Annotated in this window: 56 protein-coding genes; 27 read left to right on the forward strand and 29 right to left on the reverse strand. The window is 63.6% G+C overall.

Going from position 1 to position 55605, the window contains the following annotated elements:
- The coding region (locus ABFY71_RS15960) for a hypothetical protein (RefSeq protein WP_347946952.1) at positions 1-218 on the forward strand (218 nt) is incomplete at its 5' end.
- A 91-nt stretch (positions 219-309) separates the two neighbouring features.
- Here the strand turns inward: ABFY71_RS15960 and ABFY71_RS15965 are convergent.
- Entirely contained in the window at positions 310-3861 is a 3552-nt protein-coding gene (locus tag ABFY71_RS15965) for a peptidoglycan-binding domain-containing protein (protein WP_347946953.1), read from the reverse strand.
- Positions 3862-4128: 267 nt separating this feature from the next.
- On the opposite strand from ABFY71_RS15965, the gene ABFY71_RS15970 reads away from it, so the two are divergent.
- A complete protein-coding gene (locus ABFY71_RS15970) occupies positions 4129-4383 on the forward strand; it encodes a DUF3320 domain-containing protein (protein WP_347946954.1) in 255 nt (84 codons plus the stop codon).
- Positions 4384-4770: 387 nt separating this feature from the next.
- On the opposite strand, the gene ABFY71_RS15975 is transcribed toward ABFY71_RS15970, so the two are convergent.
- The gene (locus ABFY71_RS15975; RefSeq protein WP_347946955.1) at positions 4771-5451 is read right to left on the reverse strand and encodes a spermidine synthase; all 681 of its coding nucleotides are present in this window, start codon (positions 5449-5451) and stop codon (positions 4771-4773) included.
- Positions 5452-5515: 64 nt separating this feature from the next.
- Positions 5516-6127 carry a biotin transporter BioY gene (locus ABFY71_RS15980; RefSeq protein WP_305576665.1) on the reverse strand — a complete coding sequence of 204 codons (612 nt, stop codon included), beginning with the start codon at positions 6125-6127 and terminating at the stop codon, positions 5516-5518.
- A 97-nt stretch (positions 6128-6224) separates the two neighbouring features.
- On the opposite strand from ABFY71_RS15980, the gene ABFY71_RS15985 reads away from it, so the two are divergent.
- Positions 6225-7124 carry an MBL fold metallo-hydrolase gene (locus ABFY71_RS15985; RefSeq protein WP_347946956.1) on the forward strand — a complete coding sequence of 300 codons (900 nt, stop codon included), beginning with the start codon at positions 6225-6227 and terminating at the stop codon, positions 7122-7124.
- A gap of 163 nt (positions 7125-7287) precedes the next feature.
- On the opposite strand, the gene ABFY71_RS15990 is transcribed toward ABFY71_RS15985, so the two are convergent.
- The 4 genes from ABFY71_RS15990 to pdxH all read right to left on the reverse strand — a co-directional run bounded on the left by ABFY71_RS15990 (position 7288) and on the right by pdxH (position 11268).
- On the reverse strand, positions 7288-8097 hold the full coding sequence (locus ABFY71_RS15990; RefSeq protein ID WP_347946957.1) for a DUF1499 domain-containing protein: 810 nt from the start codon (positions 8095-8097) through the stop codon (positions 7288-7290).
- Between the two features lie 97 nt (positions 8098-8194).
- Positions 8195-9355 carry a M48 family metallopeptidase gene (locus ABFY71_RS15995; protein WP_347946958.1) on the reverse strand — a complete coding sequence of 387 codons (1161 nt, stop codon included), beginning with the start codon at positions 9353-9355 and terminating at the stop codon, positions 8195-8197.
- On the reverse strand, positions 9355-10566 hold the full coding sequence (locus ABFY71_RS16000; protein WP_347946959.1) for a DUF898 family protein: 1212 nt from the start codon (positions 10564-10566) through the stop codon (positions 9355-9357). The genes ABFY71_RS15995 and ABFY71_RS16000 overlap by 1 nt, the downstream gene beginning before the upstream one ends.
- Positions 10567-10638: 72 nt before the next feature.
- The gene (pdxH, locus tag ABFY71_RS16005; RefSeq protein ID WP_347946960.1) at positions 10639-11268 is read right to left on the reverse strand and encodes a pyridoxamine 5'-phosphate oxidase; all 630 of its coding nucleotides are present in this window, start codon (positions 11266-11268) and stop codon (positions 10639-10641) included.
- Between the two features lie 107 nt (positions 11269-11375).
- Between pdxH and ABFY71_RS16010 the strand changes: the two genes are divergently transcribed.
- Positions 11376-12326: a DnaJ C-terminal domain-containing protein gene (locus ABFY71_RS16010; RefSeq protein WP_347946961.1), complete on the forward strand. Its 951-nt coding sequence runs from the start codon at positions 11376-11378 to the stop codon at positions 12324-12326.
- Here ABFY71_RS16010 and ABFY71_RS16015 read toward each other — a convergent pair.
- Entirely contained in the window at positions 12323-13258 is a 936-nt protein-coding gene (locus ABFY71_RS16015) for an L-threonylcarbamoyladenylate synthase (RefSeq protein WP_347946962.1), read from the reverse strand. The genes ABFY71_RS16010 and ABFY71_RS16015 overlap by 4 nt on opposite strands.
- Before the next feature lie 88 nt (positions 13259-13346).
- Here ABFY71_RS16015 and ABFY71_RS16020 point away from each other — a divergent pair, with 88 nt between their 5' ends.
- From ABFY71_RS16020 to ABFY71_RS16035, 4 genes are read left to right on the forward strand one after another with little or no spacing between them, the layout of a single operon-like run.
- A complete protein-coding gene (locus ABFY71_RS16020; protein WP_347946963.1) occupies positions 13347-14294 on the forward strand; it encodes a histone deacetylase family protein in 948 nt (315 codons plus the stop codon).
- 10 nt (positions 14295-14304) lie between these two features.
- The gene (locus ABFY71_RS16025) at positions 14305-14547 is read left to right on the forward strand and encodes an exodeoxyribonuclease VII small subunit (protein ID WP_305576683.1); all 243 of its coding nucleotides are present in this window, start codon (positions 14305-14307) and stop codon (positions 14545-14547) included.
- Between the two features lie 22 nt (positions 14548-14569).
- The gene (locus ABFY71_RS16030) at positions 14570-15169 is read left to right on the forward strand and encodes an SCO family protein (protein ID WP_347946964.1); all 600 of its coding nucleotides are present in this window, start codon (positions 14570-14572) and stop codon (positions 15167-15169) included.
- A complete protein-coding gene (locus ABFY71_RS16035) occupies positions 15166-15915 on the forward strand; it encodes a TlyA family RNA methyltransferase (protein ID WP_347946965.1) in 750 nt (249 codons plus the stop codon). The genes ABFY71_RS16030 and ABFY71_RS16035 overlap by 4 nt, the downstream gene beginning before the upstream one ends.
- Before the next feature lie 62 nt (positions 15916-15977).
- Here the strand turns inward: ABFY71_RS16035 and ABFY71_RS16040 are convergent, their stop codons facing one another.
- Complete coding sequence (locus tag ABFY71_RS16040; protein ID WP_347946966.1) at positions 15978-16586, reverse strand: TetR/AcrR family transcriptional regulator; 609 nt, start codon at positions 16584-16586, stop codon at positions 15978-15980.
- 214 nt (positions 16587-16800) lie between these two features.
- On the opposite strand from ABFY71_RS16040, the gene ABFY71_RS16045 reads away from it, so the two are divergent.
- The gene (locus ABFY71_RS16045; protein WP_347946967.1) at positions 16801-17766 is read left to right on the forward strand and encodes an alpha/beta hydrolase family protein; all 966 of its coding nucleotides are present in this window, start codon (positions 16801-16803) and stop codon (positions 17764-17766) included.
- A gap of 99 nt (positions 17767-17865) precedes the next feature.
- On the opposite strand, the gene aroC is transcribed toward ABFY71_RS16045, so the two are convergent.
- A complete protein-coding gene (gene aroC, locus ABFY71_RS16050; protein WP_305576693.1) occupies positions 17866-18981 on the reverse strand; it encodes a chorismate synthase in 1116 nt (371 codons plus the stop codon).
- Between the two features lie 53 nt (positions 18982-19034).
- Positions 19035-19688: a histidine phosphatase family protein gene (locus tag ABFY71_RS16055; RefSeq protein ID WP_347946968.1), complete on the reverse strand. Its 654-nt coding sequence runs from the start codon at positions 19686-19688 to the stop codon at positions 19035-19037.
- Positions 19689-20033: 345 nt separating this feature from the next.
- Between ABFY71_RS16055 and ABFY71_RS16060 the strand changes: the two genes are divergently transcribed.
- Together ABFY71_RS16060 and ABFY71_RS16065 are read left to right on the forward strand one after the other, a co-directional pair.
- Positions 20034-21449, forward strand: a complete 1416-nt coding sequence (locus ABFY71_RS16060; protein WP_347946969.1) for an FAD-binding oxidoreductase — start codon at positions 20034-20036, stop codon at positions 21447-21449.
- Between the two features lie 57 nt (positions 21450-21506).
- A complete protein-coding gene (locus ABFY71_RS16065) occupies positions 21507-22067 on the forward strand; it encodes a hemerythrin domain-containing protein (RefSeq protein ID WP_347946970.1) in 561 nt (186 codons plus the stop codon).
- Here the strand turns inward: ABFY71_RS16065 and ABFY71_RS16070 are convergent.
- The gene (locus tag ABFY71_RS16070) at positions 22064-22792 is read right to left on the reverse strand and encodes an SOS response-associated peptidase (RefSeq protein WP_347946971.1); all 729 of its coding nucleotides are present in this window, start codon (positions 22790-22792) and stop codon (positions 22064-22066) included. The two genes, ABFY71_RS16065 and ABFY71_RS16070, sit on opposite strands and share 4 nt — an antisense overlap.
- Positions 22793-22859: 67 nt before the next feature.
- Between ABFY71_RS16070 and ABFY71_RS16075 the strand changes: the two genes are divergently transcribed.
- The 4 genes from ABFY71_RS16075 to ABFY71_RS16090 all read left to right on the forward strand — a co-directional run bounded on the left by ABFY71_RS16075 (position 22860) and on the right by ABFY71_RS16090 (position 24746).
- A complete protein-coding gene (locus ABFY71_RS16075; protein WP_305576703.1) occupies positions 22860-23273 on the forward strand; it encodes an NUDIX hydrolase in 414 nt (137 codons plus the stop codon).
- A gap of 31 nt (positions 23274-23304) precedes the next feature.
- Positions 23305-23676: a TIGR02301 family protein gene (locus ABFY71_RS16080; RefSeq protein WP_347946972.1), complete on the forward strand. Its 372-nt coding sequence runs from the start codon at positions 23305-23307 to the stop codon at positions 23674-23676.
- Between the two features lie 101 nt (positions 23677-23777).
- A complete protein-coding gene (locus ABFY71_RS16085; RefSeq protein ID WP_431021545.1) occupies positions 23778-24056 on the forward strand; it encodes a hypothetical protein in 279 nt (92 codons plus the stop codon).
- Positions 24057-24392: 336 nt separating this feature from the next.
- Positions 24393-24746, forward strand: a complete 354-nt coding sequence (locus ABFY71_RS16090; RefSeq protein WP_347946973.1) for a hypothetical protein — start codon at positions 24393-24395, stop codon at positions 24744-24746.
- A 194-nt stretch (positions 24747-24940) separates the two neighbouring features.
- Here ABFY71_RS16090 and ABFY71_RS16095 read toward each other — a convergent pair whose 3' ends face one another.
- The gene (locus ABFY71_RS16095) at positions 24941-25411 is read right to left on the reverse strand and encodes a MarR family winged helix-turn-helix transcriptional regulator (RefSeq protein ID WP_347946974.1); all 471 of its coding nucleotides are present in this window, start codon (positions 25409-25411) and stop codon (positions 24941-24943) included.
- A 119-nt stretch (positions 25412-25530) separates the two neighbouring features.
- Here ABFY71_RS16095 and ABFY71_RS16100 point away from each other — a divergent pair, with 119 nt between their 5' ends.
- Positions 25531-26403: an alpha/beta fold hydrolase gene (locus ABFY71_RS16100; protein ID WP_347946975.1), complete on the forward strand. Its 873-nt coding sequence runs from the start codon at positions 25531-25533 to the stop codon at positions 26401-26403.
- 89 nt (positions 26404-26492) lie between these two features.
- Here ABFY71_RS16100 and ABFY71_RS16105 read toward each other — a convergent pair whose 3' ends face one another.
- Positions 26493-27827 carry a dihydroorotase gene (locus ABFY71_RS16105; RefSeq protein ID WP_347946976.1) on the reverse strand — a complete coding sequence of 445 codons (1335 nt, stop codon included), beginning with the start codon at positions 27825-27827 and terminating at the stop codon, positions 26493-26495.
- Between the two features lie 68 nt (positions 27828-27895).
- Here ABFY71_RS16105 and ygfZ point away from each other — a divergent pair, with 68 nt between their 5' ends.
- The 3 genes from ygfZ (at position 27896) to ABFY71_RS16120 (ending at position 30039) form a co-directional block, all read left to right on the forward strand.
- The gene (ygfZ, locus tag ABFY71_RS16110) at positions 27896-28723 is read left to right on the forward strand and encodes a CAF17-like 4Fe-4S cluster assembly/insertion protein YgfZ (protein ID WP_305578531.1); all 828 of its coding nucleotides are present in this window, start codon (positions 27896-27898) and stop codon (positions 28721-28723) included.
- Between the two features lie 71 nt (positions 28724-28794).
- Positions 28795-29397: an HD domain-containing protein gene (locus tag ABFY71_RS16115; protein WP_347946977.1), complete on the forward strand. Its 603-nt coding sequence runs from the start codon at positions 28795-28797 to the stop codon at positions 29395-29397.
- Positions 29398-29520: 123 nt separating this feature from the next.
- Positions 29521-30039: a hypothetical protein gene (locus ABFY71_RS16120; RefSeq protein ID WP_347946978.1), complete on the forward strand. Its 519-nt coding sequence runs from the start codon at positions 29521-29523 to the stop codon at positions 30037-30039.
- On the opposite strand, the gene ABFY71_RS16125 is transcribed toward ABFY71_RS16120, so the two are convergent.
- The 3 genes from ABFY71_RS16125 to ABFY71_RS16135 all read right to left on the reverse strand — a co-directional run bounded on the left by ABFY71_RS16125 (position 30040) and on the right by ABFY71_RS16135 (position 34188).
- Positions 30040-31092, reverse strand: a complete 1053-nt coding sequence (locus tag ABFY71_RS16125) for a cell wall hydrolase (protein ID WP_347946979.1) — start codon at positions 31090-31092, stop codon at positions 30040-30042.
- Positions 31093-31271: 179 nt separating this feature from the next.
- Entirely contained in the window at positions 31272-31829 is a 558-nt protein-coding gene (locus tag ABFY71_RS16130) for a hypothetical protein (RefSeq protein ID WP_347946980.1), read from the reverse strand.
- A 76-nt stretch (positions 31830-31905) separates the two neighbouring features.
- A complete protein-coding gene (locus ABFY71_RS16135; protein ID WP_347946981.1) occupies positions 31906-34188 on the reverse strand; it encodes a putative PEP-binding protein in 2283 nt (760 codons plus the stop codon).
- A 100-nt stretch (positions 34189-34288) separates the two neighbouring features.
- Here ABFY71_RS16135 and ispH point away from each other — a divergent pair, with 100 nt between their 5' ends.
- Genes ispH through rnhA form a run of 3 tightly spaced genes read left to right on the forward strand, consistent with a single transcriptional unit; the run spans position 34289 to position 36226 of the window.
- The gene (ispH, locus tag ABFY71_RS16140; RefSeq protein WP_347946982.1) at positions 34289-35260 is read left to right on the forward strand and encodes a 4-hydroxy-3-methylbut-2-enyl diphosphate reductase; all 972 of its coding nucleotides are present in this window, start codon (positions 34289-34291) and stop codon (positions 35258-35260) included.
- Positions 35257-35787 (forward strand): GNAT family N-acetyltransferase, encoded by a 531-nt coding sequence (locus ABFY71_RS16145; protein WP_347946983.1) that lies wholly within the window; start codon positions 35257-35259, stop codon positions 35785-35787. Before ispH ends, ABFY71_RS16145 begins: the two co-directional genes overlap by 4 nt.
- On the forward strand, positions 35780-36226 hold the full coding sequence (gene rnhA / locus ABFY71_RS16150) for a ribonuclease HI (RefSeq protein WP_305578547.1): 447 nt from the start codon (positions 35780-35782) through the stop codon (positions 36224-36226). The genes ABFY71_RS16145 and rnhA overlap by 8 nt, the downstream gene beginning before the upstream one ends.
- On the opposite strand, the gene ABFY71_RS16155 is transcribed toward rnhA, so the two are convergent.
- Entirely contained in the window at positions 36223-37203 is a 981-nt protein-coding gene (locus ABFY71_RS16155) for a DUF808 domain-containing protein (protein WP_305578549.1), read from the reverse strand. The two genes, rnhA and ABFY71_RS16155, sit on opposite strands and share 4 nt — an antisense overlap.
- Positions 37204-37457: 254 nt before the next feature.
- Here ABFY71_RS16155 and ABFY71_RS16160 point away from each other — a divergent pair, with 254 nt between their 5' ends.
- Entirely contained in the window at positions 37458-37790 is a 333-nt protein-coding gene (locus tag ABFY71_RS16160; RefSeq protein WP_347946984.1) for a hypothetical protein, read from the forward strand.
- A gap of 10 nt (positions 37791-37800) precedes the next feature.
- On the opposite strand, the gene glyS is transcribed toward ABFY71_RS16160, so the two are convergent.
- The 7 genes from glyS to ABFY71_RS16195 form a co-directional block, all read right to left on the reverse strand.
- Positions 37801-39825, reverse strand: a complete 2025-nt coding sequence (glyS, locus tag ABFY71_RS16165; protein WP_347946985.1) for a glycine--tRNA ligase subunit beta — start codon at positions 39823-39825, stop codon at positions 37801-37803.
- A gap of 68 nt (positions 39826-39893) precedes the next feature.
- Positions 39894-41804 carry a DUF2207 domain-containing protein gene (locus tag ABFY71_RS16170; protein ID WP_347946986.1) on the reverse strand — a complete coding sequence of 637 codons (1911 nt, stop codon included), beginning with the start codon at positions 41802-41804 and terminating at the stop codon, positions 39894-39896.
- Between the two features lie 14 nt (positions 41805-41818).
- Positions 41819-42379 (reverse strand): LemA family protein, encoded by a 561-nt coding sequence (locus ABFY71_RS16175; RefSeq protein ID WP_305578557.1) that lies wholly within the window; start codon positions 42377-42379, stop codon positions 41819-41821.
- A 79-nt stretch (positions 42380-42458) separates the two neighbouring features.
- A complete protein-coding gene (locus tag ABFY71_RS16180) occupies positions 42459-43382 on the reverse strand; it encodes a glycine--tRNA ligase subunit alpha (RefSeq protein ID WP_305578559.1) in 924 nt (307 codons plus the stop codon).
- Between the two features lie 51 nt (positions 43383-43433).
- Positions 43434-43658: a hypothetical protein gene (locus ABFY71_RS16185; RefSeq protein ID WP_305578561.1), complete on the reverse strand. Its 225-nt coding sequence runs from the start codon at positions 43656-43658 to the stop codon at positions 43434-43436.
- Between the two features lie 3 nt (positions 43659-43661).
- Positions 43662-44507, reverse strand: coding sequence for a S49 family peptidase (locus tag ABFY71_RS16190; RefSeq protein ID WP_347946987.1), 846 nt, complete (start codon positions 44505-44507; stop codon positions 43662-43664).
- Positions 44508-44559: 52 nt separating this feature from the next.
- Positions 44560-45267, reverse strand: a complete 708-nt coding sequence (locus ABFY71_RS16195; protein ID WP_347946988.1) for a tRNA1(Val) (adenine(37)-N6)-methyltransferase — start codon at positions 45265-45267, stop codon at positions 44560-44562.
- 173 nt (positions 45268-45440) lie between these two features.
- Here ABFY71_RS16195 and ABFY71_RS16200 point away from each other — a divergent pair, with 173 nt between their 5' ends.
- Entirely contained in the window at positions 45441-46454 is a 1014-nt protein-coding gene (locus ABFY71_RS16200; RefSeq protein WP_431021546.1) for a polyprenyl synthetase family protein, read from the forward strand.
- Here ABFY71_RS16200 and ABFY71_RS16205 read toward each other — a convergent pair.
- The 3 genes from ABFY71_RS16205 to ABFY71_RS16215 form a co-directional block, all read right to left on the reverse strand.
- Entirely contained in the window at positions 46451-47332 is an 882-nt protein-coding gene (locus ABFY71_RS16205; protein WP_347946990.1) for a 4-(cytidine 5'-diphospho)-2-C-methyl-D-erythritol kinase, read from the reverse strand. The two genes, ABFY71_RS16200 and ABFY71_RS16205, sit on opposite strands and share 4 nt — an antisense overlap.
- Positions 47333-47339: 7 nt before the next feature.
- A complete protein-coding gene (locus ABFY71_RS16210) occupies positions 47340-49082 on the reverse strand; it encodes a tetratricopeptide repeat protein (RefSeq protein ID WP_347946991.1) in 1743 nt (580 codons plus the stop codon).
- 107 nt (positions 49083-49189) lie between these two features.
- The gene (locus ABFY71_RS16215) at positions 49190-50836 is read right to left on the reverse strand and encodes an electron transfer flavoprotein-ubiquinone oxidoreductase (protein WP_347946992.1); all 1647 of its coding nucleotides are present in this window, start codon (positions 50834-50836) and stop codon (positions 49190-49192) included.
- A 66-nt stretch (positions 50837-50902) separates the two neighbouring features.
- Between ABFY71_RS16215 and ABFY71_RS16220 the strand changes: the two genes are divergently transcribed.
- From ABFY71_RS16220 to moaB, 3 genes are all read left to right on the forward strand, one after another.
- The gene (locus ABFY71_RS16220) at positions 50903-51733 is read left to right on the forward strand and encodes a uracil-DNA glycosylase (protein ID WP_347946993.1); all 831 of its coding nucleotides are present in this window, start codon (positions 50903-50905) and stop codon (positions 51731-51733) included.
- Positions 51734-51860: 127 nt separating this feature from the next.
- The gene (locus tag ABFY71_RS16225) at positions 51861-53189 is read left to right on the forward strand and encodes an MFS transporter (protein ID WP_347946994.1); all 1329 of its coding nucleotides are present in this window, start codon (positions 51861-51863) and stop codon (positions 53187-53189) included.
- Positions 53167-53703: a molybdenum cofactor biosynthesis protein B gene (moaB, locus tag ABFY71_RS16230; protein WP_305578579.1), complete on the forward strand. Its 537-nt coding sequence runs from the start codon at positions 53167-53169 to the stop codon at positions 53701-53703. Before ABFY71_RS16225 ends, moaB begins: the two co-directional genes overlap by 23 nt.
- A 60-nt stretch (positions 53704-53763) precedes the next feature.
- Here moaB and ABFY71_RS16235 read toward each other — a convergent pair whose 3' ends face one another.
- Entirely contained in the window at positions 53764-55239 is a 1476-nt protein-coding gene (locus ABFY71_RS16235; RefSeq protein ID WP_347946995.1) for an MDR family MFS transporter, read from the reverse strand.
- Positions 55240-55605: the final 366 nt, after the last annotated feature.

The following is a 55605-nucleotide window of genomic DNA, read 5'->3' on the forward strand; positions in this document are numbered from 1 at the left end:
AAATCTCAGTGAAAATTTACGCCCTCAGAGGGTCAGATCTCAGTGGCAATCAACAAATCGACAACATCGTGCATGCGCTCAATGCGAAGATCGAAGCTATCGGTGAGGACGACAAGAATTTTGGCGACCTCATCGGCACGAACATCAGGACGCTGTATCGCAACTTGGGCAGAGAGGTGCCAGAGCCGGCGCGAAGCTGCGATGCCTTCGTGCGGTAGGCAAAACGGCCCGAGCCAGCCACTTTGATAGGGATTAGCCGGACGGACGAAAATCCCGCATCGTTACGTGGGCTACCAGCGTATTTTCCGCCTAGTTCTCTAAATGCCAGATGCTTTTCATATCACGTCCAGCAGTCCAGGCAGCAATGGTCGCCTCGTCGGAACAACTGGCCTCCACACTGTCACGGTTGATACGGAATTCGCGGTCCACCAGATAACCCAGCACGACGCAGTCGCTGCCGTAGAGGCCGAGAATGCTGTTTTCGCGCTTGGTGGTCACCCGCACCAAGACAGCCTCGACCGCGCGGCCCTGCCAGACAGCCGTGCCATAATCGCTCAGGTCATCTTGGGTGTCGGTAATCACCCACTTGTCGGCGACGGCGCTCCGGATCAGCTGGGAGGTCTGAGGAAACAGACCTGCTAGGTCATCGGACTTGCCGGTCTGCACCAAGTCTCGCACCAGTTCGGCAATGTCCTTGCGGGCGCCGGCGGCACGCTCCTCATATTCGGCGCGCAGTGCAGCCTGCCGTGTCTCCAACGCGCTGCGCTGGTCGGCAGTCTTGGCAGCGTCGAGCTCTGCTGTTGCCTGTATAGCCTGCTGACGCGCCGTTTCGTCTTTGACTTCTTGCGCAGAGAGCTCGGCCAGACGGATGACTTCGCGCTCCACTTCCTCGGCTTCGACCCAGATCGGTGCGGTGGTGAAGGCAATTTCTGCCTTCCCAAGCGCCTCCGACAGTGTCCGCAGATCGGCCGAGGCAGCATATATGCCCGTGCATTCGCCGCGCTGTGCGGCGACGAAGGCCTGTTCGGCCGAAATGATGGGCTTCAGTCTGGGCTCCGCGAAGAAGAAGGCGATGCTATCGGCACGCTTGGCGAGGGCATTGCCATGTGGCGCAAGGTCCGCGACCGCAGGACAGATACCACCCTGACCGTGGGTCACCTGCAGTAGGCCGAAACCACGCAACGTGGCATTGCCGATGCGGCTGGCAATCGCAGCAGATTCGCCAGCGAGGCGATTGTTTTCGCTGTTAGCATCTATGCCAGCAATGGCGACGATGGGTTTCAACCTACCATCCTCAAACGCTGCGACCAACGGCTGCGCCACACTCGGCGGCAAGGCCAGAAAGTCCCCACGCCTCAGGATAACAAGATCGCTGGTCTCGAGTGGCATGTCACACTGAGCAAGACTAATCCGGTCAATGCCTAAAGCGTCTAGCTGCTGTCGCGCCATTAGTAGGGAAATCTGATTGTCCGGTGGAGTGTGGATCCAACATACGTTGGCCACACCACCATCGACCCGCAGATTACCAACCAGGTCATAAACCAGGTGCGGCGCTCTGCTGTTGCGCAAGACCAGCAAGTCATCGCCGGCGCCCTGGAGTAGGTCGGAATTGGCTGGCGTCACGGCAAGCCCATTGCTGGCAACAGGTCCCTCAGCGACCGTGGAACGGGCGGTCTGCTGGTTGATGAAGCTGTCGAGGCCCTCGCGTAAGTCCATGGCCACGATGGCCTCTTTTGCGCCTCTGAGGGTGCGAACCAACTCGGCGGAGCTCGGTCCTGCAAGAGCTTCCTCGACGTCCATTTGCAGGTCGACGGCGCCTAGAATGTCGTCATCGGTCAGGTTGGTGGCGATGTGGCCCAGCAAGAATTCATTGATGCCGGTCATTTCTTCGCGCGCCGAGGCAATGGCATTGGCCAACGCCGCATCATTGACTTCAGAACGCTGCACGCTGGCAGCGACAAAGTTGGCGTCGCCCGCGACTAGCGAGGCCAGAGCGTCATGGACGACCTGAAGATCCGGCAAAGACGGCCGGGCCAGGCCAGCTTTGACGCGCACGACACCACGAGCCACGCCGATCGTATCTGCAAATGTTCCGCCCGCGTCGGCGAAGCTCGTGACTGAGGCTATAAGCGCCTCAGACCGGGTGACGGCCTCCTCCAACGCCATGCTGGCATTTGCGGTTCGGGCGTCAGCCACCTCAACCTGCTCGGCCGAAACGACGGGCGCCTTGTAGCTGGCCGAAAAACTGCCCAGGTCGTCACCCAGCCCCAGCTGTTCAATTGCCTGCCGTGCCGTCGCTTGCGCAGCCGTGATGCGCTCTGCATTACCTTCGCCTAGCGCCGCGCCTAAGGTCTCGCTCAGCGGCAGCAGGGCAGACACATGGCTCGACATCACATTACTGCTGATATAGGCGAGAACGAAAGCTTCGAGCATTTCGGCCTGGCGCCTAGCTTCCAGCACAGCAGCTTGTCCGGCCTGCTCACGTGCATTTGCCATCGCCGATTGAGCGGTCATGTAGGCATCGTCGGCTGCAAGTAGAGCTTCCAGCGCGCTAAGATGACGCTCGATCGCAGCAGGGTCTTTGCCCTCGCTGGCCTCGCGCAACGCAACGAGTTCGCGGGCTATGGCAATGCCCCCGGCAAACGTCTTTCCCTGTTTATCAAAAGCCGAGACGTCTGCTAGCAGTGAGGCGGCCTTGGTCTTGGCATCTAGCAGCGCAAGGCGATTGGCTTCGGCCGCAATGTCGGCCTTTGTTGCTTCAGCTCCGGCCTCGGCCTTGCCGCGGTTTTCGGCAATATGCGCCACTAGTTCATCTGCTTGGCTGCGCTTTTCGCCGGCAAGGTGATCAACAGAGACGCCGGCATGGCAGGCTAGCAGGGCCTCGTCCCATGCGCTGCGAGCAACAAGGGCGGCGCATTCACCCGACTGCAAATGCAGTTGGGTGAACAGCACGGTCTCGGCCAGGAGATTGACCTCACCGCGCAGCACAGAAATCGCATCACTGGATGTGGCATCTGAGGCACCATTGAGCAGCTTGGCCAAGGCTGCGCGCTTGTCTGTAAGCTCTGCCTGGTCCTGGTCTAAAGCTGTCTGGGCTCCACTCAGAACGGCTTCGAGCGCAAGTTGAGCGCCAACATCCCCAGATTTGGCCTTGGCTGCGATATAACAGGGCGCCAGTGCTGCGCCCCATTCCTTCGCCTGCGTGGCTGTCAGGCACTCGTCAATCGCGGCATTGGCCGCGGCCAATTGCATTCGCGTAGCTTCAAAGCTGCTCTTGTCAGGCGCGCCTGACAAGACAAATGCATCGTATTCCGCGGCGTCGTCAAAGCCCTGCGCCACGGCTGCTTCATAATGATCTGAGTTCAAGAAACCTGCTTCGCTGGCCCGAACGAAATCGTCGCGCCCGGAAAAGCCTCCAGCCTCGGCAGCCTCAATCTCCGCTAGGCTCCGCCATCCTTCTGAAGCAAACCACTCGAGGTCGAATAAAGCCTGTTCGTCGAATACACCTGATAGCCTGAAGGCCTCCAGATAAGCAGCAATGGCGGCCCGGGTCCCTGGGCCGGTCGCCCCATCGACTGTCATGTTGTAATAGCCCAAGGTCTTCAAAGCAGTCTGAGCCCTGCTGTAGAATTCGAACTCGGCGGCCTGCTGCGCGGCACGCTGCGCGTTCTCGGCGGCTCGTTGTTGTTGGGCCTGCTGAGTCTGCTGGCGCTTTATCTGATCGTTTTGGACCCCGAGCCGGATCATTTCTCCAGCAATTCCAAAGAAGGCGCCAACTTCGCGTTGAGCATGCGCCGGATACAAAGTCGCGGCATAAAAAACAACGACAAGAGCCGCAGACAACCAAGCCTTTGGAATCATTATACAGCGCCCCCACAGCCATTTTACAGAGCATACGAACTACATATGCTTGGCGAATGCAATCCGTATTGCCACAGAAGACCTCGACTTGCGGCTCCACTGGTGTGAAGCACGGACTAGTTCCATAGCCAGGCCGACGAAGTGCGTCGGCTGCAGGCCGCGCTAGTGGCAGCGGCAAGGTGCGCTCCACAACCAGTCGAAAATGAGAATAACGAGAACTTTGAATAGGCTGAAGCCGAAGCAGAACGGGTGTCTAAAGAAGGAGCCGTGTTCCACGACTTGACTGACCACATCCTCGCGCAGTTTGTGGTGCTGCGCGTTGAGCCGCATGAAGCGCCTCTAAACACTATGGGCTCAGTGGTGCAAAAGATCATCGATGTCGAGGGCCCGATCCACATCGACGAAGGAGACCGCCGCGCGGCGTTGCTGTTCGGGAAGCAAGAGACTGGTTCGCGCATCGTCACTGCAGTAGGCATGGGCACCTGCTACCTTCGTCGTGGTAACGCACGCGGTTTCCAATGAGCCGCTTATCCGCTTACCACTATCCTGATAAGCAAATTCGTATTGACTTCTGAGTGCCCGATTGTTCTCAGGTCCACCAATGTCTCCTTTCCACCGACAGGCCACCGACAGAGTTAGCGGAACAAAGCGAGATTTGCGCCTGATTTTGAGGCACATGAAGCGCAGTTTCCTTGGGTTTCTTTGCTCGGAAGCTGCTTCGGGAGCAGGGGGTCGAGTGTTCGAATCACTCTACTCCGACCAATCAGCCCGGCCTCTGACGAGGTCGGGCTTTTCTGTTACTGGAACGGTCAGTGCACACCGGTGACCCGATCTGATGGCGGCCGGTGCCCATATTGGCGCGCCGTGCCGGGGACGAGAGACCAACACAACAGCGCCTTGCCCCCTCCCCTAGCCCGGCTTTTTGGCCAGCCAGATATGGTGGCGCTCGCCGCCCTTCTTGCCGCGGGCGCGGACTTTTTCTTCGGTCACGGCAAAGCCGGCGGTGAGCAGGCGCTTGGTGAATGGCGTGCTGGTGTGGGAGGACCACACCGCCAGCACGCCGCCGGCGCGCAGGGCGCTCAGCGTGCGGCGCAGGCCTTTGACGCTATAGAGCTGCTGGTTGGAATCGCGCGTCAGGCCCTCCGGGCCGTTATCGACATCAAGCAGGATGGCGTCATAGAGATTGTCGCCCGCCAGCATGGTGCCGACATCGCCCAGACGGATGCTGACTCGCGGGTCGGTCAGGCAGGTGCCAAAGACCTCAGCCATCGGGCCGCGGGCCCAGTCGACCACGGCGGGCACCAATTCAGCCACGGTGATGCGGGCGTCGGCGGGCAGGATGTCCAGCGCGGCGCGCAGGGTGAACCCCATGCCCAGGCCCCCGATTAACATATGCGGCCGGGGGCGGCCGGCAATGGCCTGCCAGCTCAGGCTGGCCAGCGCCTCTTCGGAGCCAGACATGCGGCTGTTCATCAGCGCGGTGGAGCCGGTCATGATAGAGAATTCGCTGCCGCGCCGCATCAGGCGCAGGTCGCCTTCGCCACCGGGCACGCTGGCCGTATCGAGCAGAGTCCAGGGGGTGACGGCCATGCACACTCGCAAAAACAGAAAGCCGGCCGCGGGGGCCGGCTTTCGTTGAAATATCGACCAGCGTCTAGCGCTTGGCGATCAGCTTCCAGGCACCGGTGACAGTGAGCGCAGCCAGGGCCATCTTGAGAATGTCCCAGACTATGAAGGGCTGCACGGCCTTGGCAAAGGCCGAGCCGAGCACATTGGCCTGGTCGATCCAGCCGGCCTGGCCAGCCATCAGGGCGAGCCAGGTGAAGCCGAACACGAACATCACGGCATTACCGGCCAGCATGGCCGAAAACAGCGCCAGCGGCTTGCCCGAGGCGCCGCGATCAGCCGCAAAGCCGACGATGGCGGCCAGCGCCACAAAGCCGAGCAGGAAGCCGCCCGTGGGGCCAACCAGATAGACCAGGCCACCGCCAGTGGCGAACACGGGCAGGCCCATGGCGCCTTCGAGCAGATAGAGGCCGACCGTGGCGACGCCGATGCGCATGCCAAAGGCGGCGGCCAGGGCGGCAATGGCAAAGCTCTGCAGCGTCACCGGAACAGGCCAGACTGGCACGCTGATCTTGGCGCAGAGGGTAATCAACAGCGTGCCAAGCACGACAGTTGCCAGAGTGGACGCCAGCTTGGCAGCGACACCCTTGGGCTGATAGAGGCCAAGGAGCGTGTTGGACGTGGTCAACGTGACGGCCATTTCATACCTTCCATGTAACGACGGGAACCGGCATCCATTTGCGGGACGCACGACAATTTGAATGTCCATCTCATAATCTGCCGCCAGCGGGAGTGCAATGGCCGCCACCCTCACCTTCAATAGCCAATTTGATCCACAGACCGGCGTGGCGGTACCGATTGCTGCGGGGCTGGTGCGCATCACCGCGCCCAATGCCAGCGCCTACACCTTTACCGGTACCAATAGTTTCCTGCTCGGTCACGAGCGTCTGGCGCTGCTGGATCCGGGGCCGGACGACCCGGCGCATCTGGCAGCGCTGCATAGCGCCATGGCCGGGCGGCGGCTCGAGGCGATCATCCTGACCCATACCCATCGCGACCACAGCGCCGCAGCGGCGAGGCTGGCGCGTAACTACGGTGTACCGGTCTGGTTTGGCGGGCGGCACCGGCTGTCGCGGCCGCTGCGGCGCTTTGAGCGCAATGTGCTGCGCCGGTCCTGCGACTGGGATCTGGTTCCCGATCGCACGCTGGTGGATGGCGAGACCATTGCCGCTGGCGACCTGACGATCAGTGTGCACACCACGCCGGGCCATTGCGCCAACCATCTGGCCTTCGGGCTTGGCGACATCCTGCTCAGCGGCGACCATGTGATGGGCTGGAACTCGACGCTGGTCTCGGTGCCCGATGGCTCGATGGCCGATTATCTGGCCTCGCTGGACAAGGTGATCGCCCTGCCCCAGCTGCTCTATGTGCCGGCCCATGGCGGCCCCATTGAAAATGGCCCGGCCTTTGCCCGGGCGCTCAAGGCGCATCGGCTGATGCGCAATGGCCAGGTGCTGGCTGCGGTGCGGGACGGGGCACGCAATGTGCGCGCGCTGGTCACCGCCATCTATCCCGGGCTCAGCCTGCCGGTGCGGATGGCCGCGCAGATGACCATTGCCGCCCATGTGGAATACCTCGAAGACCGGGGCGAACTCAGGGTGTTGCGCCGCCCCTGGGGGACACGCATCACGGCCTGAAAGAGGTCATGCTCGTGGTAATTCGGCGGTCGTGCGCTTCCCTCGCCCTTGTGTGGAGGGGATGAGGGAGAGGCGCCGTCTGGATGACCATGAAAAGCCCTGCCCCCGCGCGCCCTCAGGGGAAAGGGCGATGGCGCCGCCCCCCGTATGGACGCGACACGATCTAGCTTGCAGGAACCGGCTCAACCGGCTCGCTGTCGGGCAGGTTCACACTGGGGGTGTCGCGCAACAGCGTGGTCACCGCGACGTCAAGATCGGCCAGGAAACGCTCGATGCGCTGGCCATTGGCGCCAAAATCATGGGGGGCATTGAGCGAGGCCGACCGCATATCGACACGGGCGCTGGTGGCGTCGCCGGTGACGCGCACCACGACTTCCTCGCGCCAGCCGGGAATGGTCATGGTCTGGGCATTGATCAAGGCAGGGTCCAGCGCCGCGTTGGGCGCCCGCAGCAGGCGTACATCCCAGCCATGATCGGCGATGCTCTGCTCAACCAGGGCAAAGGTCTGCGCCTGTCCCAAAGGATAGGTGCGGGTCTCGGCATTGGGAAAGACGATTTTGGCCTCCGCCTTGCTGAGCAGTCTGGGCGGCGGCATGGCCGCCGTTCCGGGCTCAAATACCAGCGGCAGCAGCCCGCGTGTCGTGGTGGCAATATCGGTGACCGGTGGATATTTCAGGGCCAGACTGCCGTACCAGGCAAAGGGCAGCAGACACAGCAGGCCGAGCAAAAGGCCGGAAAACGCCTTGCCCCAGCCTACATCGCCGGTCTGCCACAGGCGCGCCAGGGCGAGCACGGAGACCAGAACGGCGATTAGCGCCACGAGGCCCGCGGCGAGAGCGGCGACCAGAAACACATCACTGGTGGTCAGTCGCAGCCGGTGCAGCAGCACCGAAATGATGACGAGCGGCACCGCGACGTTGCCCAGTCGGCGCGCCCAGATAGCCCATCGCGATGTCCGGATCAGTATGCGCACGCTGCCGCCACCGCTTCACTACCCCGTTTTTGCGGCATGATACTACTCGTCATAGAAGCAAGGTATTGCCCGAGTTTGAAGATTTGTCAGCAGCCCGTCACTTCGTCTTGGTCGCGCCGACATTGATGGGGGTGCCGCGCTGATCGAGTGCGCCGCCGCACATGGCCTTGATGGCTTGCCATTCCGCCGGGGTGAAGGGCGGTTCAAGGCCGCTGGGCCGGTCCTGGCCCAGACGGTCCAGCGCGGCCTTGCGATCATCGGTGAGTGGATGGGTGCTCAGCAGCGCCAGCGCCCGGGCAAAATCATCGTCTTCGCCGACGCGATTAAGCAGATCGACCAGGCCGCTGGCATCGAACTCCAGGCGGTGGGCGACCTGGGCGGCAAAGGCATCGGCCTGCCGCTCGGCATCGCGCGAAAACCTTGCATCAATGATGGTCGAACCCAGACCGGCGGCCACCGATATGCCGGTCATATCGCCCAGAATGAAGCCGATCAGGGCACCGGTGCCAGCCGAGGAGATCAGCTGCTCCATGCCATGCCGATGGGCGACGTGGCCAATCTCATGGGCCAGCACGCCGGCGAATTCATCGGGGGATTGGGCCTGATCGAGCAGCGCCGACAGGAAGAAGACCTGCCCGCCCGGCAAGGCGAAGGCATTGGGGATGTCGGAGCGAACGATATTGATATCGAGCGCAAAGGGCGAGCCGCTTTCGGCCATGGCCGCCTGACCAAAGCGGGTCAAGGCGCGGTTGGCCAGACTGCCGGGTTCGGGATCGCAGATCTGCAACCCGCCCAGGCTGGATTGGAGCTGGCTGGCCACGGTTGCGCCCAGGCGGAGTTCCCAGGCCGGTGGCACCAGACCGACAATGCGGCTGGCCAGCAGGGGGACGCCATAGAGATAGGTGGCAATAACCGCCACCAGCGCCAGCGTCGCGGTGACCGCAAGGCGCCGCTGCCGCGTGGTTTCCCGGCGCTGCTTGGTCCCCAGCACGGGCAACGTGGCCCGGATGCGGGCAATGGTGTCGGCGCCGCGCACCACCACGCGCGCGCCCGCCGGCTGGCCGCTGGCGGCCAGCCGCATTTCGTCGCGGCGGCCCGGCACGAGGTAGAGGTCGCTGGCGGCCCAGCGGGCAATTTCGCTACCGTCGGCCGCATCACCAATCAGCAGCGTGCCGCTGTCATATTCGGCAAGATAGTGCAGCGCCACCGTATGCACCGTCGCGCTCTGACCATCGTAATAGCGCCCGACAATGGTCATCAATAGGCCCCCACATTGAGGGCATCGGCCAGGCCTTCACCGGCCAGCGCCTTGTCCTCGCCGCGCGCCCGCACCGCGTTCAGGCTCTCGATACCGGCAATGCTGGCGCCGGTGGCGATCAACCGCCAGAAGCCCAGACCGATGAACAGCTCCGTCATCAGGGTGAAAGCGCCCAGCATCAGCAGATAGCCAAAGATGATGGCCGCCAGGGTGATCAGGCTGCCCTGCATCTGGCGAAAGAAGATTTCGAGATCAAAGCCGCCGCCGGCAAAAGCCTCGCTGGCCAGCACGCCCAGCACGACAAGACCGCCAATGGCCAGCACGGCAAATGCCGCGATCAGGGCCAGGCCGCACAGCACATATTGCCAGATCAGGGCGCGCCCCGAGACCGTGACGGTCACCACCGCGCCGCCGAGCCGGACGCTTGAATACATCGCGCTGAGTTCGCGGGCCTGATAGCGCAAGGCCAAGGCGCCAATCAGCAAGGCCGCGATCACCAAAGGAAGGTAGGCGCGCGGCTCGGCAAGGCCATCGGTGGACACGCCCAGCGCCATGCTGATCCCCAGCCCGGCGCCGCCCACCACCAATACCGCGCCATAGGTCAGGTAGAATGGCAGGGCAAGCTGCTTCCAGCTGCCGAGAAAGCCGAACCGCAGATCGCCGTACCAGCTATGAACATAGCGATAGCGCCAGAGGCTGGCGGCCATGAAAGGATAGGCCAGCCCTGCCGTGGCGATCAGCAGCAGGCTCCAGCCGAACCGGCGCAGGGCATAGGCCCAGCCATTGCCGGTCTGATCGAAGCGGATGCCGCGCCAGAGCGTGCGCGAGAGGCGGAAATCGCGGGCCCGATAGATGGCGTAGCCGGCCAGAAACCACAGCGTGACCCCAATGATGCCATAGCCGGCAATCGCCGCCTGGTTCGATTGCGTGGAGAGATAGAAAACCATGGCGTAGAGCGGCAGGAACACGGCCACCGCGATGAGGAACCCCACCAGCAATTGCATGGCGGTGCCGGTATATTCGAGGTTGTCGCCGGCGATTTCGGTATTGGACCAATAGAATCGGCGCTTCCAGGTAAGCAGCCAGAAGCGATACAGGCCAATGGTGGGCACCAGCAGCGCATAGCCGCGCAGCAGCAAGCCGGCCAGTTCACGCCGTGTCCCCGTGAACACCACTGGCACCGGGCGCCCCGGACCGTGCTGCATGACCATGCTCAAACTCCCCGCCTGTCTCGGGTTTTAAGCCAGACGGCCAGCAATGGAAAGCGGGGGACCCGTGCCAAATTACGGATAGAGCCGCTCGCTGCTCCAGGCGTCGCCGCGGGCCTTGCGGGTAAAGCGGACGCGATCATGCAGGCGGAACTCGCCGTCCTTCCAGAATTCGATGCTGGTGGGGACGATGCGGAAGCCGGACCAATTGGCCGGGCGCGGCACCTCGGCGTCATCGATCCGCGTCGCCAGTTCGGAGACGCGGTCGAGCAGGGTCATCTTGCTGTCGAGCGGCCGCGACTGCAGCGAGGCCGACGAGGCAATCTGGCTACCCTTGGGGCGGCTGGCGAAATAGGCGTCGGCCTCGGCCGTCGTCACCACCTCGACCGGACCGCGCATCCGCACCTGGCGGCGCAGCGATTTCCAGTGCATCACCATGGCGGCCTTGGGCTGGGCCACCAATTGTTCACCCTTGGTGCTGTCAAAATTGGTAAAAAATGCAAAGCCGCGTTCGTCGCGCCCATTGAGCAGCACCATGCGCACGTCGGGCATGCCGTCGGCATCGACACTGGCCACAGCCATGGCATGGGGATCATTGGGCTCGGCCTCCTGGGCCAGCGCGAACCATTCCTCGAACAGTGCAAGGGGATCGAGCGCGGTGCGGTCGCTGTCATCGAACAGGCGTTCAGTCAGGGTCTGGAGCATATCAATCTCATCTCATCGTCGCGCAAAACTGGACAAGCCGGGGGCCCGTGGCCATATAGGACTCGAAACCGGGGCGAAGCAACGCCCGCATTAATTGAATGGACCAAATGCGCGATCCCTATTCCGTGCTTGGGGTGCCTCGTTCGGCTAGCGAAAAAGACATCAAGTCCGCCTATCGCAAGCTGGCCAAGAAGCATCACCCTGACCAAAATCCAGACGATCCGACAGCGCACAGCAAATTTGCTGAGGCGTCCAACGCCTATGACCTGCTCAATGACAAAGAAAAGCGGGCCCAGTTTGATCGCGGCGAGATCGATGCCGATGGCAATCCCAAATTTGCCGGCTTTAATCCGGGTGCCGGGCAGCGCGGTGGTGGCCGCACGGCGCAGGGTGGTTTTACCGCTGAGGACATCCTCAAGGAGTTCATGAGCGGCTTTGGCGGGCAGCCACGCGGCGCGGCCGGTGCTGGTCGTGGCCCGGCTGGTGCCGGCGGCGCACAATGGGACCCGTTTGCCGGGGCCAGCGCTGGTGGTGCTGCGGGCGGACGCACCATGAAGGGCGAGGATGTGGTGGTCAACGCCACCGTTTCGCTGGAGGATGCCCACAAGGCAGCCGCCATTCAGGTGCGCATGCCCAATGGCAAGATGCTGTCGGTCAAGCTGCCCGAAAAGGTCGAGGAAGGCCAGCAGATCCGCCTCAAGGGCCAGGGCTCACCAGGCCTGGGCGGGCCAGGCGACGCGCTGATCACCGTGCGTTTTGCCAAATCCAAGCAGTTTCGCCGTGATGGCGCCGACATCCGCACCGATGTGCCGATCACCCTGTACGAAGCCGTACTCGGCGCCAAGGTCCGGGTACCGACGCTGGATGGCTCGGTCGAGCTCAACCTGCCGCCGGGCATGGATACCGGCAAGGCGCTCCGCCTCAAGGGCAAGGGGCTGCATGGCGATGGCGATCTCTACGCCAATCTCAAGGTCATCCTGCCGCCCGGCGGCGATGCCGACCTTGAGGCCCTGGCGCGCTTCATGCGCGACCAGAAGCCCTACAAGGTGCGGGACTAATCGCGCGGGGCCGCAGCCCGCAGCAGCCGGTCATTGATGGCTTCGCCCAACCCCTCGTCGGGAATGGGTGCAACCGCGATCATGTCCGCCCCTGCCGCGTCAAGTTCATGCAGCATGGCGAACAGATTGCGGGCGGCCTCGTGCAGATCGCCACGGGGCGAGAGGTTCCGCACCGGACCGGCAAATTCGGGCCCGTTGCCAAAGGCCAGATAGGCTTCGCCGGCGCGCGGCGTGCTGTTGAGCCGCAGCAGCGCCCGGGGGGCATAGTGGCTCGCCAGCATGCCCGGCGCCGCCAATGCCGTGCCCTTTGGGGCGACCGCAACTTTCACGCCCAGAGCCTGCTCAATCGCGTTGCGGGACATGGCTCCGGCGCGCAACTGCACCAGCTTATCCCCCTCGATCCGCACAATGGTGGATTCCACCCCCGCCCGGCAGGGCCCGCCATCGAGCACCGGCACCCGTCCGGCAAAGCCGATGCGCACCTGCTCGGCGGTGGTTGGCGACAGGCGCCCGGACGGATTGGCCGATGGTGCGGCGAGGGGTCGGCCCACCGCGGCCAGCACAGCCAGCGCCACGGGATGATCGGGAATGCGGATCGCCACGCTATCGAGCCCGGCCATGGCGATACCGGCCAGGCCATTGCCGGGCCGCACTGGCAGCACCAGCGTCAGCGGCCCCGGCCACAGCGTCGCCACCCGGCGGGCCAGCGGCGAAAACTCGGCCAGCGTTTCGGCCATCGCCAGATCAGCGCAATGGATGATCAACGGGTTGAAGCGCGGTCGCCCCTTGGTCTCATAGATGGCCAGCACGGCGTCAGCATTGGTGGCGTCGGCCCCCAGCCCATAAACGGTTTCGGTCGGAAAGGCGCATAGCTGGCCGGCGCGCAGCAGGACGGCGGCGTCGTGCGCCGTTTTCGGGTCGGAATGGGTCATGGCGTCCTTCGCGATCTGCTGCGTTGTTTGACAACGCCAACGGGGCGCGTCAAGACGAGGATGCAAGAGCATAGGAGCCCAGCCCCGCGTGAGTACGCTGCTTGTCAGTCAATCGAACTATGCCGACCACGCTACGCCACAAGGCCATCCCGAGCGCGCCGACCGCCTGCTCGCCGTCGAAGAGGCGCTGGCTCGTCCACGTTTCGACAAGCTGATTCGGCGCGAGGCCCCGAGCGGGGATCTGATGCTGACCGAACTGGTGCATGACGCCCGCTATATGGCCAGGCTGCGCGATGCGCGCCCCGCCGAAGGCATTGGCCAGCTTGATCCAGATACCTTTGTTTCGGCCACTTCGCTGGCTGCAATCAGCACCGGCCTGGGCGGCGCCCTGGCGGCGCTCGAGGCGGTGTTGCTGGGCGAGGTCGACAATGCCTTCTGCGCCATCCGTCCGCCCGGTCATCACGCCGAAATCGCCACGCCAATGGGCTTTTGCCTGATCAATACAGTGGCCATTGCGGCGCGGGAGGCCCAGCGCAAATATGGCGCCGAGCGCATCGCCATCATCGATTTTGACGTGCACCACGGCAATGGCACCCAGGACATCTTCAAGTCCGACCTCAGCGTGTTCTACGCCTCAAGCCATCAGATGCCGCTGTTCCCCGGCACCGGTGCGGCCAGCGAGACTGGCGTCGGCAATATCGTCAATGCCCCGCTCGATCCCCATACCGATGGTGCGGCCATGCGCGAGGCCTATCTCACGCGCATCATCCCGGCCCTGAATGACTTCTCTCCCGACCTGATCCTGCTTTCGGCGGGTTTTGATGCCGACGGACGCGATCCGCTGGCGCAGTTGAACTGGAACTCGGCAGACTATGGCTGGCTTACCGGAAAATTGATGGATGTGGCCGACCGCCGCTGCGGTAACCGCATTGTTTCGCTGCTCGAAGGTGGCTATGACCTCAAGGGGTTGGCCGGCGGTGTTTCGCACCATGCGGCCATGCTGATGGACGGCGCCATTGGGCGCCTGGACGAATAGGAATTTGCTGATGGCGGACAATGACGACGTAAAGACTCTGAGCTTTGAGGCTGCATTGGCCCAGCTCGAAGAAATCGTCGGCAAGCTGGAATCGGGCAAGGCCCCGCTGGCTGAGTCGATTGCCATCTATGAGCGTGGCGAGGCCCTCAAGGCCCATTGCGAAGGCCTGTTGAAGGCTGCCGAAGCCCGTATCGAGAAGATCACTCTGTCGCGCGATGGCAATCCGACTGGCACCGAGCCGCTCGACGCCTAGTCATTCTTGCCAACGAGACATCATGAACACGAAAACGCTACGCAATTTCCGCATTATCCTGTGGGTTCTGGTCACCGTGGTGGCGATCGGCGCCACCGCCCTCTACGTCTTCCAGCCCCCGGCCCGGCCGCTCGGCATTACCGGGCAGGAATTTGCGCTGAACTCGACCAAGGGCGGCGCCTTCACCCAGGATGATCTGGCGGGCACGCCCAGCCTGATCTTTTTTGGCTACACCTACTGTCCCGATGTGTGCCCGACGACGCTGGCCGAAACCACGGCCATTCGCGACAAACTTGGCCTGGCGCCCGATGACCTGCGGATCATCTTTGTTTCGGTTGATCCCGAGCGCGACACGCTGGAAATGGTCAAGGAATATGTCGAAGGCTTTGACCCCAGCGTCATCGGACTGGTCGCCAGCAGTCTGGAACAAACTGAAAATGCCAAGGCGGCCTTTGGCGTGTTCTCGGAAAAGGTCGGCGAGCCCGGCGACCCCTATTATCTGGTCAACCACACGGCGCTGACCTTTCTGGTCAATGCCGACGGCACCTTCCAGGGCACCATTGCCTATGAAGAGGACCAGGACACCGCAACGGCCAAGGTCAAGCGCCTGGTACAGGGATGAGCGAGCGCATCCGCCTCGATCTGGCGCTGGAGCAGCGCGGCCTGCTGCCCAGCCGGGCCCGCGCCCGGGACGCCATTCTGCGCGGCACCGTCACGCTCAATGGCGTCACCGCCGTCAAGCAGAACCAGATGGTGGGCAAGGACGACATCGTCGAGCTCAGCGATCCGGCAGCCAACTATGTCTCGCGCGCCGCCCTTAAGCTGGTGGCGGGACTTGAGGCCGGCGGCATCGACAGCAATGGCAAGATCTGCGTCGATATTGGTTCATCCACCGGCGGCTTCACCCAGGTTCTGATGGAGCGCGGCGCCAGCCGGATCTATGCCGTTGATGTCGGCCACGACCAGTTGCACAAGCGCCTCAAGGGCAGCGACCGTGTGGTCAGCATGGAAGGCGTCAACGCCAAGGATCTGACCGCCGAGATGATCCCCGAGCCCATCGATCTGCTGGTCTCCGATGTCAGCTTTGTCTCGGTTACCAAGGTGCTGGCTGCGCCATTGGCGCTGTGCGCGCCGGGGGCCGATGCGGTGATCCTGTTCAAGCCGCAGTTTGAGGTCGGCCGGAAGAATGTCGGCAAGGGTGGCATCGTCACCAGCCAGGAGGCCATCGACACGGCGCTGACCGAGATGATCGCCTTCATGGCCGCCGAGGGCTTCACCCACCGCCTGTCGATCCCCTCGCCCATCACCGGCGGCGACGGCAATACCGAGACTGTGGTGATTTTCCGGAAGACTGCAACGCTGGGCTGAGTGAGCCCGGTGTGACGTCCAAGCCCGCAAAAATTTGCGATCCCCAGCGCGCATAAGCCAGCCTAGTCGGCCTCAGCGCTGGCACCATAGCGCAAGCCATCGATGAGCAGGCCCACCATGCGCCGCCCCAACGCCGTGTCGCCATCCGGGCCGGGCGCGGAAAGTCGCGCAATGGCGCGCAACAGCTCGTCGGGATCGGTACCGGCGCGGATGTCGCCAGCAGCGACGGCCGCGCCCAGCAGTCCTGTCAGGGCGGGCCGCAGCCGCGCGTCGAAATAGGCCGGCAAGGCCTCATAGGCGGGATCGCCGGAATGCAGCGCATCGGCCAGGCCGCGTTTGGCTGAGATGAAATCAACAAAGCGCTGTGCCCAGGCCGCCAGCGCGTCGCCCGGCTTGTTGGTTTGCGCCAATTGGGCGGCCGCGTCGGCGCAGGCGTCAAGTTCGCGGCGAAACACCGCCTTGATGAGATCGGCGCGCTGCGGGAAGTGACGATAGAGCGTGCCGACGCCGACCCCTGCCCGCTCGGCGATCTCCCGCACGGGCGCGTCGACGCCGGCGCTGGCAAATACCGCCTTGGCCGCCAGCAGCAGGGCATCAAGATTGCGCTGCGCGTCGGCCCGCACGCGCGGCTTCTTTCCCTGTTCGGTCTGGTCCGGCAAATCCTCGGTCACCGATGCTCCCCATACAAAACGGAACAGCGTTCCGTATAGTGTTGACAAACGGAACGCCGTTCCGTATTTAATCGGAACAACGCTCCACTTCATCCATTTAGCATGGCCGAGCAGCATTCGCCAAGCACCGCAATCAAGCCGGCTGCGTCGATTGCGGCAATCCAGGGCGGCGCTTTGGCTGGGGTGGGGCGGTCAACACAAGGACCATTCTTCAATGACCAGACTGCTTTCTGAAGCCCTGCATATCCCCACCAATGCGCCAGTACCGGTGATCTCTGTGGCCCCCGTTACGCTGTCGGCACCGGGACGGGCGCTCGATCTTGAAGTCCGCATCAGCGCGCCGGTCAGCGGGCACGATTTGCCCGTCATCGTGCTGTCCCATGGCCATGGACCCTCGCTCTATCTTCCCTCGCTGCATGGCTATGGCCCGCTGGTCAATTTCTGGGCTGCCCATGGTTTTGTCGTCATTCAGCCCACCCATCTGAGCGCCAGGAGCTATGCCTTGGGCAGCGAGACCCCCGGCGCGCCCTTGTTCTGGCGCTCGCGTGTCGAAGACATGTCGCGGGTTCTGGACCAGCTCGACGCCATCGAAGCTGCCGTTCCCGGCCTCACTGGACGATTGAACCGCGACCGCGTCGCCGCCGTGGGACACTCGATGGGCGGGCAGACCGTCGGCATGTTGCTGGGCGCGCGCCTGACCGACCCCAGGGATGACACGGCGATCGACGTCAACCTGATGGACAGCCGCTTCCGGGCGGGCGTGTTGCTGGCCGCTCCGGGCAGTGGCCGCCACCTCAGCAGCTTTGCTGCCGAGAACTATTCGGCTCTCAACCCTGACTTCTCCCATATGACGACACCGGCACTGGTGGTTGCCGGGGATGCCGATATCAACCCACACCTCAATGTGCGCGGCGCAGCGTGGCATGCCGATCCCTATCATCTCAGCCACGGACCCAAGAGCCTGCTGACCCTGGCCGGCGGCGGACACGGACTCGGCGGCATCGCCGGCTATGATGCCAAGGAGACAACGGATGAAGATCCTGATCGCCTGGGGGCGGTGCAGCGGCTGAGTTGGGCCTATCTGCGCAGTGCGCTCGATCCGGCTGATCCGGCCTGGTCTGCGGCCTGTGCCGCCCTGCAGGGTAGCGCGAAATCGCTTGGGTCGGTTGAAAGCAAGTAGCGGCCAGACCGCGTTGCACCATTCACCGGCCTCGGTGCGGGCAAGGCAACCAGCTTTTCCTCGGGCAAATGTCCGGGGGAAGCACCAAGGCTGAATTGCCTAGTTCCGCTCGAACCCTACTGCGCCCTCACGGCCTGTCTGGCCACGATGGCGGAGATAATGGTCGGCCAGCACCAGCGCCATCATGGCCTCGCCAACCGGCACGGCGCGAATGCCGACGCAGGGGTCATGCCGGCCCTTGGTGATGATGTCGGTATCCTCATTGCTCGTGGTCACCGTCTGGCGCGGGGTGATGATCGATGAGGTCGGCTTGACGGCAAAGCGGCAGACGACGGGATCGCCATTGGAGATGCCCCCCAGGATGCCGCCAGCCTGGTTGGAGAGGAAATAGGGCTTGTCGGCGCCCGCCCGCATCTGGTCGGCATTGTCGACGCCGGTCAGGCTCGCTGCTTCAAAGCCCGCGCCGATTTCCACCGCCTTGACCGCGTTGATGCTCATCATCGCCGAGGCCAGATCGGCGCTCAGCTTGCCATAGATCGGCGCGCCCCAGCCCGCCGGCACGCCCTCGGCGACCACTTCGATCACCGCCCCGACCGAATTGCCATCCTTGCGAATGCCATCGAGATAATCGGCCCAGTGCGCGGCCGCCGTCGCGTCGGCGCAGAAGAACGGGTTCTGGTCGACCTGCGCCCAGTCAAAATTGGCATAGTCGATCTTGTGCGGGCCCACCTGCACCAGGCTGGCGCGAATGGTGACGCCACCGAGCACCTGGCGGGCGATGGCGCCAGCGGCCACCCGCGCGGCCGTCTCGCGGGCCGAGGTGCGACCGCCGCCACGATAGTCGCGGATGCCGTATTTCTGGTCATAGGTATAGTCGGCGTGGCCCGGACGGTATTTGTCGCGGATTTCCGAATAGTCCTTGGAGCGCTGATCGGTGTTCTCGATGACCAGCGAAATCGGCGTGCCGGTGGTGCGCGGCCCATCGGTGCGCTCATCCTCGAACACGCCAGAGAGGATTTTGACCGCGTCGGCCTCACGCCGCTGGGTGGTATATTTCGACTGGCCCGGCTTGCGGCGATCCAAATCGCGCTGGATGATTTCGGGGGTCAGCGTCAAGCCGGGGGGGCAGCCATCCACCACCACGCCGAGCGCCGGCCCATGGCTTTCGCCCCAGGTGGTGAAGCGAAACAAAGTCCCGAAAGTATTGAACGACATGGCGCGGCCCCGGATGTTGCGGACGTTTTAGGGGCCTATGGCCAAGCGGTCAATCAACGGCCCGGGCTGTCGGCGACATCCCAGGTATTGGTCGCCGAATAGAGCGTCATGCGCCGACCGGCAAAATGGGCGATCACCCCCTGCGGCGGCGGCCAATTGAGCACATCGACCCGTTCGGTGCCTTCCACCAGGTGCCGCAGCACGCGCAAGACGCCGCCATGGGCGACCACGACCGTGTGCTGGGTCAGTTCATGGGCAAAGCCGAGCAGGCGCGTCGCCACATCGGCGTAGTTTTCGCCACCCTCGGGCCGGAAGTGCCAGTAGCTGGCGTCGCGTTCCCCGGGCGCCTGGGCCAGTTCGCTGCTGAGTTCGGCATGCAGCCGCCCTTCGAGCTCGCCAAACGAAATCTCGATCAGCCGCTTGTCATGAATCACCGGCGGCAGGTCCATGGCAAAGGCGGCCCGCATGCGATCCATGGTTTCGGCGGCGCGGCTGAGGGGGGAGGCAAACCATTTCAGCGATGCCGGATCGACGCCGTCGCGCTCGAGCAGTTCGCGCAACAGGATGCCATTGGCATCAGCCTGCAGCTGCCCCGTGCGGTTGAGGGGGATGTCCATGCTGCCCTGGTAGCGCTGCTCGCGGTTCCAGTCCGTTTCCCCGTGCCGGGCAAAATAGAAGTCGGGCCATTGAAAGTCCGTCGTCGTCATACCTGCTCCTGCCGACCTGTTGCCAGCTATCGGCGAACTGGCTGACCCGCCGGTCTGGCCGGGTTCAGCGCTTCGCCCAATGTGTTGTCGCGCCGTTTCCCGCCGACATTCCGATACCAGTATCAACCTAGTGCATTTCACCGTTAATGCCACCGGCCAGATCGCTTGACAGCTATGCTGCACTCACGCCCGCGTCATCACGGCGCCTCGAGCGATGGCGTTGACGCCGCTGCCCGCCTTGCCCATGATTTCCCGTGCTGGAGCTGCGGCCACGCTTGTGGCACAAGCCAGCTCGACGGTGCAAGTTCACCGCTATTCAACCAACAGCCAGAATACGGTTCTTCCATGCCCCTTTCCGCCTCAGCGATCGTCTCCCAGCTCAGTGCGCTGCTCGGCGCCAATGCCGTGATCGGCGAGGCCGCTCAGATGGGGAGCTATCTCAACGAACCGCGCAAACGCTTTCACACCGGGGCCGCCGCCGTGGCCATGCCCAGCTCGGTCGAGCAGGTGCAGGCGATCATGCGCTGGGCCAGTGAAAACGCCGTCGGCATCATCCCGCAGGGCGGCAATACCGGACTGGTGGGCGCGCAGGTGCCGCTGCGGGGCGATGAGGTGATCGTCAGCCTGGCCCGGCTCGACCGCATTCGCGCCATCGACACCGCAGCAGGCACGATGACCGCCGAGGCCGGGGTGATTCTGGAGAATGCCCACGCCGCTGCCGAAGCGCATAACACCATCTTCCCGCTCTGGCTGGCCTCGCAGGGCTCGGCGCGGATCGGCGGGGTACTCTCGTCCAATGCCGGCGGGGTCAATGTGCTGGCCTATGGCAATGCGCGCGAGCTGACCATGGGCGTCGAGGCGGTGATGGCGGACGGTCAGCTCTATCAGGGCCTGAGCTCGCTGAAAAAAGACAATACCGGCTATGATCTGCGCGATCTGCTGGTGGGGGCCGAGGGCACGCTGGGCATTATCACGGCCGCGACGCTGAAACTCTTTCCGAAGCCGGAAGACTACGAGACCGCCATCGTCAACATCGCTGGCCCCGAAGCGGCGCTGCCGCTGTTTGAATTGCTGCGGGCGCGCATTGGCAGCCGGCTCAACGCCTTCGAGATCGTGCCGCAGATCGGGCTGGAGATGCAGCTCAGGCATGGCTTTCTCGATCAGGACCCCACTGCCGGGCCATCGCCCTGGTATGGGCTGATCGAAGTGGCGCGCATGCAGGGCGGCGAGGCCGGCAGCCTGATGAGCGCTATCGAGACCGCGTTCGAACAGGGTCTGATCGACAATGCGGTGTTTGCCGAATCGCTGGCCGACCGCACCCGCATGTGGGCGTTTCGTGAGCAGATGAGCGAGGTGCAGTCCAGGGAAGGCGCCTCGATCAAGCACGATGTGTCGGTGCCGATTGCCGCCGTCCCGCAATTGATCGCCGAGGGTATTGCGGCGGCTGAGCGCGTGTCGCCCGGCATTCGCGCCGTGCCGTTCGGGCATATGGGCGATGGCAATATCCACTTCAATTTCAGCCAGCCCGCGGGCGCCGATCCCAGGGCGTTCATGGCCGAGTATGACGAGAAGCTGCACGCCGCGATCTATGAGATTGTGCTCAGGCTGGGCGGCTCGGTTTCGGCCGAGCATGGCATCGGCCAGCTCAAGGTCGAGCTGCTCAGGCAGGTCAAGGATCCGGTGGCGCTGGCGCTGATGCGCACCATCAAAACCGCGCTCGATCCCAGGGGCATTCTCAATCCGGGCAAGATGCTGGGCTGACAGTCACATTTTGGTGCCGTCTTGTCCTCGCCGGCAAACCGTCCCATTTAGTGCACCATGTTGCTCAATATTGCTTTTCTCGATGACGCCACGCGTCCCCCCGCCCCCAGACTGGAGGGGTTGACCGCCGCCCAGCGTCAGCCCGGTGAACATTTGCGGATGATCCACGATCATCTGCGCGACAATATGAAAACGCTTGGCAAGCTGATTGAGCGCGCCAAGGCCGGCAGTGTCACCCCGGCGGAAATCGCGGCAGAGACCGCTGATCTGGCCATGGTTGCCAATTTTCGCCGTTTCGGCAATCTGTGCGGCCAATACTGCCAGATCGTGCACACCCACCACTCGATCGAAGATTACGCAATCTTTCCGGCGCTGGCCGAACAGGGGCCGGTGTTCAAGGCGATTGCTGACCGTCTCAAGGCCGAGCACGTGGTGGTGCACGAGCTGCTGCTGGCACTGGTCGATGCGTTGAACGCCCTGGCCGGCGAGCCGACCCAGACGCGCTTTGACGACACCAGGGAAGTGTACCTGGCCCTGGAGCGCGTGCTGCTGTCCCATCTCGGTTATGAGGAAGAGGCTATGGGCGACGCACTGGGCTATTTCGAGATCGGCGTCTAGAACAGATCCAGCTGCCCGCCGCCGCCCGCCATCTTCTTGATCGGCTCCGGCTTCGCCACCGTCACCGGCGCGATCAGGCCCGGATCATCGTCACGCGCCGAATTGACCCGCGTCGAGACCGGATGAAATTTCAGCGCGCCATCGGGTAGGGGCAGGGCCAGTTGCGCGGCGCTGTTGGCGCGCACGTCACGCACATTGAGCCAGTCATCGATTGCCGATCCCTCCAGAATGGCGGGCATCCGGTGGTGGATGGCGGCGAGTTGATCATTGCTCGGCACGGTGATGGTGGCGAGGCTGTCGATTTCCTCGCCCTCAGGCCCGCTCCAGGTGGCGTAGAGCCCGGCCAGCGCCATCGGCCGGTCATCGGCAAAAGTGATGTAATAGGGCTGCTTGGATTTGTCGGGATTGGTGTGCCATTCGTAATAGCCGCTGGCCGGAACGATGCAGCGGCCATGCTTGAGCGCGTCGCGAAAGGCAGGCTTTTCCCCCATGGTTTCCACCCGCGCATTGACCAGCAGCGGAAATTCGCGCGGATCCTTGACCCAGCGCGGCACCAGGCCCCAGCGGGCAAAGTGCGCTTCGCGCCTTCCCCCCTCCTCCCAGATGGCGGCCACCGGCTGGGTCGGGGCGATATTGTAGCGCGGCACCAAGTCGATGTGGTTGAGCAGGGCGAACAGCTCTTCCATCATTTCGGCCGGAAGTGTGGAAGCGTAGCGACCGCACATGTTCGGTATCTCCCAATTGGCCAACAACAGGTAGTCTGTGAGGCAACGAATCGCAATCGGACACGCCGTGACCCAGGATCTGCTCCTCGACAATCCCAATGCTGCCAGCGTCGCCCTGGTGCGCGATGGCAAGGTGCTGCTGATCAAGCGTGCCTATGATCCCTATAAGGGCCTGTGGACCCTGCCCGGCGGCCGGCTGGAGCCCGGCGAATCCATTGAGCAGTGTGCGGCGCGCGAAATCGCCGAAGAGGTCGGCATCGTCATCCGCAACCCGCGCCCGGTAATGGTGCAGGCGCTGGGGCGCGACCTGGCGTTTCGGCTGGCCGTTTTTGTCACGCCCGATTTTACCGGCAAGATCGTGGCATCCGACGAGGTCAGCGATCACAAATGGGTTGATCCAAGCGCGCTGATTTCCTTTCGCACCACCACCCGGCTCGACGATGTGCTCGCCAGGGCCTTCGCCGTGCTGGAACAAAGCTGACAGAGATCGTCCCGTGCTGTGCGGAACAATCATGAGAATTCAGCTGCGTGCCATCTTGTTTGCTTTGCTGCTCGCACTGGGCGCCCTGCCCGTGCTGGCGATTGACCCGCCCTATCAAAGGCAGATGGAGCGGCTGTCCGAGATCATGGGGAGCCTGTATTTTCTGCAGCCCCTGTGCGGCAGTACTGAGGTGGACTGGCGCGCCCAGGCGGGCGACCTGATCGCGCTCGACCAGCCCGACGAGGAGCGGCGCCAGCGGCTGGCCGGCGCCTTCAATACGGGTTATACGGCCTATGCGCGGTTTCACCGCAGCTGTACGCCAGCCGCCCGCGAGGCCCTCGACCGCCTGCTGCGGGAAGCCGAGCGCACCGCCCGCGACATTCACAACCGGTTCGCCGAATAGGCTGGCGTGGTTGTGAATATCGGTACAATAGCATACGTGTTGTTAACCTTCGGGTTACTTCTGCCGCGCCCGCCGCAATCGCCTGTGCTACCCGAGGTATCATGACGACGAGTAAAACCATGTTTGCCCCCGCTTCCGGACTGGGCGTTTTTGACCGCGAAAGCGGCGAGCGCCAGCTGGCGCTGGAATATCTGGCCGAGGCCTGGAATGAGGCCGAAGAAGACGGCGTACAGACCGGCTCGCTCGCCCATGCGTCGCTGTTCGCTGCGCTGGCCACTTTGGTCAAGCTGCACGGCGATGAAGCCGCCGCCGACCTGGTCGCCATGCTGCCCGATCGGATTCGCTCGGGCGAATACAACCTCGACAAGATCCTGCAGTAGGCGGTTCAGGCCTGAACGCTGCCATTGCAATTCAGGGACTGGGGCCGCCGCTTCCGGCCCCATCTCAACCATTCGCGATAAATCAGGAAAACCCCGATAGCTGCCATTCGCCGCAATAGGGCGACTTCGGCTACGCCACCGCTACTGACGCTTCATCAGCCAAAGCGGCTGGGTAGCTTCTGAAATGCGCGCGGGTTGGCCGAAGTGGCCGACATTGCGCGCAAGCCGGGTGGGGTTACCCGATGTGATTGACAAATCCATGCATCCATCGCTCGCGCAGCTCGTTGTGTTCTATTGGGCATCGCCTCCTGCGATGCGAACAAACGGAGCAACACCATGGCAGCAGGCCAACAAAGTGGCACCGGCGCAATGACGAATTTGGACGACGACAAGGTCCGCAAGGATGACATCCTCAGCAATCGCGATAAGTCGCAGCGGCGGGATGGGCAAAGCCTGGACAGCACCGGCGTCAGGATCGATGAGTACAAGGACGTGCCCACCAATCAGCGCCCCAGTGCGGATGACGCCCCCGAGACTGAAGAGGCAAACCCTGTTCCGTCTGAAGAACAGCACGACAGACCAGGGTTCGACCTCGACGGCGCCACCGGAGAGAATACTGCCGGCAAGGGATTGGGGCTGGGAACCGACGCCAAGGAAGACCGCAAGGATTGGAACCTGCCCAAGCGGTAACCACTGAAATCCAGGCGGCTTCAAACCAATCATTCCATACGCCTGGATGCGCCCGTCAGGCAGCATACGGTATTGTGCTGCCCGGCGGGATGACACGCCCTTTCTCGACAGTAGGACGCGCTTCCTGGGTCTGCGGTCCCTGGGGGCCACCTTATGCCAACGACCCGTTCGGCCGAAAGCTGACGTTCTCGCAGCTAGTCCTCTTCAAGCCCGGTCATGCCTGGTGCGTCCAGATCGACAGCGGCATTCCCGATCAGTATCGACAGGTCGGACTGCAGACGATCCAGCGCCGTCTCACCGATTTTGCGGGCCCAGGCGGCGCGCAGGTCATCGAAGATGGCCTCGCCCTGCGCCATGACCTCATGACCGAGGGGCGTAACGGTCAGCAGCTTGCGTCGGAAATCCTTCGCATCATCCATACGCGTCACGTAGCCGCGTTCCTCCAACACGCTGATGACCTTTGCGGCCGCCTGTTTGGAGATCGACAAGCGGCGGCCCAGTTCGGATGCGCTGTCGGCTCCGCCGGCGATTGCCCGCATGGCAAATTCCTGGCTCGGACGAAGCTCCGGATAGCCACGGCGCAGCAACTCGGCCCCCGCGTCCTCAGCCAATTGCCGGAAGCCGCCCAGAAGAAGCAATGCGAGATCGGCACCTTTTCTGCTCATGCCCGTCGCTAACGCAATCGGACAGAAAAGACAACCAGTATGTCTAATCCGATTGACATCGACAACCAGGGTGTCTAACTCCTAAATAGACAACCGAGTTGTCCTTGAAGGAAAAGACCATGACGCCATCGACCATTCCCGAAGTCGCCCACCATCACGTTCACCTCAGCGGCACCAGGCTGCACTATGTTTCCGCTGGTGATGAAGGGTCACCGATCCTGCTGGTCCACGGCTGGCCGGAAACCTGGTGGACCTTTCACAAGGTCATCCCTGCACTGGCCAAATCCCACCGCGTCTTTGCCGTCGATCTGCGTGGTTTCGGCGCCTCCGACATCGCCAAGCCGGGCGATAGCAGCACGACCATGGCCGACGACCTGCATGCGCTGATCAGCCATCTCGGCCTTGGTCCCGTCCATCTGGCAGCGCAGGACTTTTCGGGCCCGCTGGCTTTCCGGTTGGCCGCCACCCATCCGCAGGATGTGCAGAGCTTCATCGCCGTTGAAACCGGCCTGCCGGGTTTCGGCCTCGAAATCCTCGCCAATCCGCTGATCGCTTGGTATTTCGGCACACTCGCCAAGCCGGGTGCGGCCGAGTGCTTCTTCAAGGGGCGTGAGACCGAGCTGCTGACCGAGTTTATCTTCGCCCCGCCAACGACGACCACCGCCGCCATCGGAGCGGCCGACATCGCCGAATTCATCCGCGGCTACGCGCGCCCTGGCGGCTGGACGGGTGCACAGTCGATTTACAGCAGCAACTTGCGTGAAGTCGAAGAATACAAGGCTCTGGTCGCCGCCAGGCCGCTGACCGTGCCGACGCTCGCCATTGATCAGAATGGCTCCAGTTTCACTGCCCAGTCTTTCGCTGCCGCCGCCCCGGGCCAGTTGAAGACCTGCACCATCGCGAACACCGGCCACTACATCGCCTTGGAAGCCCCACTCGCCCTGGCGGCTGCAATGCTGGAATTCATCGGGGCAGTCGACCAGACTCATTGAGGCAACACGGGAAGCGGCTTGAAAGCCTATTCGGCCGGTGAGCTGAGAGCTTCCCGTCCCCTCCCCCAGACTGCCGAAGCCACCGAGCGCTATGCCTGCTGTGGCAGCGCCTCCAGGAACCGCATCGGCTGACCAGTCGAGGCCGTGACCAGTTCGCCCTGCCACATCACCGTCTTGCCGCGCACAATGGTGCCCACGGGCCAGCCGGTGACCGTCACGCCATCATAGGGTGTCCAGCCGGCGCGGCTCTTGACGTCGGCATTGCGGATGGTTTCGCGGCGTTTGAGATCGACAATGGTCAGATCGGCATCATAGCCCACCGCGATGCGGCCCTTGTTGGCGATGCCGAACAGGCGGTTGGGGCCGGCGCTGGTCATGTCGACAAAGCGCTGCAGGCTGAGTTTTCCCGCGTTCACATGGTCAAGCATGATCGGCACCAGGGTCTGCACGCCGGTCATGCCCGAATGGGACGCGGGATAGGCATGGTCCTTCTCCTCCCGCGTATGCGGCGCGTGGTCGGAGCCCAGAATATCGGCGACGCCATTGCTGACCCCGGCCCAGATGCCGTCGCGATGGATCGCGTCCCGGACGGGCGGGTTCATCTGCACATAGGTGCCCAGAAGCTCATAGGCGGTCTCGTCCAGGGTCAGGTGATGGGGCGTCACCTCGACGCTGGCGACATCCTTGTGGTCGGCGAGATAGACCATTTCTTCGGCGGTGGAGATATGCAGCACATGGATGCGCTTGCCGGTCTTGTGGGCCAAAGCCACCAGCCGCTTGGTGCAGTTGAGCGCCACTTCGGGCGAGCGCCAGACGGGGTGGCTCGAGGGATCGCCCTCGACGCGCAGATGCTTGCGCGCTTCGAGCATGAATTCATCTTCGGAATGGAAGGCGGCGCGGCGGGAAATGGCGTTCAGAATGTTCTCGACGCCGTCATCATCGGCCACCAGCAGCGAGCCGGTGGACGACCCCATGAACACCTTGATGCCGGCACAGCCGGGCAGTCGCTCTAGCGCGGCCAGTTCATCGACATTTTCGTGCGTGCCGCCAATATAGAAGGCAAAGTCGCAATGCATGCGATTGGCGCCGGCGGCGATCTTGGCCTCGAAGGTTTCGCGGCTGGTGGTCAGCGGGTTGGTATTGGGCATTTCAAACACACCGGTGACGCCGCCCATCACGGCCGAGAGCGATCCCGACTCCAGATCTTCCTTGTGGGTCAGGCCGGGCTCGCGGAAATGCACCTGGGTATCGATGACGCCGGGCAGGATGTGCAGGCCGGTGCAGTCGACGATCTCACGGGCGCTGTCGCCCGACAGATCACCAAGGGCAGCGATACGGCCAGCGCGCACCGCGACATCGGCCAGGCCTTCGCCATCATGGTTGAGCAGTGTCGCGTTCTTGAAAATTGTGTCGTACTGCGCCATGTCTCTGATCCTGCCATTGCCCGTATCACGCCGGTTTAGCGGAGGCAGCGACCTGGAGGCAAGCGACCATGACCATCCATTTGCGCGCCGACCGTGCCGTATTCCGGTTTTCCGGCCCTGACGCCCACAAGCTGCTCAACGATGTGGTGACCGGCCCGATCCCCGCCGAGGGCGAAGTCGCCGCCGCCTGGGCCCTGCTCTCCCCCCAGGGCAAGATACTGGCCGAGGGCCTGGCCGGTCACGCCCCGGACGGCATCTGGGTGGATGTGCACCAATCGGTCGCTGACGATTTCTTCAAGCGCATGAAAATGTATCGCCTGCGCGCCCAGGCCGTCATCGACGATCTACGGGAAACCCACCGTGTCGGCTTTGCCCAGGATGAAGAACCCAGCGGCATCCGCCACACCGATCGACAGGGCCCGCTCGCCATGGGCTGGCGCACCATTGCGCCGGTGGAAGAAACGGCGGGCTGGGTGCAGAACGACGATTTCTACCAGACCGAGCGGATCAGCGTCGGCATTGCCCATCAAGGCAATGACTACCCCGCCAATGACGCCTTCGCGCACGATGTCGGCCTCGACATTCTCGAAGGCATCGACTTCGCCAAGGGCTGCTATGTCGGCCAGGAGGTCGTCAGCCGGATGAAGCATCGGGGCACTGCCCGCCGCCGCCCGGTAATCGTCTCGGGCATTGTCGCCCCCGCTGGCAGCGCCGTGAGCTGTGGCGGGCGGGACGCCGGCACGATCGGTCAGGTTGCCGATGGCATGGCCGTGGCCATTCTGCGCCTCGACCGTATTACCGACCCCGCTGCAGTGACCATCGATGGCAGGCCGGTGCAGCTGTCCCTGCCCGTCTGGGCCGAATATGGCTTTGGCGACGCTGTTGCTGAAGACTAGCCGCCGAGTTTAGCGAATCGAGCTCAACTGATAAGCTCGATGGTAACAGTCTGCTAACCAATCGGGGCAAGATGGCACGGACCAGTTCACGCGCCTGGCAACGCATGTTGTCGGGGCGCCGTCTCGATATTCTTGATCCATCGCCGATGGATGTCGAACTCTCCGACATTGCCCATGGCCTGGCCCGCGTGGCGCGCTGGAATGGCCAGACCTATGGCGACTATCCGTTTTCGGTGGCCCAGCATTCGGTGCTGGTGCTCGAGCTGTTCCGCGCCGCCAGTCCCGATGCAGTACCGATCAGCCGGCTGCAGGCGCTGCTGCATGATGCCCCCGAATATGTGATGGGCGACATCATCTCGCCCTTCAAGGCGGCCATGGGCGGCAATTACAAGGACGTTGAGAACCGGCTGCTCTCGGCGATATTCCTGCGCTTTTCCCTGCCCGCGGCGATGAGCGGACCGGTGGCCAAGCTGGTCAAGAAAGCCGATCGCGAGGCGGCGTTTTTCGAAGCGGTGCATCTGGCAGGGTTCGAGGATGCCGAGGCCCGCAAGTTTTTCGGCGCGCCCAGCCAGCCGGCCTTTGACGTCGAGGCGTTCGACCGGCTGATCCGCCCCTGGCCGACGGGCGAGGCGCATGATCGCTTTGTGGCCGCCTTTGAAGCAATTTCCGTGTAGTACCAACAGCTTGGGCGCTGTGGATATTAACCTTAACGGGTGATGAACTTTGCGTGAAGCAGGGTTATGGTTTCTAATCGGTTAATAGGAAACCACCTTCCGCATCATTCCGGGACACAAACCATGGACCTGCCGAACCGCCACATGCTGCTGGGTATGACACTCGGCGCGGTCTGCGCCTCTGCACTGGCCGTGACCGGCCCGGGTATCGTGATCGAGAGCTTTGCCGACGAAATGGTGCAGTCGGTGTTCGCGCCGGGCTTTGACACCACTAAACTGGTCAAGTTCGAAGGCCGCCAATACCAGATCCAGTCCGAAGACTGGGTGTCGCAGGACCCGATCTCGTCACAGGTGGTCAAGAAGATCGAGGCCGGCCGGGTGACCTATGTGACCATTGCCAACACCGCCACCGGCACCTATTCGAGCGACGCCATGTTCTCGAAAAACGTGCAATATCCGGGCATTTCCGTCGACGAAGTGCCCCCGAGCCGCAACCGTTTCTCGTTCTGGAGCGGCGGCCAGTGGCACGGCTTCACCAGCCGCCTTGGGCAGTCGTTTTTCTATATCCGGTCCGGCACGACGCGGGTCACCCAGTGGGGCGACACCACCTGCGTCAGCGGCAAAGACTATACGGTCTGCTGATCAGCCGAACAGCCAGCCGCGCTTGAACCGGTAAAATACGTGCAGCCCGATCTGGCTCAGCTTGGTCATGCGCGGCGCCCAGGCGGGGCGGACATAGGTGGCGTGATAGTGCGTCGCGTCCGCCACTTCGGTCAGATAAAGCTCGCCATCGGTGAAGCGCTCGGCAATGTCTTCGGCCTGCGCCCATGACTTGGCGTCGTTGATATATTCGGGGATGCCGTCACAGGCGAAGGAGAACTGGCAGGCGTTGCGCTTGGTCTGGTTCTGGAACACCACGCCGCAAATGGTGCCGGGATAGCGCCGGTCATTGACGCGATTGAGCACCACCTGGGCGACCGCAACCTGACCACGATAGCTTTCGCCGCGGGCCTCGAAATAGATCGCTGTCGAGAGGCACCACAGTTCCTTTTCGGAGGTGGCGACAGCTTCACCCTGGGCAAAACCACCGGTAACCGGCGCGGTTTCGCGGGCATAGGCAAGTTGCTCGGATGCCTGCACCGGCAGGGGCGTCGACAGGGTTGGCGCGATGCCGGCAATGGCGTCCAGCGCCGCCGCGGCGGTCGGGTTGATGGCTGACGGGTCGATGGCCGCAATCGACATGCGCGGGCCGATTTCGACGTCGCCGGTCGGCGCGATATCGGCAAAATGGTTCTGCGCCAGCGTCGGGTCGTCAGGGCCCGAGCGCAGCGAGGCCAGGCGGATGCGGGCTTCGGCAAAGCTGCGCGACAGTGCCAGAACATCGACAGCCGGGCGCAGCCGATCGCCCTTTTCGGCGCGATTGGGTCCGGTGAAGCTGACGCTGTCAAACAGGTTGTTGACCGAGCCGGTGATGACGGGATCGATGCCGGTATAGGACAGGCTGGCGCTCACTAGGTTGAGCCGTGCGGCACTGTTGTCGGGGAGGTCCGAGGCCGGCCCGAAGGCCCCGCCGGTCAGTCCCGCGTAGCTCAGGGCACCAAGCAGGCCCAGCGCCAGAAACCTGGACGTGGGATGCAGGCGACGAATCGCTTTGGCCGGGCGCCAATGCGCCACGGGCCGGTGGGAAAAAACCATCTACGCAACTCAACACAACGCAACAAAACTACTGACCGGCAACAAGTGACGCTAAAATGCCGACAATCGTGATGATGACTGATTAGGGTTAGCAGCGCGTAAACAGCGTTTCGGGCGTGGCAGTGGCCTAACCATGGCCGGGAATGGGCATTGCTGTGATCGGGGGATTTTCTCGGCGATCAGACGCCGCAGGCGGCCCGTACGTCATTGACGGCAGGCATGAAGGTATCCACGCGGAAGCGCACCGAGAGCGAGCGCAGGTTCACCGGGGTGACCCGAACCGTCAGATTGGTGGCACCCGCCAATCCATCGAGAAACTCTGCGGCGTCGCGTGAATTGTCCAGCACGATGGCGGTGTTGTCTTCGTTGACCGGAAGCGTCCTGCTGCGCCGGGCCTGCAGATCATATTGCAGGGTAATGCCGGCGTCGCGCCCCAGCGCCGACATGGTGTTGCCGGCAAAGGTGAAGGCGACGCTGAGCACGTCGTCAGCACAATTGACCACCATGGTGGCGGACCCGCGCCCGCTGGGCCAGGCGGGGATCAGTTGCTCGGACTGCAGGGTGACGCTCAAGCCATCCTGGTTGGTCTGGGGGCTGCGAAACAGGCCGTCATAGCAGGAAAGCCGCTCTACATCGCTCTCGATCGACACGCATTGCGATACCCCGCTCTGGGCCATTGCCACGGGTACGGGTGCTGCAAAGAGCGGCAACAGTGCGAGAGCCGACAGTCGTTTCACGGTGGTATTATCCCATCCCTTGCGCCGGCCTGTGCCAGCTCGTTCCCTTTGCATATAGGGATTGTGTATCCGCAAGTTAAGCGGAGGTCTGCGCCAGCGTCAGCCGGGCAACGGGAACACGATAGGGCGAACAACTGACATAGTCGACACCCAGGCCGGAGAAGAACTGCAGCGATGCCGGATCGCCGGCATGCTCACCGCAAATGCCGATCTTGAGGCGCGGATTGGCCGCCCGGCCGCGCGCTATGGCGATGGCGATCAATTCACCCACCCCCTTCTCGTCAATGGTGACAAAGGGGTCGCGCTCGTAAATGCCCTTGCGCTGATAGGCCGCAAGGAAGGTGGGGGCATCGTCACGCGAGATGCCGAAAGTGGTCTGGGTCAGATCATTGGTGCCAAAGGAGAAGAAATCGACCATCTGGGCGATGTCACCGGCCCGCAGGCAGGCGCGCGGCAGCTCAATCATGGTGCCAAAGGAGAGCTTGACCCTTTCGGTGCGCAACAGCCCCGAATTGGCGGCAATGGTGTTGAGGCGCTCGCGCACAAAGGCCACTTCGCTGGCTGTCGAGACAAAGGGCACCATGACTTCCACCGCCACCGGTTCGTCCTGGGTTTCGCTGGCCGCGCGCACCCCGGCCATGATGGCCTGCATCTGCATGGAGAGAATTTCGGGATAGGTGATCGCCAGCCTCACGCCGCGATGGCCCAGCATGGGATTGACCTCGGCAATGCGATCAAGCCGCAGCCGCAGCGCCCGCACCGCCAGGCCCAGCGAGGCGGCTGTCTCTTCGATATCGTCATCGGTACGCGGCAGGAATTCGTGCAGCGGCGGGTCAAACAGCCGGACGGTCACCGGTCGTCCCTGCATGGTTGAAAACAGCGCCGAATAATCGCCGGTCTGATAGTCGACCAAGCCATTGACCGCCTGGCTGCGGTCATCCTCGTTTTCACTCAGGATCATGCGGCGCAGGGCCACCATGCGCTCGGGCGAAAAGAACATGTGTTCACTGCGGGCCAGGCCGATCCCCTCGGCGCCAAAACTCAGCGCGGTCGTCGCGGACTCGATGCTCTCGGCATTGGTGCGCACGGCAATGGTGCGGCTGGCGTCGGACCAGTCGAGCAGCGTGCGGATGGCCCCGCCAATATGGGGTTGGGCCAAGGGCAAAGTGCCGACATAGACCGCGCCATCACTGCCATCGATGGTCAGCAGATCGCCACTGCGGAACTCGCGCTCGCCGATCCAGCACACCATCTCGCTCGCATCGACCGACAGCGTCCGCACGCCCGCCACGCAGGGCTTGCCGGTAATGCGCGCGACCACGCCGGCATGGCTGGACATGCCACCGCGGGCCGTCAGAATGCCGGTGGCGGCCTTCATGCCGTCAATGTCGGAGGGTCCGGTCTCGTTGACCACCAAAATGCAGTGCTTGCCGCGGGCCCGCAGCCGGGCCGCATCCTCGGGATTGAACACGATCATGCCACTGGCGGCCCCGGGCGACACGCCAAGCCCCTTGGCAATCGGGATCGCGCCCTGGGTGGATTTCAGTCGCGGGTGCAGCAATTGGGCCAGCCGGGTCGGATCGACGCGGCTGACGGCGTTTTGCGGTGACCAGACCTTGCGATTGACCCGATCGACCGCCGCCTCCAGATCGGCGGCAGGCGAGGCCTGGAACGGGCGGGCGGACAGGAACTGCAACTCACCGTGTCGAATGGCCACGGCGCAGCACATGTGGCGGCCCGCCTTGGCATCAACCAGCGCCACCAGCGCCACCGCCGATTCGGGCAGTTTGGGCAGAGGCGCGCCATCGAGCGGCGCCGGCCCCAGGGCGCCGGTGGTGCCATTGCGGGTCAGAAACTGCTCGATCTTGCCCTCGACCTGGGCCTGAATGAGAACGATCTGCTTACCACGATCTTCGTGCGGACGGGCGGTCCAGCCCTGGCCGAAGCCATAGCTGTCAAAGGCTTGCTTGATGGATTTGGCCAGCGGGCGATTGGGGTCGACCGAATCCTCGGCATGGGCGGGGGCGCCAATACCGAGCTTGGCCGGCATCAGGCCGCCATTATGGGTGGCCGCAGAGGTACGCACCACCAATGGCGGCGGCGTGCCGTCCTTGCCGACCAGCTTGAACAGGCAGGCCACCCAGTGGGTGCGCAGGCGGATATCCTTGCGGGTCCGTTCGTTCTGCAGCGCCTCCCAGGCCGCGCGAGTCAGTACAATGGTGGGAACGGTCGGAAAACCGGCTTCGCCGACCCGGTAAATCCAGCGGGCCTTGCCGCTGAGCAGTTTGAGCTGGCTGGCCGACAGATTCGCTTTTCCCATGGCCGGGGCGATAGCGAACATTTCCTGCGCCAAACTCACTGGTAAGTCCTTGTCCTGATTACAATGCCATCATGCCTGCGCGACTTGGCCGCTGCAACAAGACTTGACTTGTCGCCGTGTCGAAAGCATCTGATCTGATATGGAAAAGCGGCCACATCTAGACATTTTGCTCTGCGCCCCCCGCGGCTTTTGTGCCGGGGTCGATCGTGCCATTCAGATTGTTGAACTCGCCCTCGAGAAATACGGCGCGCCGGTCTATGTCCGCCACGCCATCGTGCATAACAAATATGTAGTGGATGGTCTGCGCGACAAAGGGGCTATTTTCGTCGAGGAACTCGATGAGATCCCAGACACCGAGGCGCCGGTAGTGTTCTCCGCCCATGGCGTGCCCAAATCGGTGCCGGCCGATGCGAAGACGCGGAACATGTTCTTTCTGGATGCCACCTGCCCGCTGGTCAGCAAGGTGCATGTGGAGGCGCAGCGCCATTTTGCCGAGGGTCACGAGATCGTGCTGATCGGCCACAAGGGCCATCCCGAGGTGATCGGCACCATGGGCCAGCTGCCGGTCGGGGCGATCACCCTGGTCGAAACGGTGGCCGACGCCATGGTGTTTGAGCCCAAGGATCCGCAGACCCTGGCTTTTGTCACCCAGACCACCCTGTCCGTGGATGACACGCGCGAGATCGTTGCCGCGCTCAAGCAGCGGTTCCCGGCGATCAATGGACCGCACAAGGAAGACATCTGCTACGCCACCACCAATCGCCAGGAGGCCATCAAATCGGTGGCGCCGGAGGTGGATGCGATGATCGTGGTGGGGTCGCCCAATTCGTCCAATTCGCTGCGCCTGGTCGAAGTTGCCGAACGGGCGGGCTGCAAGATCGCCATGCTGGTTGATCGCGCCGCCGACATCGACTGGGACCGCTTTGCCGGCATCAAGACGCTGGGCGTATCGGCGGGCGCCTCGGCGCCGGAGAAGCTGGTCGACGAGGTGATCGAAGCCTTCGCCCAGCGCTATGAGATCAAGGTCGAGGCGCGCGTCACAGCGCGGGAGAACATCGCCTTCAACATTCCGCGTGAGTTGCGCACCATCGCTGGCGCTGCTGCGCAATGACGGATCGATTGCTGTTTGAGACCGATCGGCTCAGGCTGTCCGGCTGGAGCATGGAGCAATTGCCCGATCTGGTGCGGCTGCACGGCGATCCGGCGATCGCCAGATATCTGTCACTGGAGGGCGAGGCCTGGTCCGAAGCCAAGGCCGCGCAGGCCCTGGCGGGCTGGATTGAGCTGTTCGAAACCCGCCGCCTCGGCAAATTGCGGGTGACCCGCAAAGCCGATGGTGCGCTGATTGGCCGGGCCGGCTTTGGCATTTATCCCCGCACCGGTGAACCCGAGATAGGCTATGCCCTGTTCGCGGAACATCACGGTCAGGGCTATGCAAGCGAGGCGGCAGCGGGGTTGCGAGACTGGATTTTTGCCGAGACCGGGCACAACCACTTCATCGGCTTTGCCGATGTCCGCAATGCGCCGTCACTGGCCGTGCTGCGGCGCATCGGCATGACCCCGACCCATATCGAGACCGAGCCGGGCGGGCTGGTCTGCCAATTCCACGTCTACAACCGGCCGGGGGCCAATGACTGACACTGTGATCATCCACACTGACGGGGCCTGTTCGGGCAATCCCGGTCCCGGCGGCTGGGGCGCCATCCTGCAATATGGCGACAAGACCAGGGAGCTGTGTGGCGGCGCCGAACTGACCACCAATAACCGCATGGAGCTGACCGCTGCCATCGAAGCGCTCAATGCGCTGACCCGGGCCTGCGATGTCGAACTGCACACCGACAGCCAATACGTCAAGAACGGCGTGCAGAGCTGGATGAAGGGCTGGAAGAAGAATGGCTGGCGCACGGCCGACAAGAAGCCGGTGAAGAACCTCGAGCTGTGGCAGGCGCTGGACGAGGCGACCAAGCGCCACACCATTGACTGGCGCTGGGTCAAGGGCCATGCCGGGCACGATCTGAACGAGCGCGCCGATCAACTGGCCAATGAGGGCATGGCCCCGTTCAAGACCCGCCGTTAGGCGCGGCCGGGTAGCAGCCCCTTGGCGGCCTTGAAGGCCGGCGCGATTACCGTGCCGACCACCGGGATCAGCAAAGCCCCCAGAATCAGCCCGCCAACGCCGTCGATCAGCGCCATCACGACCCAGCCGGCGAAGCCGCCAATGGCCGGCATGGCATGCGCGGCCCATTCGGACGCGGCCTCGATGAAGTGTTCCGGTCCGGTAATGCCGAACTGCACCAGGCCATGGGCAATAATGCCCCCACCGACCCAGATCATGGCCGCCGTACCGACGACGCTGAGGGCCTGCATGAAACCGGGCATGCCCTTGACCAGCGCCCGGCCAAAGGCCCTGCCCCCGCCGCTGCGCGCATGGCGGGCCATCCACAGCCCGAAATCGTCGCCCTTCACGATCAGCGCCACGCCGCCATAGACCACCGCGGTGATGCCGATCGCCACGATTGCCAGGATGATGGCGCGGGTCAGCACATCGGGCGCCTCGATGGCCGACAGGGCAATGGTCATGATCTCGGCGGAGAGGATGAAATCGGTCTGGATGGCGCCGGCAATCTTCTGGTCTTCCAGGGTCGAGGCGTTGATGGCGACGGGCTCAAGCTTGGCTTCATGCGCTTCGGCCTGATGGGGCGCGAAGGCATGAAATACCTTTTCGGCGCCCTCGTAACAGAGATAGCCGCCGCCCAGCATCAAAAGCGGGGTGATCAGCCAGGGCAGGAACGTGCTGAGCAGCAGGGCCGCCGGCAACAGGATGAGGATCTTGTTGCGGATCGAGCCCCAGGCAATGGCGCCGACAATGGGCAATTCGCGGTCGGCGGTAAAACCGTCGACATAGCGCGGCGTCACCGCCGCATCGTCGATCACGGCGCCGGCCGCCTTGACGCCTGCCTTGCCGGCCTGCCCCGCAATATCATCCAGCGATGCTGCCGCAACCTTGACCAGTCCGGCAACATCGTCGAGCAGCGCAAGCAGACCAACACTCATCCGCAAAATCCCTTGTTTGGCCGCACCTTATCGGAACCACTCCAACGCACAACTACGCTGATTTGTTGCCGGGGCCGTGCCGGCTTCTCATTGTCCCGGCACGGTCCGCCCCGGCCGCCGCATCATCGCGCGCCTGTGGGGACTGCTGGATGGGCATCCCTACGGGTTCAAAAGACCTATTCCAACCGCCGGCACCGAGGCGATCACGCGACTATGAGTTGCATGATGGGGCCCGGGGATCGGATAACCACGGCATGATCCGCATCATTCCCCTGTTCATCAGCTTTGTCGCGCTGACGGCGCCAGCGCTGGCGCAATTTCCACCACCGGGCATCTATGCCTGCACCAATGGTCAAGGCGCTGACTTTGGCACGCTGAGCCTGTTTGTGGCGGGCGATTATGACATCGCCTCGGATCTGATTTCGCGCGGCCAGGGTCAGGTCACCTCGTCGGGCGACCAGGTCACCGCGCAAAGCGGACCGCTGGCCGACATTGCACTACGCGGCCATTTCGTCACCGACGAGTATGGCGACACCAGTTTCGCCTTCGAAACCAGTATCGGCCCCCTTACCTGCGCCGCCCGTTAGGCGACGCCGCCTAACCCGCGACTTTGGAGAAATCGGCGACCAGATGCATGGTGTCACGCAGGCGCGCCAGCAGGTTGAGCCGATTGGCACGCACCGCAGCATCGTCATCATTGACCATCACGGCGGTGAAGAAGGCGTCCACCGGGCCCCGCAGCGTGGCCAGCTCGGCCATGGCGGCCTTGTAGTCATCCTTGGCCACGTGGCTGGCGACAGCAGCATGGACTGCATCAACGGCGAAGGCCAAAGCGGTTTCTTCCGGCAGCACCAGCGCGTCCTGCTTCACGGTGCCGATATAGTTGATGCCGTCCTTCTTCTCCTCGGCCGCCAGAATATTGGCAGCACGCTTGTAGCCCGCCAGCAGGTTCTGGCCGTCGGCCGACGACAGCAGCGTTGAAAGAGCCTCGGCACGCTGCGCAATCTGGAGCATGTCGTTGCTGTCTTCGGCAATCACGGCATCCACCAGATCGTGCCGCGCGCCGGAGTCGCGCAGCATCACCTTGAGGCGATCATGGAAGAAGTCGAGCAGATCGGGCTCAACCTTGAGCGGTAGCCGCAATCCATTCTCGGTGATGATGCGGATCACCCCCAGCGCGGCGCGGCGCAGGGCAAACGGATCGCGCGAGCCGGTCGGCTTTTCGTCGATGGCCCAGAAGCCGGTCAGCAGGTCGAGCTTGTCGGCCAAAGCCACAGCGATCGAGGTCGGCTCGGTGGGCACCTGATCGGTGGGGCCGAGCGGCTTGTAGTGCATTTCAATGGCCGTCGCGATATCGGCCGGCTCGCCCTGGGCGCTGGCGTAATAGCGCCCCATCAGGCCCTGCAGTTCGGGGAACTCGCCGACCATGCCGGTGGTCAGATCGGCCTTGGCCAGCATGGCGGCGCGCTTGGCGCGTTCGGGATCGGCGCCAACCAGCGGCGCAAATTCGCCCGCCAGCTTCACCAGCCGCTCGACGCGGGCAAACTGGCTGCCCAGCTTGGCGTGGAACACGGTGTCTTCGAGCTTGGGCAGGCCATGCTCAAGCGGCAGGGACAGATCGCCGGCATAGAAGAACATGGCGTCGCTGAGCCGGGCGCGGATGACGCGCTCATTGCCCGCCGTGATCACCGTGCCGCCATCACTGGCTTCGGTATTGGCGGTGATGATGAAATTGGGCGCCAGCTTGCCACTGGCATCACGCAGGCAGAAGCATTTCTGATTGGCGCGGATGGTGGCGATGATGACTTCTTCGGGCAGCTTGAGGAAACTGGGGTCAAACGTCCCCATCATCACCACGGGCCATTCCACCAGCCCGGCGACTTCTTCGAGCAGGCCTTCATCGGCGATGACCGTCAGCCCCTGGGCAAAGGCCAGTTGCTCGGCATCGGTCTTGATGATGTCCTTGCGGCGGTCAATGTCGAGCACGACCTTGGCGCGCTCCAGCGCCGTCACATAGTCATCGAAGCGGCGCACCCGGATGGGCTCGGGCGCCAGAAAGCGATGGCCATAGGTGGTCTGGCCCGCGCTCAGTTCATTGGAGTCGAACGGGATGACCACCGGCTCTTCATTCTCGGCGCCAAATGTCGCGGTGATGGCGCGCAGCGGCCGCACCCAGTTGAAGCTGCCGGACCCCCAGCGCATGGACTTGGCCCAGGGGAAATCGTTCAGCACCTTGGGCAGAATGGTCGAGAGCAGCGTCACCGCATCGGCACCGGGCCGGTCGATCCGCGCAACATAGAAATCGCCCTTCTTGGGATCGCTCTCAATGGTGGCGTCGTCGATTGAAGCCAATCCGGCCCCGCGCAGAAAGCCGTCGATCGCCTGCTGCGGCGCGCCGACCTTGGGGCCCTTCTTGTCCTCGCTGGTATCGGGCGAGCGGCCCGGCAGGCCGGTCACCGTCAGCGCCAGCCGGCGCGGCGTCACAAAGGCCTTGGCACCCTCATAGACCAGGCCGGCATCAACCAGCGCGTTGGTCACCAGTTTCTTGAGGTCATCGGCCGCACGCCTTTGCAGGCGGGCCGGGATTTCCTCGGAAAACAGTTCAAGCAGCAGTTCGGGCATAACAGATACCAAGGGTTGGGAAGGCGCGGTTTGCTTAACTTGAGCGAGCGGCGATGTCTACACGCCCCTCACCAGCCGCCCCCGCCGCCACCGCCGCCGCCACCGCCGGAAAAGCCACCGCCGCCGCCCCCGCTGGAGAACCCCGATGAGCTGGCCTGCACCGGTTGCGCGGCAACCATGGCGGCGGTCATTGAGGCGGCAGCAGCGCTGACGGCATTGGTCATGCTGGAGGCCGCCCGGCCTGCCGAGCCGATTGTGCCACCATGATACCAGCTTGGCGCGTAATGGTCGGGCGCGTCTTCCACCGCGTGACGGGCCAGTTCGGCCTCGAAATGTTCGCTCCACGGCTTCTCGACCCCCAGCGCAATGGCAAAGGGCAGCAGGCGCTCAAACCGGGTCACCGTCATCGGCGGCGCGTCGGCCATGTTCATGCGCTCCTGTTCGGCGGTCTCGAGATAGAGTTTGAGGCCCTCGATCTCGTCCATCACCTTGCGGCCCTGCAGGGTGGGCGCCCGCATCAGGAAGGCGAATACAATGGTGACCATGACAATGGAGACCGCCGAAATCGCCGCAACATTGATCTGCAGCGTCGAGAAGCTGTCCAGCGCCAGGCCGAACACATTGGACGCCATGATCAGCACCCAGATGGCGACAAAGACGCGCGACAGGTAGCGCTTCTGGAACCCCTTGCTGATCAGTCCGCCCAGCGAGGACAACAGGATGCCCAGCACAATGGCGCCGATCAGCCAGAGCGGATCGAGCATTTCGGTGAACACCATGCCGGCCAGCAGCGCGATGCCCAGTGCATAGCCGAGCACGGAATAGCCGGTATTGGTCTTGAACCACAGCGCGCGATTTTCCTGCGCGATGGCGGTAGTGAAAGCCTGCAGCTTCTTCTTCAGGCCCGGGCCACTGGCCTTGTTGATTTCAAGGGTCTGCTTGCCCTCCAGATACTCAAAGATCACCTCTTCGCCGGTGGTCAGGGGCGCTTCGGGCGCCTTTCCGGTGACGCTGAGGCGCAGATTGTCGGTGGTGTTGTCGATGGTGACCAGGCCCTTGACGCCCAGATTGAAGATGGCAGCCGTCAGCGCGGTCCAGCCGGTGTCGCTGAAGCCCCATTTGTGGATGTAGTGCACCAGCGCCGGCGAAAAGCCCTTGGGGGCATGAAAGCGCGGAAAGATGACGCCCTTTTCCGGATCGCGGCCAACGCGGAACCAGGCCAGCGCATTATAGGCGGCGGCCAGCAAGGCAGCGAGCACCGGGATGATGCTGTCGCGCAGATCGAGCAGGTACTGGGCCAGGGCGTCGAGACCGGTCGGGTACTGGATGATGCCCTTGTTGAACGCCACGGCGATGGTCATGCCCTCGCCTGCGCCAAGGGCACGGCTGGCGCGGAAGCTGGCGGCATTGTCCGCGTTGCGCTTCACGGCCACGGCCTGCTCGGTGGAGCCGACGGTGCCGGTATAGCCGGCCAGCTCCGAGATAATGGCGCCGTCCGGCAGCGTCACGCTGGCCTCCGCTGACAGGATCGGGAAGATCCAGTAATTGCCGGTGACGTTCCAGTACAGCTCGTCGTGATCCTCGAAGGACCGCGCCATGCGGCTCATGGTGTAGGTGATGGTATAGGTGTGCGGTCCATGGCGCAGCAGCACATCGGGATGGCCGATCCAGATGCGCTGGAAATCGCCCATGCGCTCGACGCGATAGGTCTCGGTGGCGCCATCGCGCCAGACGCCCATAACGTCGAAATCCGGCCGCACCTTGCCACCGTCGCGGCCCTGCATGACCACCGGAATATCGCGGTAGATCCCGCGGCGAATGTCCTCGCCCTCGGCATTGACCGCAATGGTCTCGGTAACGGTTACCGTGCCATCCACCGCCATGGCGATATCGCTGGCATAGGCGCGGATTTCCTCACGCGCCAATGCCGGCAATGCCAGCAGCAGCCCGAGCAGCAGGGCGATAAACGGGCGGTACAAGGCAGGCATGCCGGCTAGTTGAACTTGACGGACGGCACCGCCCGGTCAGCGTCGGCCTCGAGTTCAAAATACTCGGCCTTCTGGAAGCCAAAATTGTTGGCGACCAGATTGGAGGGGAAGGACTCCACCATGACGTTGAGATTGCGCGTGGCGCCATTGTAGTAGCGGCGCGCCATCTGGATTTCGTCTTCGACGGTCTGCAGCGCGGCCTGGAATTCAAGGAAAGTCGTGTTGGCCTTGAGGTCGGGATAGGCCTCGGCGGTGGCGATCAGGCGCCCCAGAGCCGATGAGAGCTGGCCTTCAGCCGCGGCGCGCTCCTCGGGTGTGCCATTGGCGGCGCTGGTGGCATTGGCGCGGGCATTGGTGACCGCTTCGAGCGTCTCGCGCTCATGGCCCATATAGCCCTTCACCGTTTCGAGCAGGTTGGGAATGAGATCGGTGCGGCGCTTGAGTTGCACGTCGATGCCCGACCAGCCCTCTTCCACCATCTGCCGGGTCTTGACCAGGCCGTTATAGATGCTGATGGCGTAGATGACCGCGATAGCCACCAGACCAAGAATGATCCAACCGATCATGATGCAGGCTCCCTCAAGCGCACTTTAACATGCTGTGGACACTGGCATTGCGCACACGCCTGCGCAATGGGCGCCGTCACTATTCCGCGCCGCCGCCGGCAGTCTGCAGCCAGGCTTCGCCGCAGCTCTTGGAGAGTTCGCGAATGCGCAGAATGTAGCTCTGGCGCTCGGTCACCGAGATGACGCCGCGCGCATCGAGCAGGTTGAAATTGTGGGCGGCCTTGAGCACCTGCTCATAGGCCGGAATGGCCATGGTCTGACGATTGGCCTGGGCGCCCTTGTGCAGGATGGCCCGGCATTCCTGCTCGGCATCGGCAAAGTGACGGAACAGGATTTCGGTGTCGGCAGCCTCGAAATTGTACTTGGACTGTTCCTGCTCGTTCTGCAGGAACACATCGGCATAGGTGACCTTGTCGTCGCCGGTGCCGCCATTGAAGTTGAGCTCCATGATGGAGTCGACATTCTGCAGATAGCAGGCGAGGCGTTCCAGGCCATAGGTCAGCTCCCCGGCAACCGGGTTGCACTCAAAACCGGCAACCTGCTGGAAATAGGTGAACTGGCTGACTTCCATGCCATCGCACCAGACTTCCCAGCCCAGGCCCCAGGCGCCGAGCGTGGGGTTCTCCCAATCGTCCTCGACAAAGCGCAGATCATGCAGCGCCGGATCCAGCCCGATCGCATACAGCGATTTGAGATAGAGGTCCTGAATGTCGGAGGGCGATGGCTTGAGGATCACCTGGAACTGATAATAGTGCTGCAGCCGATTGGGGTTCTCGCCATAGCGGCCATCAGTGGGGCGGCGCGATGGCTGCGCATAGGCAGCCTTCCAGGGCTTGGGGCCCAGCGCGCGCAACACGGTGGCGGTGTGGGAGGTACCGGCGCCCATGGGCATGTCGTAGGGCTGCAGAATGACGCAGCCCTGCTCCGCCCAGAATTGCTGCAGCGTAAGGATCAGACCCTGAAACGAGTTCCTGGGGTCCATGTAGGATGGGCGGTTGGTCATTTGGCAGTCCCTGCTAACTGGACAAACCTCTAGTTTGGCCATCCCGCAGGGTCAACGGCGTTTGTCGTCCTCATCGGGACGGAAGCGTCCATCCTGATCGCGCTTGAGGTCGATAATGCCGGGTTTCTCACGCTCGCGCTGGTCGCGTTCGCGGCGCAGGCGGCGGGCTTCCTCGTCGTCGGTCTTGAACTGGCGGGTCCAGTCGCGCCAGATCTTGGCGATGCCCAGATAGATGACAATGGCGAGGGCCAGGAAGATGAGGACGCGTAGCAGCATAGGTTAAAGCCCCAGCCGCGCCCAGACGGCGCGATCTTCGATGGTGGCGGCGATATCGGCGCTGAAGCCGAAAGCGGAAAAGCCCAGGCGCGGCAAGGAGAACAGGCCGCGCTTGGGCTCGATCAGCTTGAGCTGAACATGCTTGCCGAAGCGGCTGCGCAGGGTTTCGTGCAGGTCGCCGATGGCGTCGACCAGACCCAGTTCGACACCGCGCATGCCGGTCCACCATTCGCCGGTAAACAGGGCCTCGTCGGGCGCCTTGAGCTTGGTGCCGCGCCGCGTCTTCACCACGTCAATGAATACCTGATGAATGTCCAGCTCGACCTGTTTGATACGTTTGATGTCGCTGGCTTTCTCGGGCAGGAATGGATCGAGCGTCGACTTGTTGTTGCCCGCCGTGTGCACGCGCCGTTCGATGCCCAGCTTCTCCAGCGTACCGACAAAGCCGAACCCGGCCATGATGACGCCGATCGAGCCGACAATGGAGGACGGATCGACGATGATCTCGTCGCCGGCCACGGCGATGAAGTAGCCGCCCGACGCTGCGGCGTCCTCGACAAAGACCAGCACGGGCTTGTTGTGCTCATCGGCGAGGTCGCGAATGCGCTTGGAAATCAGCCGGCTCTGCACCGGCGAGCCGCCGGGCGAGTTGACGATGATGGCAATGGCGGGCGCCGACTTGATGGCGAAAGCGCGCTTGAGAAGTGGCGCCACACTGGCCATGTTGATGCGGCCCTGACGCTGCTCGGCGGCGATGACGCCATGCAGTTTGACCACCGGAATGACGACCCTGCCGCGTCCGGTCAGGCGCTGCAGCCAGGTCCGCGCCGTCGGGGCCAGATCGTTCATCGTCATACCTCACTTCAAGATCGACGCCAGACTTAGGGCGTAGCGCTGGGGATTACCAGTCGAGCCGGGCCGAACCGCGGAAGATTGCGTCAAAATCGGCGTGAAAACCGCGCCCTTCTGCATCGTGCAGCGACCGGCTGGCCAACAGGGTCAGCGGGGCGCGTGAGCCCTTGATGGCCCGCACCAGCACCCGGCTGGCCGCCTCGCCCGGGCGTGGCGTCAGCGGCAGCACGGTGATGGCGCCAAAGCGCTGGGCAAAGGCTCCCAGCAGCGGCGTCAGGCTGGTGGCAGGATAGATGAAGATGATTTCGCCGCCGCTCGCCGCACAACCGGCGGCCGTCTTGACCCAGCGGTCGAGCGCGGCGCCATCCATGTGGCGCGACCCGGCCCGCCCGGCGTCGCCCGCCAGCGTGCCGGCACCATCGGTAAAAAACGGCGGATTGGCGATCACGGCGTCGAAGGCATTCTCGGCCAGTCCGGCAGTGCGGCGTTCGCTGCCCTTGGCGCTGACATCGACGGCCAAGGTCCGGGCGCGTTCGCTCAGCCCGTTGTCGGCGATATTGCGTGCCGCAAGCGCCAGCATTTCCGGATTCTGATCGGCCAGGATAGCCTGCATCAGGGGCGTATGAACCAGCGCGACCAGCGCCGCCGTGCCCACGCCACAGCCCAGATCGAGCAGGCTGGTGCGGCCCGCTCCCACCGCCGCCCCGAGCAGGACGCTGTCGAGCCCGGCGCGAAAACCGTGGCGTGGCTGCGACACAGTGAGCCTGCCGCCCAAAAAGGCGTCGCGCGTCACCGTTTCATGTTTTACAAAGTCAGCAGGCTGGTCTAGGGACATCATACCCGAAAAGGCCGGTTTTGCGCGACCTTACATGCGCGAAGCCGATAGACTCAATCAATTTTGCCGGTGGCGCGTGTTGGGGTGAATAGACGGTGTCAGTGCTGACTCAGATTAAAGAGGCGCCCATCGCCACCCCGATCGACCGCTTGTTGGCTGCCACGGCCGACGACATGGCCAAGGTCAATGCGCTGATCCTGAGCCGGGCCGACTCCCATGTCGACATGGTGCCCGAACTGGCCCGCTATCTCATTGACAGCGGCGGCAAACGCCTGCGCCCGATGTTGACGGTCGCGGCGGCGCAACTGTTCGGCAAGGGCGAGGGCTCGGCGATCAATTTCGCGGCCGCCGTCGAGTTCATGCACAACGCCACCCTGCTGCACGATGATGTGGTCGACGAGAGCGACATGCGGCGCGGCAAGCCGGCCGCGCGGATGGTCTGGGGCAACAAGGCCTCGATCCTGGTGGGCGACTTCCTGCTCGGCCAGGCCTTCATGATGATGGTGGAGACCCGCGACATCGATTCGCTGGGTGTGCTGTCGGCAGCTTCCGCGGTGATGGCTGAAGGCGAAGTGTTCCAGCTGTCCAAAACCGGCGACCTGACCACGACCCCGGCCGATTATGCCGAAGTCATTCGCGCCAAGACCGCCGTGCTGTTTGAAGCGGCCTGCGAGGTCGGCGCCATCGCCGGTGGCGCCGACGCCGCCGGCCGCAAGGCACTGGCCAGTTACGGGCTGGAGCTGGGCAATGCCTTCCAGCTGGTTGACGATGCGCTCGATTATGGCGGCCAGGCCGGCACGCTGGGCAAGAATACCGGCGATGATCTGCGCGAAGGCAAGATGACCCTGCCGATCATTCTGGCGCTGGCCGAGGGCAGTCAAGCCGAACGCGAAACCATTGCCAGTGCCCTGGGCGATGCCGAGGCCACCGCCGAGCAGGTTGCCGAGGTGGTGGCAATTCTGAACCGGCTGGAAACGCTGCCGCGCACCCTGGCGCAGGCCCATGCCCATGCCCGCGCCGCGCAGCAGGCCCTTGAGGTCCTGCCCGCCTCGGAATTGCGCACCCTGCTCATTGACGTTGTCGAATTCAGCGTGCTGCGCGCCTATTAGGTGCCCGGCAGCAGCAGCGGCGCGGCAGCCACCCAGTGTTCGGGGTTGTGTTGGCGCATCAATTGCGCGGCCTGATGGGCCTGGCCGCTTGAGCCGAACAGGCCGAACACCGTAGCGCCCGAACCCGACATGCGGGCGAGCATGCAGCCCTGGGTCTGGGCCAGATGATCAACAATCTCCCCGATTACCGGCACCAGCTTGACCGCTGGCGGCTGCAGGTCATTGCGTGTTTCAGCCAGCCAGATACCGAGCTGGACCGGCCGGGTCAGCGGCGCGGGCACGGCGGGCAGCGGATAATTGTCGTGCGCCCGCAGGCGACGAAAAACATCGGCCGTGGCCAGCGGCACCATGGGATTGACCAGCACGACATGCAGTTGCGGAAAGTCGGTCAGCGGCTGCAGCAGTTCACCAATGCCGCGCGCCAGCAGCGGCGCCGAGATCAGGCAGGCGGGCACGTCAGCGCCGAGCCGGGCTGCCAGATCGGAGAGTTCAGGCACGGCAATGGGGTGGCGCGACTGCGACACCATCAGGCGCAGGGCGGCAGCGGCGTCCGCCGAGCCGCCGCCGATCCCGGCTGCCACCGGCAGGTTCTTGGTCAGGCGCAGGGCCAGGCCGGTTGCCACCGCATCGGGCCAACGTGCCCGGAAGGCCGCTACGGCGCGCGAGACCAGATTGGTCTCCCCCGCCCCCAGCCCCCGGGCGAAGGGCCCGACAATGGTCAGTGAATCGGTTGCGGCCGGCATGGCCTCGATTTCGTCAGCGAGCGCGGCGAAGACAACCAGGCTTTCGAGGTCGTGAAAGCCATCCTCCCGCCGCCGCGTCACATGCAGCGCCAGATTGATCTTGGCGGGGGCGATCTGAATGGGCGGCTCGACCACGCCGGGGCTATTCAGTTGCGTTTCCTGCCGTCAGGCCATCAGCCAGCTTCCGGGCCACCCGTTCCTTGACATGGCCATCCTCATCCATTGCCGCTGCAACATTCCACTGGAAACGCGCCTCGAGCTGGCGACCTGCCGTCCAGTAGGCATCGCCCAGATGATCGTTGAGTTCGGGGTCGTTGGGCCGCAGCAACACGGCGCGCTCAAGGGTCTGCACGGCCTCATCGATGCGGCCGAGCTTGTAGAAGGCCCAGCCCAGCGAATCGACGATATAGCCATCCTGGGGCTGAGCCTCGACGGCCTTCTGGATCATCGCCAGCGCCTCTGTGAGATGCATGTCCTGATCGATCCAGCTGTAACCAAGATAGTTCAGCACCGCCGGCTGGTCAGGATTGAGCTCCAGCGCCCTGAGGAAATCGGTTTCGGCCTCGGGCCACTGCTTGGCACGCTCATAGGCAATGCCCCGCACATAGAAAAAGCGCCAATCGGTCGGGTGGTCGCCACCGGTGATCGCCAGGGCCTTGCTATAGGCAGCCGCCGCTTCGGGGTATTGCTCGTCATAACGCAGCATGTCGCCATAGACCGATACGGCGTCGAGATCATCAGGCCGGGTAGCCACGATATTGCCCAGGCGGCGCAAGGCCTCGGCGCGGTCGCCCTGCGCATCAAGGTTCTGCGCGATGCGCACCACCGCTGTTGGCTTCATTGCCGAGGTCACCGGCACCCCATCATAGATGCGGCTGGCGGCGTCATGCTGGCCAGCAGCATCGAGCAACTCGCCCAGCGCCAGGGAAATCACATCGGCATTGGGGTCGAGATAGAGCCCCACGCGCAGGAACACCAGCGCCAGGTCAAGGCTGCCGTCGCGCGACAGGGCAACGCCGATACCATGGAACATTTCGGCGGCGCCGACCTGCACATTGGATGCAAATATGCCGGGACGCTGCCCAGCCTCGATCTGCTCGCGCACCAGGGTGACGATGGGGTGGCTCAATCCCTGGCCTTCGAATTCGGCAATAACGTCCCTGGCCTCGTCAAAGCGTCCGGCATTGGCCAGGACGCGGGCATAGACCTCAACGATGCGGGCCACGTAGGGCTCGGCCTCGAAGGCCTGGGCGGCCAGATCGATGGCCTCTTCGGTTTCGCCCGCCACCTGCGCCATCAAGGCGCGGTGGAAGACCAGAAAATCGTTCAACCCGGTCTGCCCGAGGCTGTCGAGCATGGCGTCGGCTTCGGCCTTGCGATTGCCGCCCACCAGGGCCCAGGAGCGCAGAATGCTGGCCGTGATGCCGGTAAAGCTATCCTGCCCGATGGCGCCCAGCTGGCGCTCGGCGGCATCGTAGCGGCGCTCCTTGAGCGCCTCGCTGGCTACCACCAGTTCGGCCAGCTCATTGCTGGGATCGAGTTCCAGCAGATGCTTGGCGGTGGAGGCTGCCTGTCCGATCTGCCCATCGGCGGCAAAGGCGATGAAGGCGCGTTCAACCAGCACCGGGTTCTGCCAATCGGCCTGGGCTGCCTGGTACAAATAGCGCGCTGCCTCGTCAGTGCGCAAATCCTGCAGCGCCTGCTGGCCCGCCAGATAGGCACCGGTGACACTGGCCCGCAGCATGGGCAGCAGATCAAAACTGGTTCGGGTGTCCGATTGGGCCGTCTGCATGGACGGGGCCGATAGCGCGGCCTGACCTGCCGATGTTGCCAGCAGAATGGCCATCAGGGCCGGACGCACGAAGCGGTTCAGATGCGATGTCACGACGATGTATTCTCCCTTGGCCCACGGGGCCCATTCTGGCGTCAAAGATTGGCCGTTTTGGGACCGCGCCGCAAGGCCGCCCGCGCGAGCGTGATGACGGTGTCCGGCTACATGCCGCTGTAATTGGGGCCGCTGCCCCCTTCTGGCGGCACCCAGGTGATGTTCTGGGCCGGATCCTTGATGTCACAGGTCTTGCAGTGCACGCAATTGGCAGCGTGAATGCGAAACACCGGGGCCCCGCCCTCCTCGGCCATTTCATAGACGCCGGCCGGGCAATAGAGCGGCGCCGGTTCGCCATATTTCGGCAGATTGTCGCGCACCGGCACCAGGGGATCGGCCAGTCTGAGGTGAACCGGCTGGTCTTCATCATGCGCCAGATTGGCAAGATAGACCGAAGAGGCCCGATCAAAGGTCAATTTGCCATCGGGCCTGGCGTAGGTCCTTGCGGGGGCGGCGGCCTTGGGCTTGAGCCCGGCAAAGTCGGGTTTGTCATGCCGCAAGGTGCCGAGCAGTGAACGACCCAGAAGGGCTGAAGACCACATTTCGAGGCCGCCCGCCAGCGCGCCGAGCACCGTGCCCAGCCGCGACCAGAGCGGCTTCACATTGCGCACGCCCCTGAGTTCGTCGGCAATGCCAGTCTGCAGCACGCGCTCGCTGAGGTCGGCGATGAGGTCGTGCTGGCGGCCCTGGGTGATGGCACTGGCCACCGCGTCGGCGGCCCCGATGCCGGATAGGATGGCATTGTGGATGGCCTTGAGGCGGGGCGCATTCATGAACCCGGCGGCGCAGCCGATCAGACCGCCGCCGGCAAAAGCCAGCGTGGGAATCGATTGCCAGCCGCCGGCGGTGACGGCGCGCGCGCCATAGCTGATGCGGGTCGCGCCATCGAGCAGGGACGCCACCGATTTGTGGGTCTTGAAGCGCTGGAACTCGTCAAAGGGTGACAGGGTGGGGTTCTGATAGTCCAGATAGGTCACCTGCCCGACATAGAGCTTGCGATCTTGGGCGTGATAGACAAAGCCGCCGCCGGCCGTGCGGTTGTCGAGCGGGAAGCCGAGATAATGGTCGACCTGGCCGGGCTGGTGCTTGTCGGCGGCAATCTCCCAGACTTCCTTGATGCCCAGCCCGTATTTCTGCGGGTCGTTCGCCAGCTCGAAATCGGCGATGATTTTCTTGGCAAGCGAGCCGCGCGCGCCCTCGGCGATCAGCGTATATCTGGCTTCCAGCGCAATGCCCTCGGCAAAGCCGGGCTTGGGACTCCCCGCTGCATCACGGCCGAGATCGCCCGTAATAATGCCACGCACGGGCGCGCCGCCGCCGCCCAGCACATCGACCGCTGCGGTCATGGGGAAAATATCGACACCCAGTTCGGCGGCCTGCTCACCGAGCCAGCGCACCAGATTGCCCAGGCTGACGATCACGGCGCCGGGGGTCTTGAGCTGCGGTGGCATCAGCCAGTGGGGAAAGGCGAAATCGGCCGTCTCGGTCAGCAGGTGATAGGTGTCCCGGGTGACATCGGGGCCCACCGGCGCGCCCTTGAGGCGCCAATCGGGGATCAGTGCATCGAGCCCGCGCGGGTCCATCACCGCGCCCGAGAGGATATGGCCGCCCAGTTCGGCGGATTTCTCGACCACGGTCACAGCCAGTTCGGGGTGACGCTGCTTGAGGCGGATCGCGGCGGCCAGTCCGGATGGGCCGGCGCCAACAATCAGCACATCGGTGGAAAGAGTTTCGCGCGTGCCCGCCTCTGCCATATACAATGCCCCCGTGAGCTCTGACGCGGCTGGCCGCGCCAAACGGGCTGTGACATAACAGAGAACATGACCCAAGATCACCCGCTAAATCACGACGAGATGCTCGCCGTGCTGGATTGGTATCGCGCCGCCGGCGTGGATATTGCCGTGGGCGAAGCGCCGGTCGACCGTTTCGCGCAGCGCCCGCCCGCCCGGGTGACGCCTGCTGCGGTGGCCGCGCCGGTCGCGGCAGCATCGCCCGGATCACAGCCCGTACAGCGCGCTGCCGAGGCACCGGTTCTTGGCGGCGACCCGTCAGAAGCCCGCAGTCTGGCGGCTTCAGCCAAGACGCTGGATGAGTTGCAGGCCATATTGGGCCGCTATGATGGCTGCGGGCTGAAATTGCGCGCCACCCAGCTGGTGTTTGCCGATGGCAATCCCGAGGCCGACATCATGCTGATCGGCGAGGCCCCAGGGGCCGAGGAGGATCGTCAGGGCAAGCCGTTTGTCGGCAAATCCGGACAGTTGCTCGACCGCATGCTGGCGGCCATCGGGCTGGATCGCACCAAAGTCTATATCGCCAATACCGTGCCATGGCGGCCGCCCGGCAATCGCACCCCGACGCCCGAAGAGCTGGCGCTGTGCCTGCCCTTCCTGCAGCGACAGGTCGAACTGGTGGCCCCCAAACTGGTGATGACGCTGGGCGGGCCGGCCATGCAGACGATTTTTGACACCACTGCCGGCATCATCAAGATGCGCGGCAAGTGGGAGAACCTGGCCATTGGCAACCATCAGGTTGAGGCCATCCCCACGCTGCACCCGGCCTATCTGCTGCGCAATGCACGGGCCAAGGAGCAGGCCTGGGCGGATATGCTCAGCCTCAAACTCAAGATCATCGCGCTCGGGCTGGACGGCTAGGGCCGAGGTCGGCCGGAAAATTGGGGGGCATGGCCGGTTTTCCATTGCACCGCAGGCGGAAGGCCGCACTAATGTCACCGTTGCGTGATTTGCAGCGTTATTCCCGTCCCGCACAGTCGAAAGCGTCATGGCCTCGGTAATCAAGATCTACGCCCTGTTCATGGGCTCTGCCCTACTGATGTTTGGCGGCGGGCTGCAGGGGCTGCTGCTCTCGGTGCGCGGCGCCGAGGAAGGCTTTTCCCTGCTGGCGCTGGGCCTGATCGGCACTGGGTGGTCGGTCGGTTTCGTCGCCGGCTCCATCACCGTGCCCATGGTGGTGCGCAAGGCCGGGCATATCAGGGCGTTTTCGGTGATGGCGGCCATCGGCACCATTACCATTCTGCTCAACCTGCTCTGGGTCAACGATATCAGCTGGATCGTGCTGCGCGCCCTGTCGGGGTTCTGCTTCGCCGGGGCGGCGATGATCGTGGAGAGCTGGCTCAACGAAGTCGCCGAAAACAAGAGCCGGGGCACGATCTTTTCCATCTATGTCACCATCAACATGGCCGCCTCGACGCTGGGTCAGGTGGCCATGTCGGTCACCGGCACGGCGGGCTATGTGCCGTTCGTGATCGGCGCCATCGCCTTTGCCTGCGCCATTCTGCCGACGGCGATGACCTCAAGCCCGCAGCCACGGCCGCTGTCGTCGGCCAGGATCGATATCGGTCTGCTCTACCGCACCTCGCCGGTGGCCGCGATTGCCGCGTTCTCGGTCGGCATGGCCAATGGTTCATTCGGCACGCTGGCGCCGGTCTATGGCTATCAGCGCGGGCTCGACGCCAGCGGCATCGCGCTGTTGTTCGCCATAGCCGCGATTCTGGGCGCGGTGGCGCAGATCCCGTTTGGCAGGCTGTCGGACCGCATTGACCGCCGCATCGTGATGATCGGCCTGTCGGGCTTTGCCTCGATTGTCGGCATCCTCACCGTGCTGATCAATCCCGAAGCGGGCTGGGGCATGTATGTGCTGTTTGCCGCCTATGGCTTTGCCGCCAACCCGATCTATGCCGTCGCTGTCGCGCACGCCAATGACTATGCCAGGGATGGCGAGTTCGCCAAGATCGCCGGCGGCATGCTGCTGATCCTGGGCATCGGGCTGGCGATTGGTCCGGTCGTCTCCTCGCTGATCATGAATGCCTGGTCGCCGGTGGGGCTGTTCCTGGTCACCGCCACCTTCCACGGCGCCCTGGCCGGAACCGCCTTCCTGCGCATGCGCATCCGCAAGAGCGTGGACGCCGCCGACCGCGCGCCATTCCAGCCCATGGGCAATGACCGCCAGGTGACGCCGGAGAGCATTGTGCTCGATCCACGCAGCGACGGCGACGAGATGGAAATGCGGGTCGACGAAGAGCCGGTGCCGGACGAGTTGGCCGGGTTGAATGATGAGGAGAGCCCCGATGTTCAAGACCGAACGATTTGAGGATCGGGAATTCAAGCCCCTTTCCATCGCTGTCATCGCCGTGTCCGACACGCGAACCCTCGAGACTGATACCGGCGGCGCCCTGCTGAAGTCGCTGCTGGAGGCCGATGGGCACCGCTGCGCCGAGCGGGTAGTGGTGCGCGACGATATCCAGCTGATTCGCCAGTCCGTGCAGGGCTTTGTCGCCGACCCGGGCGTTGACGTTATCCTGACCACCGGTGGCACCGGATTTTCCGGTCGTGACGTGACCCCTGAAGCGGTCGAGCCGCTGTTCGACAAGCGGATGGACGGCTTTTCGGTACTGTTCCACCAGTATTCGGCGACCACGGTGGGCACCAGCTCGCTGCAGTCGCGCGCCACCGGCGGGCTGATCGGCACGACCTTCGTGTTCTGTCTGCCGGGTTCGCGCGGCGCCTGCCGCGACGCCTGGGAGGGTATTCTTACCCATCAGCTCGATTACCGGCACAAGCCCTGCAACTTCGTCGAACTGATGCCCCGGCTGGACGAGCGCTGAGCGCCCCAACAGGAGCGGGATAAAAAAACGGCGCCCCGCGGGGCGCCGTTGACGTTTGGGCTAGTGACCCATGCCCGGCATGTTGTTCTCCGGCTTGCGAACCATGAAGGCGGTGACGATGGCGAACAGGGAAATCACCGCCCCGACCAGAAACGCCAGCTGAATGCCGCCGGCCAATGCGCTCACCGGCTCCAGCCCATCTGCCGCCAGACTGGCCGTGCGAATGGTCATCAGGGCCACGAACAGGGCAATGCCCGCCGCCCCGGCGACCTGTTGCACCGAGCCCAGAATGGCGCTGCCATGAGAGTACATGTCCATCCGCACCGAGCCCATTGCGGCGGTGAACAGGGGCGTGAAGATCAGGGCAAGGCCGACGCTGATGATGATATGGCCGGTCAGAATGGCCCAGACCGAGGTGTGCTGATCGACCCGGGTCAAGGCCCACAGGACCAGCGACACCAGTGCCGTGCCCGGCACCAGAAGCCTGGTCGGGCCGATGCGGTCATAAAGCCGCCCCACCGAAGGCGCCAGCAGGCCCATCAGCAAGCCGCCGGGCAGCAGCAGGAGCCCGGTCTGCAGCGTGTCTATGCCCAATACGTTCTGGGTATAGATGGGCAGCAGAATCACCACGCCGAACAGCGCCATCATGGCGATGGCCATGGTCAGCACCGAAACGGTGTAATTGCGGGACTGGAACGTGCGCAGATCGAGCAGCGCCTTGTCCTGCCGTGCCAGACCGATCTGGCGCCAGATGAACACCACCATGGCCACCACACCGATCACCAGCGGCAGCCAGATCGGGAAGGCGGCCCCCGCCTGCTCGCCTTCGCCCAGGCTGGACAGGCCATAGACCAGGCCACCAAAGGCCAGCGCGGAGAGGATCACCGAGACAATGTCGAGCGGCGCATAGCGCGGCGTGGTGACGTTCTGCATCTTGCGCGCCCCCAGGGCCAGCGCCGCCAGGGCGATGGGCAGCATCAGGATGAACATCCAGCGCCACTCGAAATTGGCCAGGATGAAGCCGCCAATGGTCGGGCCGATGGCGGGCGCCACCGAGATGACGATGGAGATATTGCCCATGGTCTTGCCGCGGGTTTCCGGCGGCACCAGGGTCATCACCGTGGTCATCAGCAGCGGCATCATGATGGCGGTGCCGACGGCCTGGATGACGCGGCCGAAAATCAGCAGCTCGATGCCCGGCGCAGCGGCGCAGATCAGCGTGCCAGCGGTAAAAACCGCCATGGCCAGCATGAAGATCGGGCGGGTGTTCATGCGCTGCAGCAGAAAGCCGGTAATCGGAATGACGATGGCCATGGTGAGCAGGAAGGCGGTGGTCAGCCACTGCGCCATATTGGCCTGGATACCCAGATCAGCCATCAGATGGGGGATGGCCACGCTCATCATCGTCTCATTGAGAAAGACGACGAAAGTGGAGCCCAGCAGCAGGGCAATGACCAGTTTGTTGCGCGCCGCGTTGTCGGCAGGTGCCAGCGCGCCCGGCAGCGCGGAGTCGGTGAATTGTGCTTCGGTCGTCATCAATGATTTCCCTCGGATCGGCAGGCGTCGTCAGGATGACGAACGGCCCCAGTCATATTCGACGTGGTCTTGAACTATTCCTGTGACATCGGCTGTCAGCAGAACGCTCAATCGCGGCGGCGACACCGCTGCGCAGCATCAAGGTGGCATGCGCTGGCCGGCTCGCGATGACGCGGATGTGATTGGCAGGGCGCTTGGCATAGTCGGGTTCGACGCACTCGTCTATTCGTAGCTGTGCGGACCGGGTTTGTTGGATCGATGCTGTTGCCGCCGCGCTACACCAGTGTCGGCGATCCGGTTAATGTTCTTGTTCTGTTCCAATGGAACTGCTACATCACTGAAGCGTTGTTCAGTCACGATTCGACT

Source organism: Devosia alba, assembly GCF_039938915.1.
Taxonomy (GTDB): Bacteria; Pseudomonadota; Alphaproteobacteria; order Rhizobiales; family Devosiaceae; genus Devosia; species Devosia alba.

Bases quoted from the DNA above. Each gene is read 5' to 3' on its own strand.
- ABFY71_RS15965 (WP_347946953.1), bottom strand. From the start codon at position 3,861: ATGATTCCAAAGGCTTGGTTGTCTGCGGCTCTTGTCGTTGTTTTTTAT.
- ABFY71_RS15975 (WP_347946955.1), bottom strand. From the start codon at position 5,451: ATGGCCGTCACCCCCTGGACTCTGCTCGATACGGCCAGCGTGCCCGGT.
- ABFY71_RS15980 (WP_305576665.1), bottom strand. From the start codon at position 6,127: ATGGCCGTCACGTTGACCACGTCCAACACGCTCCTTGGCCTCTATCAG.
- ABFY71_RS15985 (WP_347946956.1), top strand. From the start codon at position 6,225: ATGGCCGCCACCCTCACCTTCAATAGCCAATTTGATCCACAGACCGGC.
- ABFY71_RS15995 (WP_347946958.1), bottom strand. From the start codon at position 9,355: ATGACCATTGTCGGGCGCTATTACGATGGTCAGAGCGCGACGGTGCAT.
- ABFY71_RS16000 (WP_347946959.1), bottom strand. From the start codon at position 10,566: ATGGTCATGCAGCACGGTCCGGGGCGCCCGGTGCCAGTGGTGTTCACG.
- pdxH (WP_347946960.1), bottom strand. From the start codon at position 11,268: ATGCTCCAGACCCTGACTGAACGCCTGTTCGATGACAGCGACCGCACC.
- ABFY71_RS16010 (WP_347946961.1), top strand. From the start codon at position 11,376: ATGCGCGATCCCTATTCCGTGCTTGGGGTGCCTCGTTCGGCTAGCGAA.
- ABFY71_RS16015 (WP_347946962.1), bottom strand. From the start codon at position 13,258: ATGACCCATTCCGACCCGAAAACGGCGCACGACGCCGCCGTCCTGCTG.
- ABFY71_RS16025 (WP_305576683.1), top strand. From the start codon at position 14,305: ATGGCGGACAATGACGACGTAAAGACTCTGAGCTTTGAGGCTGCATTG.
- ABFY71_RS16030 (WP_347946964.1), top strand. From the start codon at position 14,570: ATGAACACGAAAACGCTACGCAATTTCCGCATTATCCTGTGGGTTCTG.
- ABFY71_RS16035 (WP_347946965.1), top strand. From the start codon at position 15,166: ATGAGCGAGCGCATCCGCCTCGATCTGGCGCTGGAGCAGCGCGGCCTG.
- ABFY71_RS16045 (WP_347946967.1), top strand. From the start codon at position 16,801: ATGACCAGACTGCTTTCTGAAGCCCTGCATATCCCCACCAATGCGCCA.
- aroC (WP_305576693.1), bottom strand. From the start codon at position 18,981: ATGTCGTTCAATACTTTCGGGACTTTGTTTCGCTTCACCACCTGGGGC.
- ABFY71_RS16055 (WP_347946968.1), bottom strand. From the start codon at position 19,688: ATGACGACGACGGACTTTCAATGGCCCGACTTCTATTTTGCCCGGCAC.
- ABFY71_RS16060 (WP_347946969.1), top strand. From the start codon at position 20,034: ATGCCCCTTTCCGCCTCAGCGATCGTCTCCCAGCTCAGTGCGCTGCTC.
- ABFY71_RS16065 (WP_347946970.1), top strand. From the start codon at position 21,507: ATGTTGCTCAATATTGCTTTTCTCGATGACGCCACGCGTCCCCCCGCC.
- ABFY71_RS16070 (WP_347946971.1), bottom strand. From the start codon at position 22,792: ATGTGCGGTCGCTACGCTTCCACACTTCCGGCCGAAATGATGGAAGAG.
- ABFY71_RS16080 (WP_347946972.1), top strand. From the start codon at position 23,305: ATGAGAATTCAGCTGCGTGCCATCTTGTTTGCTTTGCTGCTCGCACTG.
- ABFY71_RS16085 (WP_431021545.1), top strand. From the start codon at position 23,778: ATGACGACGAGTAAAACCATGTTTGCCCCCGCTTCCGGACTGGGCGTT.
- ABFY71_RS16090 (WP_347946973.1), top strand. From the start codon at position 24,393: ATGGCAGCAGGCCAACAAAGTGGCACCGGCGCAATGACGAATTTGGAC.
- ABFY71_RS16095 (WP_347946974.1), bottom strand. From the start codon at position 25,411: ATGAGCAGAAAAGGTGCCGATCTCGCATTGCTTCTTCTGGGCGGCTTC.
- ABFY71_RS16100 (WP_347946975.1), top strand. From the start codon at position 25,531: ATGACGCCATCGACCATTCCCGAAGTCGCCCACCATCACGTTCACCTC.
- ABFY71_RS16105 (WP_347946976.1), bottom strand. From the start codon at position 27,827: ATGGCGCAGTACGACACAATTTTCAAGAACGCGACACTGCTCAACCAT.
- ygfZ (WP_305578531.1), top strand. From the start codon at position 27,896: ATGACCATCCATTTGCGCGCCGACCGTGCCGTATTCCGGTTTTCCGGC.
- ABFY71_RS16115 (WP_347946977.1), top strand. From the start codon at position 28,795: ATGGCACGGACCAGTTCACGCGCCTGGCAACGCATGTTGTCGGGGCGC.
- ABFY71_RS16120 (WP_347946978.1), top strand. From the start codon at position 29,521: ATGGACCTGCCGAACCGCCACATGCTGCTGGGTATGACACTCGGCGCG.
- ABFY71_RS16125 (WP_347946979.1), bottom strand. From the start codon at position 31,092: ATGGTTTTTTCCCACCGGCCCGTGGCGCATTGGCGCCCGGCCAAAGCG.
- ispH (WP_347946982.1), top strand. From the start codon at position 34,289: ATGGAAAAGCGGCCACATCTAGACATTTTGCTCTGCGCCCCCCGCGGC.
- ABFY71_RS16145 (WP_347946983.1), top strand. From the start codon at position 35,257: ATGACGGATCGATTGCTGTTTGAGACCGATCGGCTCAGGCTGTCCGGC.
- rnhA (WP_305578547.1), top strand. From the start codon at position 35,780: ATGACTGACACTGTGATCATCCACACTGACGGGGCCTGTTCGGGCAAT.
- ABFY71_RS16155 (WP_305578549.1), bottom strand. From the start codon at position 37,203: ATGAGTGTTGGTCTGCTTGCGCTGCTCGACGATGTTGCCGGACTGGTC.
- ABFY71_RS16160 (WP_347946984.1), top strand. From the start codon at position 37,458: ATGATCCGCATCATTCCCCTGTTCATCAGCTTTGTCGCGCTGACGGCG.
- glyS (WP_347946985.1), bottom strand. From the start codon at position 39,825: ATGCCCGAACTGCTGCTTGAACTGTTTTCCGAGGAAATCCCGGCCCGC.
- ABFY71_RS16175 (WP_305578557.1), bottom strand. From the start codon at position 42,379: ATGATCGGTTGGATCATTCTTGGTCTGGTGGCTATCGCGGTCATCTAC.
- ABFY71_RS16180 (WP_305578559.1), bottom strand. From the start codon at position 43,382: ATGACCAACCGCCCATCCTACATGGACCCCAGGAACTCGTTTCAGGGT.
- ABFY71_RS16185 (WP_305578561.1), bottom strand. From the start codon at position 43,658: ATGCTGCTACGCGTCCTCATCTTCCTGGCCCTCGCCATTGTCATCTAT.
- ABFY71_RS16190 (WP_347946987.1), bottom strand. From the start codon at position 44,507: ATGAACGATCTGGCCCCGACGGCGCGGACCTGGCTGCAGCGCCTGACC.
- ABFY71_RS16215 (WP_347946992.1), bottom strand. From the start codon at position 50,836: ATGGCAGAGGCGGGCACGCGCGAAACTCTTTCCACCGATGTGCTGATT.
- ABFY71_RS16220 (WP_347946993.1), top strand. From the start codon at position 50,903: ATGACCCAAGATCACCCGCTAAATCACGACGAGATGCTCGCCGTGCTG.
- ABFY71_RS16225 (WP_347946994.1), top strand. From the start codon at position 51,861: ATGGCCTCGGTAATCAAGATCTACGCCCTGTTCATGGGCTCTGCCCTA.
- moaB (WP_305578579.1), top strand. From the start codon at position 53,167: ATGTTCAAGACCGAACGATTTGAGGATCGGGAATTCAAGCCCCTTTCC.
- ABFY71_RS16235 (WP_347946995.1), bottom strand. From the start codon at position 55,239: ATGACGACCGAAGCACAATTCACCGACTCCGCGCTGCCGGGCGCGCTG.